55 protein-coding genes and 3 pseudogenes (1 of these 58 running past the window's edge) are annotated in these 57,671 nt (G+C 39.0%); 20 read left to right on the plus strand and 38 right to left on the minus strand.

Annotated elements, in window-relative coordinates; genetic code table 11:
* Nucleotides 1-31: 31 nt before the first annotated feature.
* The 23 genes and pseudogenes from ACHWSC_RS11635 to ACHWSC_RS11745 form a co-directional block, all read right to left on the minus strand.
* Complete coding sequence (locus ACHWSC_RS11635) at nt 32-1,102, minus strand: hypothetical protein (protein WP_394676871.1); 1,071 nt, start codon at nt 1,100-1,102, stop codon at nt 32-34.
* A 13-nt stretch (nt 1,103-1,115) separates the two neighbouring features.
* A complete protein-coding gene (locus ACHWSC_RS11640) occupies nt 1,116-1,631 on the minus strand; it encodes an LptE family protein (RefSeq protein WP_394676872.1) in 516 nt (171 codons plus the stop codon).
* A 9-nt stretch (nt 1,632-1,640) separates the two neighbouring features.
* A complete protein-coding gene (locus tag ACHWSC_RS11645) occupies nt 1,641-2,915 on the minus strand; it encodes a sigma-54-dependent Fis family transcriptional regulator (RefSeq protein ID WP_075990817.1) in 1,275 nt (424 codons plus the stop codon).
* Between the two features lie 36 nt (nt 2,916-2,951).
* On the minus strand, nt 2,952-4,388 hold the full coding sequence (gene miaB, locus ACHWSC_RS11650; RefSeq protein ID WP_088160025.1) for a tRNA (N6-isopentenyl adenosine(37)-C2)-methylthiotransferase MiaB: 1,437 nt from the start codon (nt 4,386-4,388) through the stop codon (nt 2,952-2,954).
* A 308-nt stretch (nt 4,389-4,696) separates the two neighbouring features.
* The gene (locus ACHWSC_RS11655) at nt 4,697-5,386 is read right to left on the minus strand and encodes an OmpA family protein (RefSeq protein ID WP_182330334.1); all 690 of its coding nucleotides are present in this window, start codon (nt 5,384-5,386) and stop codon (nt 4,697-4,699) included.
* Between the two features lie 212 nt (nt 5,387-5,598).
* Nucleotides 5,599-6,351, minus strand: a complete 753-nt coding sequence (locus ACHWSC_RS11660) for a hypothetical protein (RefSeq protein WP_088160023.1) — start codon at nt 6,349-6,351, stop codon at nt 5,599-5,601.
* A gap of 207 nt (nt 6,352-6,558) precedes the next feature.
* Nucleotides 6,559-6,957, minus strand: a complete 399-nt coding sequence (locus ACHWSC_RS11665; protein ID WP_075990814.1) for a hypothetical protein — start codon at nt 6,955-6,957, stop codon at nt 6,559-6,561.
* Nucleotides 6,958-6,968: 11 nt separating this feature from the next.
* Nucleotides 6,969-8,378: a 23S rRNA (uracil(1939)-C(5))-methyltransferase RlmD gene (gene rlmD / locus ACHWSC_RS11670; protein ID WP_313188274.1), complete on the minus strand. Its 1,410-nt coding sequence runs from the start codon at nt 8,376-8,378 to the stop codon at nt 6,969-6,971.
* 233 nt (nt 8,379-8,611) lie between these two features.
* Entirely contained in the window at nt 8,612-9,187 is a 576-nt protein-coding gene (locus ACHWSC_RS11675; protein WP_046674798.1) for a TetR/AcrR family transcriptional regulator, read from the minus strand.
* A 125-nt stretch (nt 9,188-9,312) separates the two neighbouring features.
* Entirely contained in the window at nt 9,313-10,353 is a 1,041-nt protein-coding gene (pheS, locus tag ACHWSC_RS11680) for a phenylalanine--tRNA ligase subunit alpha (protein WP_120333066.1), read from the minus strand.
* A 239-nt stretch (nt 10,354-10,592) separates the two neighbouring features.
* Nucleotides 10,593-11,051 carry a single-stranded DNA-binding protein gene (locus tag ACHWSC_RS11685; RefSeq protein WP_046674796.1) on the minus strand — a complete coding sequence of 153 codons (459 nt, stop codon included), beginning with the start codon at nt 11,049-11,051 and terminating at the stop codon, nt 10,593-10,595.
* A gap of 19 nt (nt 11,052-11,070) precedes the next feature.
* On the minus strand, nt 11,071-12,120 hold the full coding sequence (mutY, locus tag ACHWSC_RS11690) for an A/G-specific adenine glycosylase (protein WP_394676873.1): 1,050 nt from the start codon (nt 12,118-12,120) through the stop codon (nt 11,071-11,073).
* Between the two features lie 42 nt (nt 12,121-12,162).
* Entirely contained in the window at nt 12,163-12,645 is a 483-nt protein-coding gene (locus ACHWSC_RS11695) for an urease accessory protein UreE (protein WP_120333064.1), read from the minus strand.
* Complete coding sequence (locus tag ACHWSC_RS11700; RefSeq protein ID WP_394676874.1) at nt 12,638-13,579, minus strand: urease accessory protein UreD; 942 nt, start codon at nt 13,577-13,579, stop codon at nt 12,638-12,640. The genes ACHWSC_RS11695 and ACHWSC_RS11700 overlap by 8 nt, the downstream gene beginning before the upstream one ends.
* A gap of 12 nt (nt 13,580-13,591) precedes the next feature.
* Complete coding sequence (ureG, locus tag ACHWSC_RS11705; protein WP_075990808.1) at nt 13,592-14,212, minus strand: urease accessory protein UreG; 621 nt, start codon at nt 14,210-14,212, stop codon at nt 13,592-13,594.
* 18 nt (nt 14,213-14,230) lie between these two features.
* Nucleotides 14,231-14,917, minus strand: a complete 687-nt coding sequence (locus tag ACHWSC_RS11710) for an urease accessory protein UreF (RefSeq protein ID WP_394676875.1) — start codon at nt 14,915-14,917, stop codon at nt 14,231-14,233.
* A gap of 23 nt (nt 14,918-14,940) precedes the next feature.
* On the minus strand, nt 14,941-15,435 hold the full coding sequence (locus ACHWSC_RS11715) for an urease accessory protein UreE (RefSeq protein WP_394676876.1): 495 nt from the start codon (nt 15,433-15,435) through the stop codon (nt 14,941-14,943).
* Between the two features lie 10 nt (nt 15,436-15,445).
* Entirely contained in the window at nt 15,446-17,296 is a 1,851-nt protein-coding gene (ureC, locus tag ACHWSC_RS11720) for an urease subunit alpha (protein WP_075990805.1), read from the minus strand.
* A 77-nt stretch (nt 17,297-17,373) separates the two neighbouring features.
* Nucleotides 17,374-17,670, minus strand: a pseudogene (gene ureB / locus ACHWSC_RS11725) (urease subunit beta); the annotation flags it as partial.
* 15 nt (nt 17,671-17,685) lie between these two features.
* Entirely contained in the window at nt 17,686-17,988 is a 303-nt protein-coding gene (gene ureA, locus ACHWSC_RS11730; protein WP_046674789.1) for an urease subunit gamma, read from the minus strand.
* A 37-nt stretch (nt 17,989-18,025) separates the two neighbouring features.
* Nucleotides 18,026-19,216: a porin gene (locus ACHWSC_RS11735; protein WP_394676877.1), complete on the minus strand. Its 1,191-nt coding sequence runs from the start codon at nt 19,214-19,216 to the stop codon at nt 18,026-18,028.
* 157 nt (nt 19,217-19,373) lie between these two features.
* On the minus strand, nt 19,374-20,756 hold the full coding sequence (locus tag ACHWSC_RS11740; RefSeq protein ID WP_313188266.1) for a HAMP domain-containing sensor histidine kinase: 1,383 nt from the start codon (nt 20,754-20,756) through the stop codon (nt 19,374-19,376).
* Nucleotides 20,746-21,426 (minus strand): response regulator transcription factor, encoded by a 681-nt coding sequence (locus ACHWSC_RS11745; RefSeq protein ID WP_075990802.1) that lies wholly within the window; start codon nt 21,424-21,426, stop codon nt 20,746-20,748. Before ACHWSC_RS11745 ends, ACHWSC_RS11740 begins: the two co-directional genes overlap by 11 nt.
* Before the next feature lie 402 nt (nt 21,427-21,828).
* On the opposite strand from ACHWSC_RS11745, the gene ACHWSC_RS11750 reads away from it, so the two are divergent.
* The 6 genes from ACHWSC_RS11750 to ACHWSC_RS11775 all read left to right on the plus strand — a co-directional run bounded on the left by ACHWSC_RS11750 (nt 21,829) and on the right by ACHWSC_RS11775 (nt 27,030).
* A complete protein-coding gene (locus ACHWSC_RS11750) occupies nt 21,829-23,232 on the plus strand; it encodes a WG repeat-containing protein (RefSeq protein ID WP_394676878.1) in 1,404 nt (467 codons plus the stop codon).
* A complete protein-coding gene (locus tag ACHWSC_RS11755) occupies nt 23,222-23,662 on the plus strand; it encodes a hypothetical protein (protein WP_083663466.1) in 441 nt (146 codons plus the stop codon). The genes ACHWSC_RS11750 and ACHWSC_RS11755 overlap by 11 nt, the downstream gene beginning before the upstream one ends.
* A gap of 83 nt (nt 23,663-23,745) precedes the next feature.
* On the plus strand, nt 23,746-24,306 hold the full coding sequence (locus tag ACHWSC_RS11760) for a YeeE/YedE family protein (RefSeq protein ID WP_198386026.1): 561 nt from the start codon (nt 23,746-23,748) through the stop codon (nt 24,304-24,306).
* Nucleotides 24,307-24,720 (plus strand): DUF6691 family protein, encoded by a 414-nt coding sequence (locus ACHWSC_RS11765; protein WP_088160009.1) that lies wholly within the window; start codon nt 24,307-24,309, stop codon nt 24,718-24,720.
* A gap of 85 nt (nt 24,721-24,805) precedes the next feature.
* Nucleotides 24,806-25,621 carry a sulfite exporter TauE/SafE family protein gene (locus ACHWSC_RS11770; RefSeq protein ID WP_120333056.1) on the plus strand — a complete coding sequence of 272 codons (816 nt, stop codon included), beginning with the start codon at nt 24,806-24,808 and terminating at the stop codon, nt 25,619-25,621.
* 11 nt (nt 25,622-25,632) lie between these two features.
* Nucleotides 25,633-27,030, plus strand: coding sequence for a rhodanese-like domain-containing protein (locus ACHWSC_RS11775; protein WP_394676879.1), 1,398 nt, complete (start codon nt 25,633-25,635; stop codon nt 27,028-27,030).
* A 126-nt stretch (nt 27,031-27,156) separates the two neighbouring features.
* Here the strand turns inward: ACHWSC_RS11775 and ACHWSC_RS11780 are convergent, their stop codons facing one another.
* Nucleotides 27,157-28,014, minus strand: coding sequence for a hypothetical protein (locus ACHWSC_RS11780; RefSeq protein WP_394676880.1), 858 nt, complete (start codon nt 28,012-28,014; stop codon nt 27,157-27,159).
* 160 nt (nt 28,015-28,174) lie between these two features.
* Here ACHWSC_RS11780 and ACHWSC_RS11785 point away from each other — a divergent pair, with 160 nt between their 5' ends.
* Entirely contained in the window at nt 28,175-30,052 is a 1,878-nt protein-coding gene (locus ACHWSC_RS11785; protein WP_394676881.1) for a M1 family metallopeptidase, read from the plus strand.
* Nucleotides 30,053-30,153: 101 nt separating this feature from the next.
* Here the strand turns inward: ACHWSC_RS11785 and ACHWSC_RS11790 are convergent, their stop codons facing one another.
* A complete protein-coding gene (locus ACHWSC_RS11790) occupies nt 30,154-31,275 on the minus strand; it encodes a glycoside hydrolase family protein (protein ID WP_394676882.1) in 1,122 nt (373 codons plus the stop codon).
* 270 nt (nt 31,276-31,545) lie between these two features.
* Here ACHWSC_RS11790 and hemW point away from each other — a divergent pair, with 270 nt between their 5' ends.
* Both hemW and ACHWSC_RS11800 read left to right on the plus strand, forming a co-directional pair.
* Nucleotides 31,546-32,778: a radical SAM family heme chaperone HemW gene (hemW, locus tag ACHWSC_RS11795; RefSeq protein ID WP_394676883.1), complete on the plus strand. Its 1,233-nt coding sequence runs from the start codon at nt 31,546-31,548 to the stop codon at nt 32,776-32,778.
* A gap of 134 nt (nt 32,779-32,912) precedes the next feature.
* A complete protein-coding gene (locus tag ACHWSC_RS11800) occupies nt 32,913-34,364 on the plus strand; it encodes a glyceraldehyde-3-phosphate dehydrogenase (RefSeq protein WP_394676884.1) in 1,452 nt (483 codons plus the stop codon).
* Nucleotides 34,365-34,411: 47 nt separating this feature from the next.
* Here the strand turns inward: ACHWSC_RS11800 and ACHWSC_RS11805 are convergent, their stop codons facing one another.
* The gene (locus ACHWSC_RS11805; protein ID WP_394676885.1) at nt 34,412-35,656 is read right to left on the minus strand and encodes a 3-deoxy-D-manno-octulosonic acid transferase; all 1,245 of its coding nucleotides are present in this window, start codon (nt 35,654-35,656) and stop codon (nt 34,412-34,414) included.
* A 65-nt stretch (nt 35,657-35,721) separates the two neighbouring features.
* Here ACHWSC_RS11805 and ACHWSC_RS11810 point away from each other — a divergent pair, with 65 nt between their 5' ends.
* A complete protein-coding gene (locus ACHWSC_RS11810) occupies nt 35,722-36,714 on the plus strand; it encodes a UDP-glucuronic acid decarboxylase family protein (RefSeq protein ID WP_394676886.1) in 993 nt (330 codons plus the stop codon).
* Nucleotides 36,714-37,745, plus strand: a complete 1,032-nt coding sequence (gene galE, locus ACHWSC_RS11815) for a UDP-glucose 4-epimerase GalE (protein WP_394676887.1) — start codon at nt 36,714-36,716, stop codon at nt 37,743-37,745. Before ACHWSC_RS11810 ends, galE begins: the two co-directional genes overlap by 1 nt.
* 259 nt (nt 37,746-38,004) lie before the next feature.
* Here galE and ACHWSC_RS11820 read toward each other — a convergent pair whose 3' ends face one another.
* The 8 genes from ACHWSC_RS11820 to ACHWSC_RS11855 all read right to left on the minus strand — a co-directional run bounded on the left by ACHWSC_RS11820 (nt 38,005) and on the right by ACHWSC_RS11855 (nt 46,970).
* A complete protein-coding gene (locus ACHWSC_RS11820; protein ID WP_394676888.1) occupies nt 38,005-39,684 on the minus strand; it encodes a helix-turn-helix transcriptional regulator in 1,680 nt (559 codons plus the stop codon).
* Between the two features lie 318 nt (nt 39,685-40,002).
* Nucleotides 40,003-40,587, minus strand: coding sequence for a 5-formyltetrahydrofolate cyclo-ligase (locus ACHWSC_RS11825; protein ID WP_394676889.1), 585 nt, complete (start codon nt 40,585-40,587; stop codon nt 40,003-40,005).
* A gap of 253 nt (nt 40,588-40,840) precedes the next feature.
* The gene (gene efp / locus ACHWSC_RS11830; protein WP_046674772.1) at nt 40,841-41,401 is read right to left on the minus strand and encodes an elongation factor P; all 561 of its coding nucleotides are present in this window, start codon (nt 41,399-41,401) and stop codon (nt 40,841-40,843) included.
* Between the two features lie 257 nt (nt 41,402-41,658).
* Nucleotides 41,659-42,288, minus strand: a complete 630-nt coding sequence (locus ACHWSC_RS11835) for an ATP-binding cassette domain-containing protein (RefSeq protein WP_394676890.1) — start codon at nt 42,286-42,288, stop codon at nt 41,659-41,661.
* 17 nt (nt 42,289-42,305) lie between these two features.
* Nucleotides 42,306-43,094: an acyl-ACP--UDP-N-acetylglucosamine O-acyltransferase gene (lpxA, locus tag ACHWSC_RS11840; protein WP_075990789.1), complete on the minus strand. Its 789-nt coding sequence runs from the start codon at nt 43,092-43,094 to the stop codon at nt 42,306-42,308.
* Between the two features lie 10 nt (nt 43,095-43,104).
* Nucleotides 43,105-44,505 carry a bifunctional UDP-3-O-[3-hydroxymyristoyl] N-acetylglucosamine deacetylase/3-hydroxyacyl-ACP dehydratase gene (locus ACHWSC_RS11845; RefSeq protein ID WP_394676891.1) on the minus strand — a complete coding sequence of 467 codons (1,401 nt, stop codon included), beginning with the start codon at nt 44,503-44,505 and terminating at the stop codon, nt 43,105-43,107.
* Nucleotides 44,506-44,645: 140 nt separating this feature from the next.
* Nucleotides 44,646-45,686, minus strand: a complete 1,041-nt coding sequence (gene lpxD, locus ACHWSC_RS11850) for a UDP-3-O-(3-hydroxymyristoyl)glucosamine N-acyltransferase (protein ID WP_075990787.1) — start codon at nt 45,684-45,686, stop codon at nt 44,646-44,648.
* Between the two features lie 33 nt (nt 45,687-45,719).
* Nucleotides 45,720-46,970 (minus strand): HD domain-containing protein, encoded by a 1,251-nt coding sequence (locus tag ACHWSC_RS11855; RefSeq protein ID WP_120333046.1) that lies wholly within the window; start codon nt 46,968-46,970, stop codon nt 45,720-45,722.
* A gap of 220 nt (nt 46,971-47,190) precedes the next feature.
* Between ACHWSC_RS11855 and ACHWSC_RS11860 the strand changes: the two are divergent.
* A pseudogene (locus tag ACHWSC_RS11860) lies at nt 47,191-47,523 on the plus strand (response regulator); the annotation flags it as partial.
* A gap of 257 nt (nt 47,524-47,780) precedes the next feature.
* Here the strand turns inward: ACHWSC_RS11860 and ACHWSC_RS11865 are convergent.
* A complete protein-coding gene (locus ACHWSC_RS11865) occupies nt 47,781-47,900 on the minus strand; it encodes a YSIRK-type signal peptide-containing protein (protein WP_394676945.1) in 120 nt (39 codons plus the stop codon).
* Here ACHWSC_RS11865 and ACHWSC_RS11870 point away from each other — a divergent pair.
* The 3 genes and pseudogenes from ACHWSC_RS11870 to ACHWSC_RS11880 form a co-directional block, all read left to right on the plus strand.
* Nucleotides 47,893-48,744 (plus strand): annotated as a pseudogene (locus ACHWSC_RS11870) (PglZ domain-containing protein); the annotation flags it as partial. The gene ACHWSC_RS11865 and the pseudogene ACHWSC_RS11870 sit on opposite strands and share 8 nt — an antisense overlap.
* A gap of 12 nt (nt 48,745-48,756) precedes the next feature.
* Nucleotides 48,757-49,167, plus strand: coding sequence for a tRNA (adenosine(37)-N6)-threonylcarbamoyltransferase complex ATPase subunit type 1 TsaE (gene tsaE, locus ACHWSC_RS11875; RefSeq protein ID WP_394676892.1), 411 nt, complete (start codon nt 48,757-48,759; stop codon nt 49,165-49,167).
* A gap of 16 nt (nt 49,168-49,183) precedes the next feature.
* Complete coding sequence (locus ACHWSC_RS11880; protein ID WP_394676893.1) at nt 49,184-50,230, plus strand: ABC transporter ATP-binding protein; 1,047 nt, start codon at nt 49,184-49,186, stop codon at nt 50,228-50,230.
* 9 nt (nt 50,231-50,239) lie between these two features.
* Here the strand turns inward: ACHWSC_RS11880 and ACHWSC_RS11885 are convergent, their stop codons facing one another.
* Both ACHWSC_RS11885 and ACHWSC_RS11890 read right to left on the minus strand, forming a co-directional pair.
* Complete coding sequence (locus ACHWSC_RS11885; protein ID WP_394676894.1) at nt 50,240-51,091, minus strand: alpha/beta hydrolase; 852 nt, start codon at nt 51,089-51,091, stop codon at nt 50,240-50,242.
* A 79-nt stretch (nt 51,092-51,170) separates the two neighbouring features.
* Nucleotides 51,171-52,382 (minus strand): alanine dehydrogenase, encoded by a 1,212-nt coding sequence (locus ACHWSC_RS11890; RefSeq protein WP_075990781.1) that lies wholly within the window; start codon nt 52,380-52,382, stop codon nt 51,171-51,173.
* 133 nt (nt 52,383-52,515) lie between these two features.
* On the opposite strand from ACHWSC_RS11890, the gene ACHWSC_RS11895 reads away from it, so the two are divergent.
* The 5 genes from ACHWSC_RS11895 (at nt 52,516) to ytxJ (ending at nt 57,136) form a co-directional block, all read left to right on the plus strand.
* Entirely contained in the window at nt 52,516-54,441 is a 1,926-nt protein-coding gene (locus ACHWSC_RS11895; protein ID WP_394676946.1) for a nucleoside-diphosphate sugar epimerase/dehydratase, read from the plus strand.
* Between the two features lie 78 nt (nt 54,442-54,519).
* The gene (locus ACHWSC_RS11900; RefSeq protein ID WP_088159993.1) at nt 54,520-55,191 is read left to right on the plus strand and encodes a tetratricopeptide repeat protein; all 672 of its coding nucleotides are present in this window, start codon (nt 54,520-54,522) and stop codon (nt 55,189-55,191) included.
* Between the two features lie 88 nt (nt 55,192-55,279).
* On the plus strand, nt 55,280-55,768 hold the full coding sequence (ribH, locus tag ACHWSC_RS11905; protein ID WP_075990779.1) for a 6,7-dimethyl-8-ribityllumazine synthase: 489 nt from the start codon (nt 55,280-55,282) through the stop codon (nt 55,766-55,768).
* A gap of 287 nt (nt 55,769-56,055) precedes the next feature.
* On the plus strand, nt 56,056-56,796 hold the full coding sequence (locus tag ACHWSC_RS11910; RefSeq protein WP_394676895.1) for a hypothetical protein: 741 nt from the start codon (nt 56,056-56,058) through the stop codon (nt 56,794-56,796).
* Between the two features lies 1 nt (nt 56,797).
* Nucleotides 56,798-57,136 carry a bacillithiol system redox-active protein YtxJ gene (ytxJ, locus tag ACHWSC_RS11915; RefSeq protein ID WP_201670052.1) on the plus strand — a complete coding sequence of 113 codons (339 nt, stop codon included), beginning with the start codon at nt 56,798-56,800 and terminating at the stop codon, nt 57,134-57,136.
* Nucleotides 57,137-57,257: 121 nt separating this feature from the next.
* Here the strand turns inward: ytxJ and ACHWSC_RS11920 are convergent, their stop codons facing one another.
* Nucleotides 57,258-57,671, minus strand: the final stretch of a protein-coding gene (locus ACHWSC_RS11920) for an isoaspartyl peptidase/L-asparaginase family protein (RefSeq protein ID WP_394676896.1). The gene runs 672 nt beyond the window's last position; only the last 414 of its 1,086 coding nucleotides appear in the window; its start codon lies beyond the right edge, outside the window; it ends in the stop codon at nt 57,258-57,260.

The following is a 57,671-nucleotide window of genomic DNA, read 5'->3' on the forward strand; positions in this document are numbered from 1 at the left end:
CGATTAATAATCCTTGCATCTCTTTATGTTATTAATTTAATTTCTTTTCTAATTCTGTTATGCGTGCCGCAAAGTAAGCATTTTTTTCTGGATATTTCAAAACTAATTTTTTGTAAACCTCTATTGCTTTTGGATATAAGCCTTGCTCCATATAGATCTTTGCAAGCGTTTCGGTAACAAGTGAGTGTTGATCTTCCGAACTTTTCCTAGCTTTATTTTCCAAGTCTAATTTTTCCGCTTGTAAAGGCTGAATCATAGGCTCCTCACGAATAAACTTTTCGATCACCTCGTCAGTTTTACGCGGTATTTGAAAAGAGATTGTCGTTTTAACCTCATCACTCAACTTTGCTTCAGGCGATTGTAAATGAAAGATATTCTCCCGGATCTGTTGATCGAGTAGCTGACTATCCAGTTTCTCATGAATTTTAGCAATATCGTCATTGGAGGGCGTCATTGGGCCTAATGGAGATTTAACATAGGGCTGATAGGTATCAGCATATTCTAATCTCGTCTTATGCAACCACCATAAAAAACTGTATGGCATGGTATCATCATCGTAGACCGAAACACGTTCTTGACCATCATCCATTATTTCGACAACAGATTCAGATAGAACAGGTGTTACTAGTGCAGACTCCTCTGAATCGGCAATAATTTCTTGCTGCTGATCGCGTGACCGAAAATAATCTTTTGCAACCCCCGCTTGAATCAAACGATCCAATTCATCAACCTCCACCTTGGATAAAACTGGTTCAGCAACAATTTCGCTCTCAGCTTCAATTTCGACAATCCCATCATCGTCGCGAAGTGTTCCATCCACTAGAAATTCATCTGAAGGCATTATTGTATTAGGCTCTGCCGCTGATTTACAATGCATAAATTCATACAACCAACTCGGAGAAGATGCATAGAGCAAAGTAGACGACAAATTCTGAACTGAACTATGCTTGCCAAAAACTTTACGCTCATAGACAAATCGCAGGCTTTGGGCATAAGGATATTTTTCAATCAATGCTAAAACAACATCTTCGGCCACGGTGTCCGGATGATTGACTGCTTGAAAAAAAAGCTCGTTATTGGATAATGATATATTAAGATTCATCTTGGAAATAGAATTACCAATTAGCAAACGCTTTATTGTATATATCCTCAGTTAACATTTGAATAATTTCTTTACCCAAGGTCTCTTCTTGCGCACTCTGAAGGTTTCCTGCAAATTCTTTAAATCGCGTAAAAGGTTGCTCAAAATCATCCTTCGGATTAATTTTATTATGATAGGTAACCTTGATTGTAATAGTCAATCTATTCATAGCTGCACGATCTGTTCCGGCTTCAACAGCTGCCGGACTAATCGAATACTCTGTAATAAATCCCTCAAAGGTAGCATCACCGTCTTGATTCACCTGACTCAATCGAGATTGGTTACGGATACGCTCTTTCAGTGCCTCCGTAAAATTCTGACTTAAGGTCGGATAAACCAAAGGAGCTATATTTTCGAAATATTGAATATTGACTGTTTTCATTCCCTCAGGAATGGATCCACCAGTAAATCCATATTTTACCCCACAACTATTCATTACAACCAAAAAAGTTGTGGTGAGAAAAGCATATAAAATTTTTCTTGACAACATCTGTAAACCTTAATCTAAATTTAAGTCTTTAATTTTTCTGTACAAAGTTCTTTCAGAAATTCCCAACTCTTGCGCAGCAGCTTTACGTTTACCGCGGTGCTTTTTCAGTGCTTTCTTGATCAGATCAGACTCCTTATCAACAAGCGATAAAGATTCCTCAACTTCTTGAGCATCCTGCAGATATTCATCCTGTGCCACAGGATTTTTTAATACATTGGTCGGATTTGCCGGAGAATGTATCGTTAGCGTTGGGGTTGTATTATAATTTTCTGGATCTGCTTTCAATTGTGGTTCAATCTCCTGATACAATTGATTAATGTAGGGAGAATTTTGATCAAATGTGTTAGAATCGACACCTTTCTGAATTAATTCAACCACCAGTTTCTTCAGATCAACCATATCCTTCTTCATATCAAATAAGACTTTATACAGCAAATCTCTTTCTGAAAAATCCTCTTTTCCACCATTATTTGAAGGAACGACCGCTGGCAAACTCGTTCGGGATTCATTGGGCAGATAATTTTGAAGTGTATATGCATCAACAATGCGTTCTTTCTCCAAAACAGCGATTTGTTCCGCAACATTTTTCAGTTGACGCACGTTTCCGGGCCAGCTATAGTTGCGTAGCATATTCTGTGCATCTTCTGTCAGTTGAACGCCAGGTGTACGGTATTTCTCAGAAAAGTCCACAATAAACTTGCGAAATAATAAGTTGATATCTTCAGGTCTTTCACGTAAAGACGGTACGCGCAATGGTACAGTATTTAAGCGATAATAAAGATCTTCGCGAAATTTACCTTTTTGTACGGCTTCAAACACATTCACATTTGTCGCAGCAACCACCCGCACATTTGTCTTCTGTACCTTGGATGACCCTACCCGTATATACTCACCGGACTCCAATACACGTAATAATCTTGCTTGTGTACCCAAAGGCAACTCACCTACTTCATCTAGAAAGATTGTTCCACCATCAACGACTTCAAAATATCCCTTCCTGGCTTCATGGGCACCCGTAAAAGAACCTTTTTCGTGACCAAACAACTCGGAGTCAATGGTCCCCTCTGGTATAGCTCCACAATTGACCGCAATAAAAGGGCCATGCTTACGGGAGCTCAATTGATGGATAATATGCGAAAAAACTTCTTTACCACTCCCACTTTCACCCTGTATTAATACGGAGATATCAGTTGGAGCCACTTGTCGTGCAATATCGATAGCACGGTTCAACAAAGGCGAATTACCGATAATTCCAAATCTATTCTTTATATCTTGGTTATCCATAAATTTCCAGTTGGAAATAAAACAATCTAAGTTTTCTTAATCAACAATCTTTCCTAATAATGTCGCAGAAGTACATGACTCGATAAGTACATTCACATAATCACCTTGTTTAAATCGAGGATCGATTGGAAATACCACCAATGCATTTTGATCATTACGACCGCAAAAATCGAACTCAGACCTTTTTGAAAATCCCTCAACAAGCACTTTACATACTTTGCCAACAAAATGTTGATAACGATATAAGCTATGATCGCGCTGTTTATTGATAACTTCTGTTAAACGACGTTTTTTTACATCCTCTGGAATATCATCTGCGTATCTTTTTGCAGCCAAAGTACCTGGCCTTTCCGAGTAAGCAAACATATAGGCGAAATCGTATTTGACATAATCCATCATAGATAATGTTTCCTGATGCTCCTCTTCCGTTTCAGTACAGAAACCTGTAATAACATCTGTAGAAATAGCACATTCAGGAATAATACGACGAATGGCATCCACACGTTCCATATACCATTCACGGTCATATGTACGATTCATCAATTCCAATACACGGGAATTTCCAGATTGAACTGGCAAGTGAATATAATTACAGATGTTTTCATGCGAAGCTATTGCATATAAAACTTCATCTGTAATATCTTTTGGATGGGAAGTAGAGAAGCGAATACGTAAAAGCGGGCTGATTTCAGCAACCATCGTAAGCAAGCTAGCAAATGTTATAGTTTCACCCGGTTCCTCCCCTTCAGCTACTGGAGCAGTATATTTGTAGGAATCCACATTTTGTCCCAACAACGTAACCTCCTTATAGCCTGCATTAAAGAGATCTTGGGCCTCCTTCACAATAGATTGCGGATCACGGCTACGTTCACGTCCACGTGTAAAAGGAACAACACAGAAAGAACACATATTGTCGCAGCCACGCATAATCGAAATAAAAGCTGTTACACCATTTGAATTCAAACGAACAGGATTAATATCGGCATACGTTTCCTCTCTAGATAACAAGACGTTTACAGCTTTAGCTCCATCGTCAACCTTATCAATCAAATTTGGCAGATCGCGATAAGCATCTGGCCCTACAACGACATCAACCAACTTTTCTTCTTCTAAGAATTTCGATTTCAAACGCTCGGCCATACACCCCAGCACTCCAACGATCATTCCAGGATTTTTTGCTTTAGCAGCTTCAAATTCCTTTAGACGATTGCGCACACGCTGTTCTGCATTTTCGCGGATTGAACAGGTATTAATAAAAACCACATCAGCTTCCTGATAATTCTTGGTTGTTTCAAATCCCTTATCCAACAAAATAGAAGCAACAATCTCACTATCCGAAAAATTCATCTGGCAACCGTAACTTTCAATATACAGTTTGCGTCCATTACTTAAAATCGGATCCTGTTCTAATAATAATGCCTCACCCTGACGAGATTCGTCGTGTTCCTTAGTGGTATGTGTTAAATCTAGCATAGCTCGATATTCAATAGAATATAATTTTTATTATTTTCGATGGCGTAACCAATGCAATGACCGATCTTTTGCTGATCTAATTTTATGCCCTTAGTTATTTCAAAGACTACAAAGTTAGAAATTTAAATCCATATAATGACAGTTTGTCAGACAGAAATATGGTTTATCCTTTGTCAAATTTTAGGAGCAAATGGACCATATAAAAATTCTGACACGCTGTATTTCACAAAAAAAGCGTTGATTTAATCAACGCTTTCTTATGATTCAAGATCAATAAATTTGTCTCAAGAGAATATTCCTGAAAATGCTTACTGACCTGCTTGTTGTTTCGCTTCTTTCTTCATTTGATCACCTGCAACAATAACGATTTCAACACGACGGTTTTGAGCACGTCCTGCTTCCGTATCGTTACTTGCAATTGGTTCAGAGAAGTTTCTACCCTCAGTTCTAATACGCGAAGACGCTAAGCCTTTAGATACCGCAAATGCACGTACAGAATTTGCGCGGTCCAAAGACACTTTTTCATTTGCAGCCAACGTACCTACATTATCTGTGTGTCCGATAACCAAGATTTCAGTACCTTGTTCCTTGTTTAACGTTGCTACTAAATTTGCGATATTATCTTTAGCTGACGCTTTTAAATCTGATTTATTGAAGTCAAATAAAATACCTGAATCAAACTTAACCACGATACCTTCCGCAGATTGCGTAACTTCAGCTCCTTCAACAGTTTTAGAAATCTCAGCAGCTTGCTTATCCATTTTTTTACCAATCAATACACCAGCAGCTCCACCAATGGCAGCACCCGCTAATGTACCAATAGCAGTATTACCAGCTTTGCCACCGATCAATGCGCCTAAAGCACCTCCGGCAACACCACCGATTACTCCACCTTTAGTCGTATTATTTGTATTTTGGATGGTAGAACAACTTCCAAATAACATAGCTGAGGTTGCAACTGTCAAACCTAATACAGCCAATTTTCTATTCATTTTCATATGTATGCTATCTAAGACTTTTAATATTCAAATTAAATACCGTTCTACTAAAATCAAACAAAGTGCCAAAAGATATTCTTATCAACTTTTTTGTTACAAAACACTGAAAAAGGCCCTTAAAACTTCCAAAAATGACGTCGATACGCTACATAATTTTAAATCACCTTTTCCTACTCGTACAAACAGCTAACAGTAACAAAAGCAAAATGTTTTTATTTTTCTTGGGTCTTTACTTCAATATCAGGTAAAAGAGCTCCTTTAGGCCTTCCCTTTGCGTTAAAGTCGTCCATAGATTGTTGTACGTAATGCATTAAATCATACTGTCCCCAATGCTCAGCCAGATCAAAAGATGGACGGTAACGTATCATAAACGCATCTAATTCTGTGCTATCCAGCTTCGTCAGATTTTTAACAGCTTCACGAGAGAAAATACGATCAACTTGTAATTCATCCTTCTCTTTGTCCATAAATCGCCCAAAGCGTTTTGCATTCTTGGCTTCCCTTCCAAAAAGATTATAAAGGGCGGTTGCAGGACTACCCAGATAGGTCCCGAACTTATTTTTACCCCCATTATAAACACCCTTTTTAGCGTAATTATTCATGGCATCATTTAATTCGGCCTCCTTCGTTTTTCGTTCAACGATGACGGTCTCCAATCGTATCCCTTCTTGCAATTCCACATAAAACTCATTCAGGTTGGTCAGCACGGTTTTAACAGGTGAATACCCGACTTTGGTAAAAGACAGGGAATCTCCTACCGATGCATCAATCGTAAAAACACCAAAAGAGTTACTCAACGTTGATCTGTGCGTGCGCATATTAAGCACAACAGCATCTCCTATACGATTACCGTTCCCCTTTTGCAGCACCATTCCCGAGACCTTCTGCTGTTGTTGCGCAGTAGCTCCGAAATAGGTGAATAACAGCAAAAAAAGCCCTAATATATGTATATGTATTATTTTCATCCTATTATCTCTTTTCAATTACCCCAATTGGTTTCAGTGCGATTGTAATTATCAACAATTTCATTGGGTCAAACATTCATTTCCGTAAGGAACAGCTTATAATTTATTTCAATCTTATTAATTCCCAGCTACACCTAACCTACTTTGCTAAAAGTAGTAATAGTTTGACACTTGTACTGTTAAAAAAGTTTAAATATTATTTGTTTATCATTTGTATGGATAAAAAACAAAATTAGCCCCTTCAGTCACTACAACAAACAAACACATATAGTCTTTCGCCGGCTTGTAGTTCTGAATAAAAGACGCTTTACGATCTTCTTGAATAATATCCATTTCTACAAACTCTTCCAGTGTCGAGGCGTTTATGCTCCATTTCGTCTCCAGTTCCTTACGATCTAATATCACTTCGCCAACGGAAACTTCATGCTGATGTGCGACAAAAATTGGGTAGTCAGAATAACCTTCTTCAACAATCTCCAGCGCTACTTCGCGGATTGATTCACTATAAAAATCGAGATCTACCTGCAGACTTTTTAATGGACTTTGCTCTGTAGACGGTGTATTTTCTTCTCTTGCAGATCCTGCAAATAAATCTTCTACTTCCATAATGTATGCTATTACTTCTTTAATTCCAATAAAACCACATTCTCAACGTGTTGGGTGTGCGGAAACATATCTACTGGCTTGATCCGCTTCACCTCATATTTTTCGCCCAACAACACCAAATCGCGTGCCTGTGTAGCAGCATTACAACTGACATATACAATACGCGGTGATTCCATTTCTAACAAACGAGCTACAACGTCAGCGTGCATTCCTGCACGTGGCGGATCTGTAATCACCACATCTGGTTTTCCGTGTTCAGCTATAAAGGAAGGGGTCAACACATCTTTCATATCTCCAGCGTAGAACTTTGTATTCGTAATATCATTGATCGACGAATTGACTTTAGCGTCCTCAATGGCAGTTGGAACATACTCTACACCAACAACTTCTCTCGCCTTCTTAGCGACAAAGTTTGCAATTGTACCCGCTCCTGTATATAAGTCATACACCAACTCATCCCCCTTTAAATCGGCAAAGTCACGTGTGATTTTATACAGCTCATACGCTTGTGCAGAGTTTGTTTGATAGAACGACTTAGGCCCAACTTTGTAACGCAAGCCCTCCATCTCCTCATAGATAAAATCACGACCGGCATATACATGAATATCCTGGTCGAAGATTGTATCATTGCGTTTCTGGTTTACGATATATAACAGGGAAGCGACTTGAGGAAACTTTTCTTTAACAAATTCCATCAACAACTCAACCTGTCCTTCTTCCGGATATGCAAACACAACGATCACCATCATCTCCCCGGTTGAAGAAATACGGATAATCAAATTACGCAATACACCTGTGTGTTCACGCAAATCGTAGAACGTCATACCTTGACTAAGCGCAAAATCACGAATACTATTACGAACTTCATTTGAAGGATCTTCTTGCAAAAAACAATGATCGATATCTAAAATCTTATCAAAACGCCCAGGCACGTGAAAACCCAGTGCATTCATTTCTAATTGGGACGAGTCTTCATCAACAGAAGTCAACCATTTTTTGTTTGAAAAAGTATATTCTAATTTATTTCTGTAGTATTCTGTTTGCGCAGAGCCTAAAATACTTTCCATCGCTGAAGTATCTACTTTTCCAATACGCGAAAGCGCATTATCGACAGATTGTTGCTTAAATTTTAGCTGAGCATCATAGGTCATATGCTGCCACTTACATCCACCACATACTCCGAAATGCGCACAAAATGGATCTACGCGATAAGATGAAGCCTCTTTTAAACTGGTCACCCGAGCTTCCGCAAAATTCTTTTTCTTGCGCATAAGCTCCACGTCAACAACATCACCAGGAACAGCTTTTTCTACAAACAAAACCAAATCTTCGGTTTTTCCAACACCTCTACCCTCTTCGGCAATATCAATGATGGCAATATCTTTCAAGAACTTTTTATCTTGCGGAATTCTTCTACTCATAGGGTGCAAAAATACAAATTTATACCGATTTTCCATCTGCATAAATTATTTATAGGCATTGATTATCACTGGTATAAACAGGTTCTTAACAGGCTCGTAACTTCGTAAAGGAAACAATGGAACAAAGGAATATGAACAAAAGTAACTCCCGTACAAGAGAATCATAAGAAAAGAGAGCTGTACTCAAAAGATGGCGCCGCGATTTGGGCAGAGATGAAAGGCTTAGGATAACTTTACTGAACTGTTGCCTGAACAAGATAAGGAAGGATCTCTTTCTGAAACGAAATAAAGTTTTTTCGCACATCGGCATCTGAGACGGCCGTAAAAGCAAAAGAAAACACAATACTCTTACTGGACTTGATCAAAAAGGTCAGCTTTTCTTCGCTAATCGCTTCATTTATTTTTTCATTCTGAATGAATGTACTTAGGAGCAGAAACTCCAAATCTTCAGAAAGCGTTTTTAGATATTCTTGTGCGTTCGCAGATTCCCGGATAAACTCCCAACCGATCAATTCATTGCAAGCCGTATAGGTCAGTCGGCTTACCCGCAAAATTGTTGAAGCCAAAAATGAAGCCATATCATCTTCATATTTGGTTGTTTTCAAAATATCCTGCAGACTCGCACGAAGATAATCCATGAGAATGGCATGCAAGATCATCTCTTTACTATCAAAATACTTGTACACTGTCGCCTTCGCAATCTTAGCTTTTTTTGCCAATGTGTTCACACTGGTTTTATGGTAGCCATTTTGACGAAAGAGCTCACGCGCTGTTCTTTTTATGGATTCAATAATATAATCTGGTTCCATATACGTTAGATCGTACGAATGTTGAAAGTCATCTACAAAGCTTAAAGACCAAAAAGCATCACATTATTCTCTTGCCTAGTTATCGTAGAGAATAATGTGATGCCACAATCTTTACAATGATTAATTTATATTAATTCAGTCTCAAATTGAGACAAGAAACGTGTGTCATTTTCTGAGAAAAGACGTAGGTCTTTAATCACATATTTAAGGTTTGTGATACGTTCTATTCCCATACCAAAAGCAAAACCTGAGTATTTTTTACTATCTATACCACAGTTATCAAGCACATTAGGATCGACCATACCGCAACCTAAAATTTCTACCCAGCCAGAGTACTTACACAAGTTACACCCTGCCCCTTTACAGATTGTACAGGAGATATCCATTTCTGCCGAAGGTTCAGTGAAAGGAAAATAGGATGGGCGGAAACGTACTTTGGTACCTTCGCCATACATCTCTTGAACAAAATGATATAAAGTTTGTTTCAAATCGGCAAAAGAAACATTCTCATCTACATATAAACCTTCTACTTGATGAAAGAAACAGTGTGCACGGGCTGATATAGCTTCATTTCTATAAACACGTCCAGGCATTATCGCACGAAACGGTGGTTTACCGGCTTCCATTAAACGCACCTGAACCGAAGATGTATGCGTTCTCAATGTAATGTCATTACCTTCCTGTTTTTTGATAAAGAAAGTATCTTGCATATCACGCGCAGGATGTTCCGGTGGAAAATTCAACGCAGAAAAATTATGCCAGTCATCTTCAATTTCCGGCCCTTCTGACACAATAAAGCCTAATTTCTTGAAAATTTCAACAATTTCTTTACGAACTAAAGAGATTGGATGTCTAGACCCCAGCTGAAAACCTTGACCAGGCAATGTCAAATCACTCGCAAATTCCTGTGATTTTTGCTTCTCACCAGACCCGAACTTTTCTTGTGCTTCTTTGAATGTATTTTCTGCTAACTGCTTAAATTCATTCAACACTTTTCCCAAAGTACGTTTCTCTTCAGGCGTAACTGTTTTGAATTCATCAAAAAGATTTTTCACAATCCCTTTGGAAACCAAAAACTTCAATCTGAAATTTTCTACATCGGCTGAAGAAGCTGGCGCAAATGCCTTAATCTCTTCAGTATACTGCGTAATTCTATCTTGCAACATAATTAGAGCAAACATAGCCAAAATTTCCGCTAAAAAGAAATTTTGAACTTCGACTGAGCATCATAAAAGAACACATAACAGAAACAGCGTACTTGCTTGGGAGAAGGCAATCAGAATTCCACCCCCAAAACGCTAATAAAACAAAAGAGCAGGCTTAGTTGCCTGCTCTTTTGTTTTTCGATGATTTTACTATATTTACTATACATGTAAAGTTTTTACATAATCTCAAATTCTTCAGCTTAAAATGGTAATGGATTATCCTCCTGATCATTCTCCGTAAAATCGACCTCCACTTCCTTATCTTCGACTTTTTGCGCCTGCGTGTTTGCTGTATTACCAGCACTTACACCCGCATTCGGTTCAAAATCCGATTTACGGCCTAAAAGCGTAAAGGTTTCAGCGACAACCTCAGTAGCATATCGTCTAATACCTTCCTTATCCTCATAAGTACGAGTCCGCAGTCGACCTTCAATATAAACTAACTTCCCCTTTGTTAGATATTTTACAGCCACGTCAGCCAGACCTCGCCACATAACAATATTGTGCCATTCGGTTTGTTCTACTCTTTTTCCGTCTTTGTTATACGTTTCTGATGTTGCCAATGGAAAACTGGCAACAGAGACATTGCCTTCTAAATAGCGAATTTCGGGATCTTTTCCAAGATGTCCCACTAAAATGACTTTGTTAACTCCTGACATAATTTAAAAGCATAAATGGTTAAAAATTTGATCTTTCCAAAAAGGTAAAGATCAACTTGTGTTTAGCTAATTTATCTAAATCTTTTAGAAATACATAATCCCAATTGGATTTTTTTTGAATTAGATCGCCTTTTAACCGCACCTCAAAAAATGTCGCATAAATATTTTGATGACTCAAGATATGTTTTGTCTGCTGCTGTAAAACATGTAGTTCAGCATCGGAACCGAAACAGGAAATAAACCACTCATCGCTAAGAACATCCGGAATTGACAAGCTGTAATTAGACTCCAAAAGTGGAAACTCATATAGATTCTGCCAAACGTCACCTTCACCGCGTTTAGACATCAGTATCCGATCGTTGTCCTTCAAGATAAAATAATTAAAGTATCTATCTTTGCTTGCCTTGGCTTTAAGCTTTACAGGCAATTGATCTACCTGGCCTTTAGATAACGCATAACAGGAAGGACGAAACATACAGAATTCACATAAAGGCAGCTTGGGCTTACAATGGGTGGCACCAAAATCCATAATCGCCTGATTATACAATGCCGGGTGTTTATAATCAAGATTTTCTTTGGCTATAGCTGTAAAAATCTTCTTTCCTTCCGTAGAATTGATAGGTGTTTCTATGCCATAGTATCGCGCCAGTACACGAAACACATTTCCATCCAATACCGCCTGGGCTTCATCGTTCGCAAAAGAGGATATCGCCGCAGCAGTATACTCTCCTATTCCAGGAAGCGTTATTAATGTTTGATAATCTACCGGAAAAACACCCTGATACTGATCGCGAACTATTCGCGCGGCCTTATGCATATTCCGTCCTCTAGAATAGTAACCCAGACCTTGCCAAAGATGAAGAATATCATCTTCTTCTGCATTCGCAAATTCCACAACATTCTTAAATCGCTCGACAAAACGTACATAATAGGGCAAGCCTTGTTCGACACGAGTCTGTTGCAGAATAATTTCAGAAAGCCATATTTTGTAGGCATCTTTTGTTTCCCGCCATGGTAGATCTCGCTTATGCTGTCGATACCATGCTTGCAATTCCTCGCCAAATTTCATAGCGACAAAAATGCGCAATTTTTCGCTAATACCAGCATTCCATCATTCGAGGATAGGTCTACGAATGTAGGTAATCTGTTCATCAGGTTCTAAAATCGTATTTTCCAATGTGATAAAGCCCTTGTATTTTTCTTTTAGCGCCTGATAGAGACGTCCATCATAAGAAACAGCAAATCGCCCATCTGCCTTGAGATAAACCGGCAAGTGTCGATTGCCCACGTCGAAGCAGAACTCGCCTACAACAGATAGATTCTGACTATCCAACAATACACAAAGACAAGGTAAAATGTTGACCTGGATGAATAAATCACCGCGATGATAAATACACTGCCCTGAACGCAGTGCGCTGCCATCATCACGCTGTATGCGCACCAGATTACCCTTTCTTGTTTTCCGCTGGATAACGCGCTTATTTACCTCATAATAAGAAAGATCCAAAATATCTGAATCACGGCCCAGCTTCAATTTATCAAAATCAGGGATAACATCAATCCATATCTCGTCATGCTGGCTCCCCTTATGCATAGTTAGTTCCTTCCACTACTACAACATCCACCAACTCTCGCTTACTTTTTCGACGAGGTTTTCTGTGTTCAATGACAGTGATTTCCTCCGCCTTCGATTTCTCATCTTCCGTTATCGCTTCAACGGCTGTGTCTTCCTTCTTTTCAGAAAGCTTATGTTGTGTAAAGTCCCAACACAATTGCCCCAACATATGTAAAAAGTCGTAAAGCAACTCTCCATCAGTACCCAAAGCACGTAGGATAACCACATCTTTTGAAGCCTGCGTAAAGCCGTAAGAGATATCATTGTATTCAACAGTTAAGATTTCATCCAATTCATATTTTAATTCTTGCGCAAAAAGAGCCGAGAACACAAAAGTTGCCTGATGGGTATATCCCTCAAAAAATAACATCTTCTGTATCGGTTGACTTTTGGGACGCAAAAGCTGATTGTCAATAAAGGACAGTTTACCTTGTCTAAAAATCTTGGTTTGCGTATGGAGACTATCAAACTCAAATGCTTCTTTCATGTGAATTCTTCCAACACTAATAATGTCACCCCACATCAAAACTGCATCTTCAGCCAAGTGAATATGATTGCTTGCCTTAAAAATAGAATCCTTAAACGGCGTTACTGGATGTGGAATGTAATGAAACAAGCCACCGGCCCCAACATGCACGTCCGTATGTTGTCTTGCGCCAGTTTTCATAGGATGAAGCTTATTGAAGGACTGTGTAAAAAGTTTCAATTGTGCATCTTTTTTCACATGAACATCAATGTGCAAATAATCCGTATCCATAATACCAGGCGATGCACTCATGATGATCATTTCCAAATGATTGGTCAATCCTGCCGCGCCATAATGCGTTAGTTTATAAGGTGCATTATGATAACTCTCCTTCAATCTACTTCTGCCGTCCTCTTTGGCAACATTTAATACGATTTTGCTATCCATATACGATAAATTTTAACCTACGGGCTCCAACAAAGCATACTTTTTGATCCATGATTTCACATCTTCTAAACCTTCTAAAGTCATTAAGTTTGTAAAAATAAATGGTCTTTCACCGCGCATGCGGATTGTATCCTGGCGCATAACTTCCAAGTCGGCATTTACATAAGGGGCAAGGTCAATTTTATTGATCAACAACAAATCCGAGCGCGTAATACCAGGCCCACCTTTACGTGGCATTTTCTCGCCTTCAGCAACATCGAGAACAAATATGGTCAAATCGGCTAGATCCGGACTAAAAGTCGCCGTCAGGTTATCACCTCCACTTTCAACAAAAATCAGTTCCACATCCGCAAAACGATTCGCTAATTCTTCTACAGCTTCAATATTCATCGAAGCATCTTCACGGATTGCCGTATGCGGACAGCCCCCTGTTTCAACACCAATAATACGTTCAGCGGGCAGGGCCGAATTCTGCTGTAGATACATAGCGTCCTCACGCGTATAAATATCATTTGTTACAACACAGATACTATAATCTGCCGACATCGAACGTGTCAACCGTTCAATAAGTGCCGTCTTGCCAGAGCCCACAGGACCAGCAACACCAATTTTCACGTAATTTCTCTTAGACATCTTTTATTTCAGTTATTTTTACGAAATGTAAATTCTCGTGTATAATTTTTCATGTTGCATGCATCGAATATCCTGAGCGATACAACAATTTCCGATCAGATCATCATCCAGTTCGGGCTGCAATCCGACCAATTTATTAATCAAGGGCTGTAGTTTAAACAAAATCTGCTGTGCATCCATTTGGCTAATTGGAACCAGTTTGGCACAATTCGTCATAATACCATTCAAAGAATTATAATAAAAAGCACTCAGTGCATCTGCATAACTAATTTCCTGCGCATGGGCAAACATGGCAAATGCCATCGAATAGTGACCATGCAGTTCTTGCGAATTTATCGCCTTTAGATAAGCCGAACAACGCTTGACCGGTTTTAACTTTTCTGTCAATTTTAAAAACCGTATTCCCAATTTCTTACTGGCATCCCGAATCTCATAAGGGGCTTTGAAAGCGGTTATCAATGCATCCAGTTCAGCGATTTTTTTCCTGGTTGCTCTTGATTCGCATAATTGCCAGGCCTTATGAAAAAAAGCAGCATCATTGTAATAGAAACTATGCTCCAATAAAGTCTGTGCATATTCTTTTGCAGTTTTAGCATCATGTACAATCTCTTTATTGATATAAGTTTCCAAGCCATAGGAATGTGTGAAGCCTCCAATCGGAAATACAGAGTCGTTAATCTGCATTAATGTCAACAATGGATTCATATGTAATCGTTATTAATTAAGTATTAGAGCCCATTGGCCAAGGTAATTTTGTGCTGGACTACGGCATACTGATGTATGCGTAACGTATGGGTTCTTTCAATCACCCGTAGTTCTTTCGTCGGTGTAAAACCCGCCCTTTCTAAGGTTTCCCAAAGGGGATTTTCATAGGCTGCAATAATTTCATGTGCAGCGTTGATGAAAACAGGGATATGTTTGTTGCCAATTTCGAGACATATCCGAGCCATATCCAAGCGGTTTTTAGGACGTACAACAAGGCAAGGACAGGGCAATATTCGAACAGCAATGCGCAGTTCCGTTGTTTCGAACAAAATATCACCGTCAAACAAGGATTCCGTTCCTAAATTTTTAAAGCCTATTTCTCGACCTTCAACAGTGAACCCTCGGATAATACGTCTTTCCGTATCAAACCATTCGAGTTCCAAAAAATCAAGTTCAACACCGTTCTGATCTGTGCTATCGGCCCAAATATTCCCCTTAATGTCTCTTGCTAACAACATAAATAACCAATTAGAATAAGAAGTACCGTTGGGCCATTGGAAGTTCCTTCAATGGTTCACAGGTCGCCAACACACCATCGACTGTTACTTCATAGGTTTCTGGATTAACGACGATATTTGGTGTTGCATGATTATGTACCATATCTTTTTTCATCACCGTACGACATCCCTCCACAGGCAGACATTTACGCGACAAATTCAATTTTTGAATATTTCCGTTCTCCAAAGAAATTTTCGAAACGAAATTGAAGCATAGTTTTGAAACTGCTTTACCATAATTCCCAAACATTGGCCGATAAATGATTGGCTGTGGTGTCGGAATTGACGCATTGGCATCCCCCATTTTAGCGCCCAAAATCATACCGCCTTTGATGATCAACTCGGGTTTTACACCAAACAATTCTGGTTTCCAAAGGATCAAATCTGCATACTTTCCTTTTTCAATCGAACCAATATATTGGTCAATACCATGTGCTTTAGCAGGGTTGATTGTAAATTTAGACACATAACGTTTGACACGGAAGTTATCATTTTCTTTACCTTGATCTTCAGCTAAAGGGCCGCGTTGGATTTTCATCTTATGGGCCGTTTGGAATGTACGGGAAATGACCTCTCCCACACGTCCCATCGCTTGGCTATCCGAACTCATAATTGAAAATACGCCCATGTCTTGCAAAATATCCTCGGCAGCGATTGTCTGTGGACGGATACGTGAATCAGCAAATGCCACATCTTCTTTCACATTTTTATCCAAGTGATGGCAGACCATTAGCATGTCCAAGTGTTCTTCAGCAGTATTTACCGTAAAAGGTTTTGTTGGATTGGTAGATGCAGGGAGGATATTGGGATACATGGCGATCTTAATAATATCCGGAGCGTGTCCACCGCCAGCTCCTTCCGTGTGGAAAGTATGGATTACACGACCATCTATCGCAGCAACAGTATCTTCCAAGAAACCGGCCTCATTCAGTGTGTCGGTATGGATCGCAACTTGTACATCGTATTTATCAGCAACTTTCAATGCCGCATCAATTGTTGCCGGAGTCGCTCCCCAATCTTCATGGATTTTCACGCCCAGTGCACCAGCTTCAATTTGTTCTTCGATAGGTTTAGTGGTCGACACGTTACCTTTTCCGAAAAAACCAACATTGATAGGAAGGTTTTCAAACGCTTCAAACATACGCTCGATATACCACTTTCCTGAAGTCACTGTCGTTGCCAGTGTTCCATCTGCTGGTCCCGCACCGCCACCAATAAAAGTAGTTACACCAGAATATAGCGCTGTTTCAATCTGTTGCGGCGAGATAAAGTGAATGTGCGTATCAATACCGCCTGCAGTTAGGATATAGCCCGCTCCCCCATGCACTTCCGTAGAAGCACCGATGATCATGCCCTCGGTTACACCATCCTGTACATCTGGGTTTCCAGCTTTACCAATACCTACAATTTTACCATCCTTAATACCGATATCGCCTTTTACAATACCCCAGTGGTCAATGATAATGACATTAGTGATGCAAAAATCCAACACCCCCTCATCACGCAAGGCACGAGCCGATTGCCCCATACCATCGCGAATAGTTTTACCGCCACCAAATTTGTTCTCTTCTCCATAAACATTGAAATCTTTTTCGATTTCAATAAAAAGCTCTGTATCTGCCAGACGAACCTTATCTCCAGTGGTCGGTCCAAAAAGAGCCGCATATTTGTCTCTCGGGATATAAAGTTCCCCATCAACATATTTTACAGATGATTTATCTAAACCTAGTTTATCTAAACCAAGCGCATGTAGACCAACAGTAGTACCCAAAGTAGTGAGCCCTACAACTTTAATCCATTCGCGTCTATTCCATCCTCCCATATTTACTTAGATTGTCTGAATTTCAATTTTTTCATTTTATCAATGGCTTTGGTCTTCACCGATTGATCTGTATACTTCCCATTTGTCAATCCATTAAAACCGTGGATTTCCTTACTTCCGCCAAATTCAACCAGAACAACTGATTTTTGTTCCCCTGGTTCAAAACGAACAGCGGTGCTGGCTGGAATATTCAAGCGCATCCCAAACGCTTTCTCCCTGTCGAAGGAAAGCAACTTGTTCGCTTCAAAGAAATGATAGTGTGAACCTACCTGAATCGGTCGATCACCTTCATTTTTCACAACAATGCTTGTGGTTCTGTGCCCAACATTAGCTTTGATTTCCTCTTTTTTTAAAATGTATTCTCCTGGAATCATATCATTCAATATTTATTAACGAATAGGATCATGGACAGTCACCAATTTAGTTCCGTCCGGAAAAGTAACTTCGATCTGTACATCATGGATCATCTCGGGGACTCCTTCCATGACTTGGCTCCTTTTCAATAAGGTAGTACCATAAGACATTAAGTCCGCCACAGACCTTCCGTCCCTAGCCTCCTCCATAATCTGGGCACTGATGTAAGCGATACACTCTGGATAATTTAATTTTACCCCGCGTTTCAATCGCTTAGCCGCCAATTCGCCGGCCAAATGCAACAACAGCTTTTCTGTTTCTCTCGGTGTTAAACGCATAAAAAAATAATTATTTGTTAATTTGTTAAAGGAATTATTATAAAACTGGAATGGTAAAATATGCCCCAAAGGCTAAGCGGTTGTACTGACTCTTGGCTATATCCATATAGCCCTTATAGTTTACGGTGTTACCAACGTAACCTAAATAAAACCGAAGATCCTGGTTATGAAACGGCTTATGTTGCAAAGCCGCAAAATAAGTCCAGTTTTGGCGAAAATTCTTACCGAGCTGGTTATCATCTCTCGATCCCGCGACCTCATACCCACCTTTCAAAGCCACTTCCCATTTTTTACTCAAAAATTGATCATAGCGCAGTATGGCAGAGCTGTAGTTTACATCTTTGGCCAATACTCGCTTCTCGCCAGTTCTACCATAAAATTCGTTGATCGCCGAAGATGCAATCATCGCATGATCGACAGCAAGATAAGAGTACTGTAAATCAAGATATAGCATCTGTTTTGCTGTTTTGAATTTATTCGCTAATGAAACGGCATGATTAGTATGTCCCTTTGCAAACTTAGAGATGTTGTAAGACCATTTCGTATTAAAACGCTTATCCATAAATGCCCCCACCCAAGTGAAATAGGCTCCCATTGGTACACTAGAGCGTTCCAAATCACCTACAGCAAAACCATTTTTTGCATGAAGCTCCATAAAACTATCATTGGTCGTGTTGTAAACTTGGGCATGTAACGAATGATTCGGATTGACTTCATAGGATAACATTCCACCGACAACAAAGAGATTCAATATGCGGTCGACATAGTCTGTGAACTTATATTCGTAAATTGGGTTATTTTCAAATTCATAACTCCCGACCATCGCACTTTGCTTACCGGCCGTAACGGACCATTTGAGATCCTTGCCAAACTTGTACTTGATCAATGCCATGTCCAATGCACGCGAGCCATTATCCTGACTCGTTGGAGCAAATGACCTATTCAAACGAAAACGCACTTTATACGACAGTCTATCATTGTATTCGCCGCTCATCAAAATACGGGCATCATCAAGGTTTGCTTTTGCTTGAGACTCCCCCTCCCCATTGTCCGTTTGCAGACCTGCTCTTAACAGGACATCCAATTGAAATGATTTTGCTCGCGCGGGTTCTTTCAGTAACAAGCTGCTTCTTTGTGCCTGAACAGAGTCCGTTTGGATCTGCTCCTGCGCATGCAATGTTGCTATGCTAACCCCCAGTGTTGTAAAAAGTGAAAGTGTTTTTTTCATCCTTATATTTTGTTCCTTTATGGTAACGAAGCAATCCCGCGGTTTCAAAACATAATCCGATTCGAAACAACAAGATAGATCCATGAGTTATACTTATCTCTGGTACAAGTATATCACAGCCACCTAAAAATGGAATAAGGATGAGATTAAAATGAAATTAGAAAGGAGTTTTTGGGATTGTAACAACGACCAGAGTGCCTTGACCTTCCGTCGAATTGAGGAACAATTCAGCACCATGAAGGTCAAATATATTTTTGGCTAAAACAAGCCCCAAACCATTGCCATAGATATCACCGACATTAGAAGCGCGGTAAAAAGAGGTAAAAATATGTGGCTGGTCTTTTTTAGGAATACCTATCCCTTGGTCAAAAACTTTTATCGTAATATTTTTGCTATCGCTACTTATGGCAACGCCAACCTGCAGTCCATTGCCGTACTTAAATGCATTTGAAATAATATTGCTAAAGGCAATAAAAAACAGATCCGGGTTAGCCAAAACCGTAAGCTCATCACTATCTTCTGGAATTTCTGTTAGATCAAAAGAAAGCTTGAGGTCCTTATGAATACTTTTTTCGGCTTTATAAATTTCATAGAGTAATTCGTCAATTCGAATAATTTCTTTATTGTCCACTTCCCCCTTGAAGCCCATGCGGGATAGTTGCAAAAGATTGTTGATAATCAACTCCATTTTATCCGCATATTTCGCGATCGTCTCCAGTGAATAATAAGCTTCATGCTCTTTCGACAGGAGCTGTTGTGCCAATTCGGCTTCTCCCCCGATAATTGTAAGTGGGGTCTTTAGCGAATGAGAGGCATTTCCGATAAAACTTTGTTGCGACTGAACCGAAATATCCAATCGGCTAAGCATTGAATTTAAGTTCGCAATCAAAACACCCAATTCATCTTTGCTATTGCTAAATTTACTAAACAGGCGATGGTCTAAATGTGCGATATCAACTTTGTCTAAATCATTGTTGATATCCTTAATGGGTTTCAATAATCGGTCAGCAAAATAAAAAGACATCAGTACAATTAAAAAAATCGCCAAAATCCCACCTGTGATCAGGGTACGATCCAATTGACGCTGTTCATCATGGCCATAATCATCAATCCCTTCCGATACAACAATCAAATTTTCCTGGTGAAGATGATCCTGAAAGAATACCGCTACAAAGGCAGTCTTACCATGCATGTATCTTCCCTTTCCATGACGAATTACATCGGCATAGAATGTTTTTGGCATAGGCAGCTCAGGCCTCAATTGAACACGATCACTTCCCTTAACAACACGAATGAGATGGTCTGTTCCTTCAGATAATTGTTTCAGGTATTTACGTTTTACCTGAATATAGAGTGCCCTATTTTCATCCTTCTGATGGACGATATGGTCTCCGACAATCACGGCGTTCTCTTCTAGCCGATGAAAAAATTTGGTCTGTAGACTGTCGTACGTGAAATAAGACACATAAATGGCAAAAACAACAAGCAGCAGGGTGCTGATGATAGAAAATAGGAGAACTATTTTGGTCCTAATTTTCATGACGGATTACATAGCCCATACCGATCACCGTATGGATAAGTTTACGTGAAAATTGTTTATCGATCTTTTTCCGCAGATAATTTACATACACGTCGACAACATTGGTGCTTAAGTCAACATCCATACCCCATACTTCTTCCAGAATATCGATCCGGCTCAATACCTTATTTCGGTTGAGCATTAAAAATTCAAGTAAACGAAATTCAGTAGCTGTGAGAATAATAGGAGAATTGGCACGTTGAACCGATTTACTGTCTCTATCCAATTGAAGATCGTCAAATACCAATATATTTTTTTGCTCGGTAACTGTTTTGGATTTGCGGCTATAGCGACTGATTCGAGCTTTTAATTCCTCTAAACGAAACGGCTTCGTCAAGTAATCATCCGCATCCCTGTCAAAGGCCTCAACAATGTCCTCCGTTTGATTTAATGCTGTTAAGATAATAATTGGGACTTCGTTGTTAGACATCCGAATGTTTTTACAGACATCTAAGCCATTCATACCAGGCAACATCACATCCAATAGGATCAAGTCATAGCGGTTCAATCCCGCCATTTTTAGACCAGTATAACCATCCATAGCAATACTAATATGATAGCCTTCTTCTTTTAAGCCTCTTTCGATCAATGATATGACGGATGGTTCATCCTCTATTAGTAATAGTTCCACAGGTATCTTTTTTAAACAGTAAAAAATTCGAGGTTTGTAAAATACAAAATTAACATTTCACCTTTTTCCAAAAAGCGACATTCCTTAATTATTTTCGCTTTTTCTTGACGATTATATGATAATAACCTATAAAACAAGTAAAAAACACATAGAACTTCAAGAGCGCTATCTTAACCGCCGTCCTTATAACCATTTATTTCACTTGGTATAGAAATAGTCCACAACGCAAGATCTTTACTCAAAATATAAGACGCTAGCACCTGAACCCTAAGTACAGATCAAAAATCGGTTTTAAACAATCAAATACAATAATATCTATTTTTGAAAGAATTTCCACAAACAACGAAAGATTATTTCAAAAATCAATCGAATTTCAATATTTTTGTAGCTTAAAATCACACAATGAAACAATTTATCCTTTGTTTACAGTTGGCGTTTTTTCTCCTTATCGGACAAGGACACGCTCAGCAAAAGCTATATAAAATTTCATATCAATTTGCTGATCCTGAAACGGGAACAGATACTGCATCTTCAGAATTCATCAAAATATTGGCTGGAAATAATGAAGCATTAATGCAGGCCTTCATCACCAAAGACCAGATGCGCATTGAAAGTTTATTATTCGGAAAATCGATACAGATCAGCAATATCCACGAAGGCAGTTCTTTTCTACTGGATGAAATAAATAAAACCTATACTGCAACAGAGCTGGCCACCGGCAAACTCATTGAGACTGCCGTAAACGAGGGTGATAATTATGCCTATTCGGGAGATTTTGAGATCAGCTTAGTTCCCGATCAAAAGAAGATAATTGCAGGAATCACCTGCGAAAAAGCAACATTCAATCTAACAGGTAGCCAAGATCCACAAACGGAAATTACCGTTTGGTATGCACCAAAATTGCCAAAGTTATACTGGGGCACTTACGATTATCTCGAAAAAGTACCCGGGGCAGCGCTCTATATCGGATCGGCCGGGCTCGGAATTCAAGCGACCAAGGTAGAAGAAATAACATTCGACAAATCACTCTTTGAAATTCCTGCGGATTATGAAGAAGGTGAACCTATTGAGGAAGCTGTAGATTCCACGCTAAACGACCATCTATCTTGGTATCAAGATTCCAATACAGCATATTTTGGTGTACAGGACAGCTTAGGGAACAAATTAACACCAGCAAAGTATACGGCAATATATAGCTATGTAGGAGATTATGCTATCGTAACTGATGCAGCGCAAATGTTTGGCTTAATAGACATACAAGGCAAAGAAGTTATTCCATGTCAATATGAATCGCTCAGTTTAGAAACCGAAGGCGGTCCAGTGGTTTACATGAGCGATCTTAAGTATGGGCTGTTGGATACAAACGGTAAAATATTGCTGCAGGCCAAATATGACTTTATTTCAGTCCCTAGCCCAGAATATGCACTTTTTACGGAAGGAGATCATACGGGTATCATGGACCAAAAAGGCGCTGTTTTACTTCCTGCCAAATATGAAACCATTTCGGATTATCGCGATAATCTCGCGTTAATTCTAGTCAACCAATCCTACCAGCTTATTAATAAAACGGGGCATAATCAACTTAAAACGGATTATGAGTTTCTATCTTTTGCGGGTGAAAGACTTCTACTGGCATTTAATGACAATAAATATGGGTACATTGATTACACAGGGAAAGTCGTTGTTCCATTTAAATTACAAAATGCCCAAGCTTTTGAAAACGGGCTAGCGCTTGTAACGGAGGATCTAGAGAATTTTTACTATATTGACGCAAAAGGGAATTTTATCAAGAAATATGAAGAGTAATCCACAGACATTCCACTTGTCGACATTGCATCGTGGAAAATACATGTTAATCTTGCTAATTTCAATCTTTTTGATCGGAATGGGAATGTCTAAAGTTCCCATACAGGAAATTCTCAAGATTATTATTGCTCTTTTAATGATTCCTTTAGCACTGTATCTGGCCATAAAGTCTTCGACTTTGTCGTCGACTTGGGTCTTGGATGAAAATACACTTCAGATAAGCAACGCTAAAAAAACAATCGTTTTCCCTTTGAATAATATTTCTCATATCAGGAATCTCAAACGTTCCGGTGGCAACCTGATCATTATCAACCAAAACAAAGGGCCAGCCTTCCGTACCTGGCGCAACAAATTATTTCAAAAGGAAGATGATCTTCCCCTGCTAACGGAAGCCCTAAAGGACGCTGACATCGAATATTACGACCTATAAATTCTTTCTTCCTTCGGTAACATTTGTTACAGGCTTTTGCAAAGGCAGTATGTACCTTTGTAACATCACTTAAGAACAATGTTATGCTATTGGAATACATCAAACAACCATGGCCCTGGTATATTTCAGGACCTTTAATTGCACTGGTCATGTACCTGCTGCTCAAACAGGGAAAGGATTTTGGCATGTCCAATAATCTGCGTACCATGTGTACAGTATTAGGGGCCGGAAAAACTTCCTCTTTTTTCAGATTCGATTGGAAGACCCAGTCATGGAATTTATTGGTGGTACTAGGGACAGCCATTGGCGGTTTTATTGCACATAATTTTCTGAGCGATGGCACTGCAAGCCAGATTAATTCCAAAAGTGTTGCCGACTTAAAAGAGCTGGGTATTATCGACCATCTACAAGGCTACCTTCCTGAATCCATTTTCATTTTCGATGGATCTTTGTTTCAGTTTCTACTTTTAAGTATTGGCGGTGTATTGATTGGGTTTGGAACCCGCTATGCTGGTGGATGTTCATCCGGCCATGCTATTTCTGGACTTAGCAATTTTCAGCTTCCTTCTTTGATCGCCGTTATAGGTTTCTTCCTAGGTGGGATCATCATGGTTCATTTTTTATTCCCGCTAATTTTCGCATAAATGAAAGCACTAAAATTTATTTCCATCGGTATATTGTTTGGAATCATCTTATACAAATCAGAAGCCGCATCATGGTATAGAATCTACGAAATGTTTCAATTTCGTTCCTTTCATATGTATGGGATTATCGGTACAGCACTGACCACAGCAATTATAATCGTACAAATCATCAAGAGAAAGCAAATCAAAGATAGTAACGGGATGCAAATAGCATTCCATGATAAAGACAAAAGTATTACACGATACCTGCTCGGGGGAACAATCTTTGGCTTAGGCTGGGCATTGACAGGCGCTTGTCCGGGACCAATGTTTGCCCTAATCGGTGCTGGTTATTGGACTATAGGGATCGTCTTGCTTTTTGCTTTGTTGGGTACTTGGCTTTATGGTGTCTTGCGCAATAAGTTGCCGCATTAGTTTTAACAAACTGCTTTATACCAAATTACCTCATATACGCGCAATCTGACGCCTGTACCACGGGTTAAAATTTTAGAAAGAGAAAATGGAATTAATATTTATAGCTGGTTTTATATTAGCTGTTCTGGTCGGCCTATCAATGGGTTTGATGGGTAGTGGCGGAAGTATTCTAACATTGCCAATATTTGTTTATATTTTTCATATAGAACCTCAATATGCATTGGACTATTCGTTGTTTTCTATAGGAATATTAGCCTTGGTCGGATCAATTTCTCCGTTGAAAAAAAGAGAAATTGACCTGAAAACTACGGCCATTTTTCTCTTTCCATCGCTAATTTCGGTCTATTTGACCAAGCGTTATCTCCTTGTAGCCATACCAGAGTCATTCCACCTGGGCGAAATAGCAATCTCCAGAAACCATATCATCATGCTGCTTTTCTCGATTGTGATTCTGATTTCTGCGACAGCAATGGTACGAAGACGTAAACAGGTTCAGCACGATCGATTCAGGGGCGGAATTGGCCAGATTTTCAACGTTGTCCTCGTCGGATTGCTCGTCGGTATCTTGACTGGCCTGGTAGGTGCAGGAGGAGGTTTTATCATTGTACCGGCCCTCGTATTACTCTTAGGAATTCCACTTAAGCAGGCCATTGCCACCTCGTTGTTTATCATCGGTTTAAACGCCTCATTCGGTTTGATCGCGAATTATCAGTTCCTGGAACATATGAATTGGTTTATATTGGTTACCTTTACGTTAATCACTTTAATAGGCCTCCAAATTGGTTCCAAATGGAAAGACAAATTAGATGCAGCAAAATTGAAAGGTATTTTTGGATACTTTTTAATTAGTATCGGCATCCTAATCTTCGCTTTCGAATTCATTCAATTTGTAAATCATTAAAATCACACGTTATGTTTTTTCAACACATTTTTGAGTCATCTTTAGCACATTCGAGTTATATCATTGGTTGTCAAGCCAAGGGTGTAGCGCTAGTCATTGACCCTAAAAGAGATGTAGACAGCTATCTTGAGATTGCACAAAAGAATAATCTGACCATAACCCATATTGCGGAAACGCATATACACGCCGACTACCTTTCAGGTACGCTAGAATTAGCCGCATTGACAGGCGCCCAACCTTATCTATCCGATGAAGGTGGAGAAGATTGGCAATATGAATTTCCACATATTGGATTAAAACATGGAGATCAATTTCAAGTTGGAAATCTGATTTTCCAGGTTATCCATACCCCCGGACATACGCCCGAGAGTATCAGTTTTGTATTGATTGATACGCCTGCAACCATGGAGCCAGTCATGATATTTACAGGTGATTTTGTATTTGTTGGAGATATCGGACGCCCAGATCTGTTGGAAAATGCCGCGGGAATGATCGGAACCAAGGAAATTGGAGCCCACCAAATGTACCGATCGTTGCAACATTTCTTGGCTCTACCTGATCATATTCAAGTATGGCCCGCACACGGGGCCGGATCCGCTTGTGGAAAGGCGCTAGGCGCCGTTCCGAGTTCAACAGTTGGTTATGAAAAAATACGAAACTGGGCGCTTCAATACCAACACAACGAAACAGCCTTCGTAGAAGAGCTATTGTCAGGACAGCCCGAACCGCCACGCTATTTTGCTATGATGAAAAAACTCAACAAAATAGCACGGCCTTTGCAAACAGCAGTTCCTCAGTACAACAAGTTAACGAACGAAACTTTTCTGGATTTATACCACAAAGGAACAACTGTAATTGATACACGCCATAAGTTTGAGTTTGCCAAAGGATATCTCCCAAATAGCATCAATATTCAGCATAACAAAACGTTTAATACCTGGGCTGGCTGGATCCTTAATTACACGGATCCCTTTATACTCATTGTAGAGGAAAGCCAATTGGACGACATTGCCCGCAAGCTTATGCGCATTGGATTGGATCATGTCGCTGGATATGTTACGCCTGATACGATTCCTCATTTGGGGATTCCATTGGAACATCAGCAACTCATCGGTTTCGAAGAGATGAATAGTGTATTGGGCAAATCCGATATCCAAATACTTGATGTGCGCAATGCCGCTGAGTTTTCAGAGGGCCATTTGCCGCATGCGACTCATATCTTTGTTGGTACAATTGCAGACAATCTTAACAAAATTGACCGAACTAAACAGCTATACCTGCATTGTCAGTCCGGAGACCGAGCAACCATAGCGGCATCCATATTGGCGAAAAATGGTATTAAGGACGTCAAAATTTATAGTCCTTCCATCAATGAATGGAAATTAAAAGGTGGAACATTGGTACAATAACATATACAAAAAGATCCCAGGAATATTTACCCCCTGGGATCTTTTTTAAAGAACCAAGCTATACGATCGAATTTGAGTTGCCATTGCATATAATAAAGAGCAATTCAACTCGTCAGTATGTTTCGTTTATAGACTATTTCTATTGATCCGCAAGAATTCGATGATCTCATCCTTCTTCTCTTCCATCTTGCCTTTCTTTTCCGTAAATTGGTGATTATAGATGGTCAGGTACTGATGGTCGTCCGTTTCAGATTCATATAATTCGGCAGTGGCAAAAGAGAAATGCTCTTCTTCATCCGAAAGATGGTCATACACATAGGCAAAATCATGATTACCCAAGGAGCTTACTACAGCATCTTTATCCGCCACGAATTTTAACCTTCCGGGCAATGTCCGCTTATTCATCCATGCTTCGTCTTTTTCAGAAAAAGGATAAATAGTAATACCCCTGAATGCCATAATAATTGGGGTAATCAGAATAATACCCATTTCAATCGCCCACACGGCCCACAACATACCGCCCGAAACCGGACTCTTTTTCAAGGTAAAAGTGCCGACTTCATTTAAACCCTGCATCGCTTCCCAAATAAATGAAGGGTGTAAGAAAAATGCCTTGAACCCCTCCAGATTAAAAGACGATTTTACCCAGGTATCTCCGCCCATTGTCCCCTCCGCATTGTACATCAGCGACACAAAAAGAGCCCATTGGGCATAAAAGCCTAAAATTGCAATCAGCAAAGTAATCAATATTGCAATGCCCTTATTTCTTAATTTCCATTGTTTGAAACAGAAATTAAGAACATAGAATATTCCAGCACCAAATCCCAATGTAATAAATACATTAAAATAAATAATAGGAATAAACCATTGCAAAGCGATGTAAACAATTGCCAGGACAATGCCACCCACTGTACCTAGCACAAGAGATCCAATAAATGCCAAAGCAGGAGCCTTTCCCGAGGGCTTATAATATAGATTTTCCATAAAAACAGTAAAATTGATTTTTAACTTAACAGATAAATCCCCTAACCAAAACCAAGCCAATTCTCCAAAGACCAGTCAATTTTCGTCAAGATTTGATGACATTAACTTCGTTACATTCGTTTAAGTGCCATTTATTGAGACAATTTTGTAAGTTTGGGGCATGAAAATCAAAATAATATCCTTTTTTACACTTGCATGTGTATTAAATATTTGGGGGGCAGTAGCGAAGGCCCAAAGAAAAGGATTCTGGCAACAGAAGGTTGACTACAACATGGATGTCAACGTGGATGAAAAAGCATATCAGTACGATGGAAAAATGACCTTGAAGTACAGTAATAATTCAGGGCAGTCACTAAAAAAGGTATATTTCCATTTATATTTCAATGCGTTTCAACCAGGATCGATGATGGACTATCGATTACAAAACATAAGTGACCCCGACAAACGAATGGTCACTAACTTGGGTACAAAAGAAAAACCGGTATATCAAAGCCGTATCGGAGAGCTGAAAGCCAATCAAACTGGTTATCAGAAAATTAAAACCCTAACAGTCAATGGTGCCAACACAACATTTAAAATTGATGGAACTATTTTGGAGGTAACTTTACCAGTTGCAATCCAAGATGGGGAAACAGCACGTTTTGATATGGAATGGACTGCACAAGTTCCGGAACAAATCAGAAGAACTGGCCGAAATTCAGCCGAAGGTGTAGCACTATCTATGGCGCAATGGTATCCGAAGATGGCTCAATTCGATGAATTCGGCTGGCATTTGGATGAATATACGGGCCGTGAATTTATTGCCCCTTTTGGCAACTTTGACGTTACCATACACCTCAATAAAAATTATGTCGTTGGTGCCTCAGGTGTTCTTCAAAATCCATCAGATGTCAAAGGTTATCAACAGAAAGCGAAAGTAAAAGCCGTCGACAATAAAGCAACATGGCACTATAAGGCCCAAAATATCCACGATTTTGTATGGGCTGCAGACCCCAAGTTTGTCGTTGATTCCGCTTCAAGTAAAAATGGCATAAGAGTGTATACCGTGTTCTTGCCAACAGACAAAGAAGTGATCTCGAATTGGAAAACAGCAATAGGCCTTTCTACCGAATTCTTTGATTTCTGTAGTACGAAGTTTGGCAAATATCCATGGCCAACTTATACCATCATTCAAGGTGGAGATGGCGGAATGGAATATGGTACAGCTACGCTTATCACAGGTGGCCGCAATCTAAAAAGCCTTGTCGGTGTAATATTCCATGAATCGGCACACTCTTGGTACCAACAATTGTTTGGAATCAACGAAACCGTCGATGAATGGTTTGATGAAGGCTTCACATCCTATGTCGAGGAGTTGGCTATGCAGCATATCTTTGAAAAAAGAGGTGCCATAGCATCTAACCCGCAAATTGCAGCCTACCGTGGATATTATAAATTGGCCCTTTCAGGTAAAGAAGAACCGATGAGTTTACTGGCAGATTATTATAACACCAACTATGGCTACAGCAACGAAGCGTACAACAAAGGTGCCGTGCTTGCAGAACAGTTGGGTTATATTATTGGTCAGGAAAATTTAGAAAAAACCTTCTTGAAATTCTATGACATCTGGAAGTTTAAACATCCGACACCAAATGATTTCAAACGCGTTGCTGAAGATGTTTCCGGTATCAACTTAAAATGGTATTTCAACCTGTTTATCAATACGACACGTCAAATCGATTACGCCATTGAAAAAGTAACAGATACAGAAATCCTATTGGCCAATAAGTCCAATTTTGCCATGCCACTGGATGTTTTGGTAGAATACACCGATGGAAGCAAAGAATTATTTTATATCCCTTTGCGTGAAATGCGTGGAGAAAAACCAGAAGAGCATTTTGACATTTACAAAGGTGTTAAAAGAACCGTGCTTGAGGATTGGTTCTGGACCAAACCCGACTATACTATCCATGTGTCGAAAACACCAAAAACGGTAACAATTGATCCTTCATTGCGATTAGCGGATGTAGAATCGGCAAACAACAGTTTTAATAAGTAACTAAATATATTTCCCATTATCCGAACAGATGGGAAAATCAAGACAGCTTCCAACCCCAATATATACGACGCGGTTTGGAAGCTGTTTTTTAATTCCGTGGATTATATACTCTTAAGAGGAATAACCATATTCCATGTACGTTCAAATTGATAGGATTCTGAACCATCTCCCGTAGCAGCAAACAAATGAGTAGGCTTCCCATTTTCAAATAGTAAAAACGGTCGTTCAAAATTGGCCTGATGACTCGTCGTGCCATCATCCCATTGAATTGTTTTAGAATAAGCTTTTACAGACTTCGAAAGATGCCAATCTATGCCATCCTTCGAATAAGCATGTATCCCGCCTCCCTCTTCACCGCAGATCTTTCCGTAACGGTCCTTCATAATAAGTTCAAACTGCTGACCGTTATACCAGACAAATGGATCTTCTACATCGTTTTCATGGTTTTGGTCCGTATGGAATGAAAAAATAGGCTTGTCCGATAAACGGCGATAAGGTCCGAGGAAAGAATCCGCTTGCGCGGCTCCCAATAAAAGTGGTGGATTATAATTTACTGGGGAAGATTTATAAACTAAATAAACCTTTCCGTTCGGTAAGACAACTGGCGAAGGATTTGATGTAATGGAGGCATCCCATTCCCCTTTTCGGGGATTCAAAATCGGTTGATCAACTCTTTTCCATGGCCCTGCAATTGACTTGGAATAGGCCATCCCAATACGTTTATGCATCCAGGCTTTCTGGCCTAAGCCTGACTCCCATACGTTTTCTGTAAAAGAGGGATTTGGTTCATCATAGTTATTGCCAAAGTAATAAAGCACATAATAGTCACCATTTTTTACGATTCGAGGATTGTGTGTTGTACAGCCATCAAAATATTGCTTCCCCCGGGCAGGCAGTACAACTTCAACAAATTCGTATGGCCCTTCAGCGGTATCTGAAATAGCCCTGACGACTTCGGAGTTTGTCACCCAATTACCAAACGCATATTTTTTGCTCCAACGCGAAGCAAACATATGATATCGTCCATCTTCTCCTTTTATGACCGATGGATCCCAAATCCAATAATCTTTCATCGCAAATCCTCCTCCTTTTGGCGCCGGTAATAACTTATCTATAAAGGAGTCTTCAAGACTGTCCCCCAAAGCATATCCATGGTTTGAAAATAGGAAGAAGCCAGAAACACCGGCTACATTTTTTAGAAAGTCTCGACGAGAGGTTTTCATACGTTTTACATTTATTAGAAGAAAATAATTCGTTCTTTAATCTATTTGATAGGCTCCCATGAAATAATTTACACGAGCCTGATACCGATAGCTTTTTTATTTTTAGAAGGAAACCTTTGAATTCACTCCTCCTTCATCTGACATTAGGTGCTATATTGGTTCTTTCTACCAACAAATATTGACAACAAGATAAAGAATAACTAGCTTGCTGTCAACCATCTTTTAGATGATTCTTCCATCCTATTGCACTTTCTTTTTAAATCACTTCGTGTGCGGGCGGAAGAGTCCGACGAGTATTTCTGGATACATCGTCGAGAAAGAAGAAATAATACGAATAAGAAGCGAAGTTGGTCAGGTCTTGGTATATTTGTCCCCATGATTTATGTCCATATCCCCTTTTGTAAACAGGCTTGTCATTACTGTGACTTCCATTTTAGCACTTCACTACAATACAAAAGTGAGATGATCAATGCCATACGACGGGAAATCGAGCTCAGAGCAGCCTATTTGGAAGACAAAAAAGTCGAATCGATCTATTTTGGTGGTGGCACGCCATCCTTATTGGAAGCTGAAGAGATCGCACGGATCATCGATACGATAGCAATGCATTTTGACATCGTAAATCAGGCTGAAATTACGCTGGAAGCAAACCCCGACGATCTAAATGCGGCCAAAGTAAACAGTCTGCGGAATACAGCAATCAATCGATTCAGCATAGGCATACAGTCTTTCTTTGAAGAGGATCTTAAATGGATGAACAGAGCACATAATCAGCAGGAAGCACTGGCTTCTATCATGCGGGTGCAAGATGCTGGATTTGAAAATATTACCTGTGATCTTATTTATGGCTACCCACTGTTGACTGATGAGAAATGGCGCCACAATATGCAACAGCTGATTGACTTTGAAATTCCCCATATTTCTTCGTATTCCATGACCGTAGAAAATAAGACAGCATTGGATCACTTCATTAAAAAAGGCTTAAGTCCAGCTATAGATTCAGATCAGGCAGCGGATCAGATGAGTCTACTTATTCATACATTGAAAGCCGCGGGATATGAACAATATGAAATTTCCAATTTTGCAAAAAATGGCCTTTATGCACGTCACAACACAAATTATTGGAAAGGTAAACATTATCTTGGTATAGGCCCTTCAGCACATTCGTTCAATGGAACTTCCAGATCCTGGAATGTTTCCAACAACGCGAAATATATGACCTCAATCAATTCAAACCAACTTCCCCTGGAAATTGAGGAGCTTTCTACGCTGGACCAGATCAACGAAAGTATCATGACTTCGCTGAGAACCATGTGGGGACTGGATTTGATTGCGCTGGAAAGCAAATTCGGGCAATCTGTCAAAAACCGAGTCCTAAAGGATGCTGAACCATTTCTAGGAGAGAAAAATCTCGTTTTGGAAGAAAACAAATTACGCTTGACAGATCCGGGTAAATTAATGGCTGATCATATCATGTCCGAATTATTTATAATAGAGAATTAACAAATAAATCGCTAATATTTTATTAAAATAATAATATTACAAGTATTTACATTTAAAAAATTACGAAAATAAAAATATAAATCTATTTTTTAGGCGGTTTGTACTATGTTTGCAACATAATCTATTATAAAATTATGATGTCACACAAGCCATCTTTTGATTTAGAGATCAAAAGTTACAGAGAGCAACAAAACGCTGCCGTAAGCTTAATTCAAATTGTCAGTAACCTGTGGTATAACCACGCTATTGAACTTGTATTTTTTCGAAATCAACTCATTGATGTAAAATCGAGTTCAATTCTCAACCTGATCAAGGAAAGCGTCCTCCTTACCGACGAGCCATTCAATATTTTTGACACCCTCCACGTGGCACAGGTATTGGAAAAACTCACGCTATCACCTGCGCGTATCGATATCGGAAAACTTACCTTACAGGTCAAGAAACAGACTATTGAAAACAACGATCTACCTAGTTTTATTACAAATGAATTAAAAGATATCAATCAACAAGCGGAATTAAAACCACGCGATGTTGTGCTTTATGGATTTGGCCGTATCGGCCGTTTACTCGCCCGAGAGCTTATGCATAAAGCCGGTGCTGGACAGCAGCTTCGCCTTCGTGCCATTGTAACACGGGACGCCAATGATAGCAAGTCCATATTGAAAAGAGCGACACTATTAAAAACAGATTCCATACATGGTGCGTTCGAAGGCGACGTACAGGTCGACATTCCAAATCAGGCTCTTATTATCAATGGCATCACTGTCCACCTTATCTCTGCCAAACAGCCAGAGGATATTGATTATACTTATTATGGAATACAGCATGCTTTAGTCGTCGACAATACGGGTGCTTTTCGAGATGAGCAAGAACTCAGTCGCCACCTGAAATCCAGAGGTGCCGCCCAAGTTTTATTAACAGCACCCGGAAAAGGTGTTCCAAATATCGTATATGCAGTCAACGAAAATGATATTGACGTGCAACAGCATGCGATATTTTCCGCCGCTTCCTGTACGACCAACGCAATATCTCCTATTTTGGCGGTCCTTGAAAATAGAATAGGTATTGAAAAAGGGCATATCGAAACCATACATTCCTATACCAACGATCAGAATCTTGTCGACAATATGCACAAGAAGTCCAGAAGAGGGCGTGCCGCAGCGCTCAATATGGTGATCACAGAAACTGGAGCGGGGGCTGCCGTTTCAAAAGTATTGCCTTCACTGAAGGGCAAACTGACCTCCAATGCCATTCGCGTTCCCGTGCCAAATGGATCATTGGCAATTTTAAATCTCGAAATTAAATCTAAAACTACCGTCGAAGAAATCAATGCGCTTTTAAAACAGGCATCACTACAGGGTGACCTTGTCGAACAGATTAAATTTTCTAAAGACAGTGAACTCGTTTCTTCAGATATCATCGGCTCCACTGCTGCTGCGATCATAGATGCTCCAGCGACGATAGTATCGTCAGATGGCAGGAATGTCATTCTATATGTCTGGTACGACAATGAATACGGATATTCTCATCAGGTAATGCGCTTATCTCGTCATATTACTGGCGTAAGAAGGTATACATATTATTAGCATCAAACTTTAAAAATATAAGCGGTAGTTCGTTGTGCAATTGCCGTTTATATTTTTACAGGATTGCTTTTGAGGTATTTCATAATTATCGGTGTTGCTCCTGCTTTCTGCAGAACATATTCACGGGCCAATTTTCCGGCCTCTTGACGGACAGTCTGATCTTGTAAAACAGCAAAGACTTTCTTTAATTCTTTAGCACTGGCAATGGCGAAACCTGATCCATTTTGTACGAGATCTTTCGCTTCCTGAAATTTCTTGAAATTTGGTCCAAATAGAAGCGGTATGCCATATGTTGCAGCCTCTAGAGTGTTATGTATCCCAACGCCAAAACCACCACCAATATAGGCCACTTGGCCATACCCATACAAAGACGAAAGCATACCAATGTTATCGATAACGAGCACCTTTGAATTGGCTATTGTTGCGGCATCATAGGTAGCCATGTCCGAAAAGCGGAGTGCCTTCGGCCAAAGATTAAAAATGCTCGACAGATGTGATTCATTGATTTCATGCGGGGCCAAAATCAGCTTATAGTCTGAATAATCCAGAAGCAATTCCTGTAGAGCCTGCTCATCCTCGGGCCAGGTACTTCCTGCAACCAGGGCCGGATTTTCCCCAATAAATTGGCTGATCTCGGGAATCATTTTTCTGCTTTTAGGAATGTCTACCACACGATCAAAACGTGTATCTCCGGCTAACCCGGCATTCCGTATCCCAAATTCTTTCAAAAGACGTACACTTTCTTCATTTTGCACAAAGAAGTAAGTCACATAACTTAAAATTTTCAGAAAAAAAGTACCATAGGCCTGAAAGAAAATCTGATCGGGTCTAAATATTGCTGAGATCAAAAACAAGGGAATGCCCCTTCTATGTAGGCCTTCAAAAAAATAATACCAATATTCATATTTCGTAAACACAGCGAAACTTGGATTGATCAAGTCGAGAAAAAGCCGTGCGTGCTGAGCAGTATCGTAGGGGAGATAAAAAACATAATCGGCCAAAGGAGTGTTTTTTCTGATTTCATAGCCAGAGGGAGAGTAGAATGTTACAATTATTTTATGATCCAAATAATTATTTTTCACCGCTTCCAGGACAGGTCTTCCTTGCTCAAATTCCCCCAATGAAGCAAAGTGAAACCAAATATGTTTTTGGGAAGAATCAACCGTTTGTTTCATCCTCGAATACCAGTCTTTTCGTCCCGCTACCATGAGCTTAGCTTTGGCATGAAAAGGAGCCAAAATACGCAGTAAGAGTCCATAAAGAAAGATTCCAATTGAATAAAGCAAACGCATGTTTTTAAAATAATGTTTATCTTAGTCAAAGATATTAAACCCATTTCATTAAACGGAACCATTGAGTGGAAAATAAACATCGCAAACGGATTTTGATAACAGGAGCAGCTGGCTTCCTCGGTTCTCACCTTTGCGATCGCTTTATTGCGGAAGATTACGATGTAATTGGAATGGACAACCTGATTACCGGAGATCTACAGAATATAGCACATCTATTTAAGTTGGAAAATTTTGACTTCTATCGTCACGATGTCTCAAAATTTGTCCACGTTCCCGGACACTTGGATTATATCCTGCATTTCGCTTCGCCAGCCAGTCCCGTTGATTACCTTAAAATTCCGATACAAACATTGAAGGTAGGATCTTTGGGCACACATAATCTCTTGGGCCTAGCGCGTGCTAAACAAGCACGTATTTTGGTAGCCTCCACCTCTGAAGTTTATGGCGACCCACTGGTTTCACCACAATCCGAGGACTACTGGGGCAATGTAAATCCCGTGGGACCTCGCGGTGTATACGATGAAGCGAAGCGCTTCCAAGAGGCAATAACGATGGCCTATCACAATGCACATGGTCTGGATACCCGTATTGTCAGGATATTTAACACCTTTGGTTCCAGAATGCGTCTCAATGACGGCAGAGCTATTCCCACCTTTATCGCACAAGCGATACGGGGCGAAGACATCACGATTTTTGGGGATGGTTCACAAACACGATCATTCTGTTATATTGACGATCAGGTCGAAGGCATCTTTCGCTTGTTGCATTCGGCATGTGCAACACCTATAAATATTGGTAATCCAGACGAAATCAGCTTGCTACAATTGGCCCATGAAATTGTCGAATTGACAGACAGCTCGAGTAAAATCGTCTACGAACCATTACCGGTTGATGATCCCAAACAACGGAAACCCGATATTGGCTTGGCCAAATCAAAATTAGCCTGGGAACCTCAAATAGACCGAAAAACAGGATTGAAAAAAACCATAGAATTTTACAAAAAGATCCCTTTGGATACCTTATCACATAAAGACTTTACTTACTATAATCAACAATAATGAACAAAAAAATACTAGTCACAGGAGGAACAGGTTATATCGGTTCGCACACAGTGGTCGAACTACATCAAGCAGGATATGTACCTGTCATCGTGGATGATCTGTCCAATTCAAACATCAAAATTTTGGATCAGGTTGAAAAGATCATCGGCGTGAGACCTGAATTTCACCAATTTGACCTTTGTGACACAGAACGCGTGAATGAATTTGTAAAAAACAATACCGATATCTCAGGAATTATCCATTTTGCGGCCTCTAAAGCTGTAGGTGAATCTGTACAGAAGCCTTTGAAATATTACCACAACAATTTCTTCTCGTTAATTAACTTATTAGAGGCATATCAAAATAAGCCTATTAATTTTGTCTTTTCTTCAAGCTGTACCGTATATGGTGAGCCAGACTACTTACCTGTAGACGAGAGTGCTCCCGTGAAAAAAGCAACCTCTCCTTATGGAAATACAAAACAAATTGCTGAAGAAATTCTACAGGAAACTGCTGCTGCATATGACAACTACAATATTATTGCGCTCCGTTATTTCAACCCTGTAGGTGCACATGAGTCGGCACTGATCGGTGAATTACCAAACGGTGTTCCTCAGAACCTGCTTCCATTTATCACACAAACAGCCATTGGAAAAAGAGAAAAATTAACGGTATTTGGCTCTGATTACGACACACCGGACGGATCTTGTATCCGCGACTATATCCACGTTGTTGATTTAGCAAAAGCTCACGTTGCCGCAATCAGATTATTGGAAAATGGCAACCCGAACGGAAAGTACGATGTCTTTAATGTGGGAACAGGAAATGGATATTCTGTCCTTGAAGCGATCAAAGCTTTTGAGAAAGCTTCAGGACAAAAACTAAATTACGAATTTGGTCCACGTCGTGACGGAGATATCATCAAGGTTTACGGGGACGTCACTAAATCGGCCAATCAGTTGCATTGGAAAGCAGCACTTGGTATTGATGAAATGATGGCTTCTGCCTGGGCATGGGAAAAAAATCTGAAGGAAAATCCATTGGATTAAACATTAGCCTTTGCTGCAGCAACAACGCATTGTATTTAGCTTAACTGTATATGACCGTCTTAAAACTGAGACGGTCATATTTTTAGCTGTACGGGTCCTTCCACGTCCTTTCTTCCCAATAATTCCCATCAAATTACTTCCCACTTATCATTCAAGCTGAAAAGCAGTTAGAATCGAAGCTGGATTAAAATACTTTTCGTTGAGTATATTTGGCCAGAACTAGGCCCCAAAATGTCCCTCTGCCAACTAAAGGTCGACATTACACAAACTCCTTGTCGGAAATATATTCCATGAGCATCCCAGCCTGATCTCCAAGCTTCTTTTTCAAGCGCTGCATAGATTTTTTTATCGCGTCTGGAGTAACCCCCAATACGTTGGCTACTTCCTTATTATTTAGCCCCAGTTTCATAAGCACAATTACCCTCAGATTAGATTCCGTTATATCGGGAAATCTAGATTGTATATCCTGGAGTAAATTGGGAAATTCTTTTACAATCAATAATTTAAATTCCTGCCATTTCTCTTCAGTGATGAGATGTGACTGCAACAATACTTTTAGCTCCTCGCGATCTTTTTCAACAACATTCCCTTTTTCTTCAAGCATCGCAGAAAGTACATTTATCTGTTCATTATTCCGCTTAAGATAAGCGACGTATTCTTCAACTTGGCTTTTAGAGCTCACCAGTTCCCTGTCTAATTCTGCTTTTGTATACTTTAAATTAAGAAGTTGATATTCATAGTCACGTATCCGTTTTCTAGCACGAGATCGAACAGCATTATAAATAAAAAAGAATAACACCAATACCAACAAACTTAATATTAGCCATAATCGCCTCTCAGCTTGCTTTTTCTTAATAACAGCTTGTGCCAGCGATAATTTATCGGCATACTTTTGCTTGTCGGCCATAAACTTCAATTGGGACAATACTGGATCACCATCTAAAAAACGTAGTGAGTCTTGGAGACGTTCTATTCTTCTTCGTGCATTCAGCTCACGGCCGATATCGTTACTTTGCATCGCCAAATTCAACTTGTGAATCTCAAGTTCAAGTATTGTCTTCTTATCATCCGAGCCCAACAAAAGGGATTCAGCTTCCGCAATCATATGACGAACATCCTTCGTTTCCTTATTCGCTATATCTAGTCGAATCCGCATCATTAAGGCAAATATTGTATTTCGGTCATTCCCAAGAGACCTGGAAATCTCAAGATCTTTATCTAGGAGAGATAAAGCCTTATGGTAATCCTTCATACCTTCGAACACAGCCGCCTGATTACCTAAAATCTTCGCATAGCGTAATGAGTCATTCTCTGAAAGTGCTAAAGTTTGAGCCAATTCAAAGATTTTCATTGCCTGCAAGGTATCACCACCACTTTTCAGTGTCAGTAAACCTAAATTGTCCAAAATTTCAGCCTTCAATCTCGGTGAAATTTGTTCTTGTCGTTGCCCTAAATCCAGATATTTAATTCCAGAAGTATAATCACCTAAAGTTCCAAAAAAATAGCCAAGCTTCTTGTAAGTTTGCGTTAGGTCTAAAACAAATTCTTTCGGTATATCTTCGAGCCCTTTCTCTCCTTCCAAGATAAAAGGTAATGCCTCAGAGGCTTTCAGGCACCGATATAGGTAAAAGCCATACATTACCCTTACCCAAATGCGTACATTTTGATAGCTATAGCCTTCTTCAAGGTCCAGCGCTTTTAAATAGTATTTATCACTAAAGTTATTTCTTGCGCCTTCGGCATTAAACGACTGATCCGCCAGTAAACAATAATAGATTGCCAAAAGTGCCTTATCATTTTTTCGTACCGCTTGGCTAAAATATGGTGCAAGATATTTGCTTAACGACAGACTAGAGGATTGATATTGCGCTGATTCTTTTATAATTGTTTCGTAAAAGTTCTTCTCCTCTATCGAGGAATTGGAATCCATTAAATCCATCCCGTAGACAACATGACAAGGTATGATTGTTAGGAAAAGAAAAAATAGAAGATATCGAAACATATCGGCACAGGCATTGAATTTCGCAATAAAAATAAAAAATAATTTTAATTAAATCATCATGAGACAAAATCAACCAACTACAAACACAGTTAAGATTTAGATCGCAATTAGGCCTTACATTCTTTTATTAAAAATAAGAATAGTACATTAAATAATACGCTACTGTTGTTCGCGAATTAAACAATGAAGCCACTTATTGGAAAACCTTGTGACTATTCACTAAACGCGGTGAGATTATGCTTTTGACCAATAGTATTACTTGTTATCAAAAAAATGATAAATATGATCTGGTGTTATAGCTTTCGTTAATTGGACATCATATTCATTTTTATCTGCAATAACATCAATTGGATTAAATAAAGATAGTCCGACACGCTGTACACCAGCTTTACAAGACGAGAAAAAACGGTCGTAAAACCCTTTTCCATAACCTACTCTATAGCCGAAAAGATCAAAAATTAACAATGGTACTATAATCATATCAATAAGCGATGAAGCTACCTTAATGCCAGAGGTTGGCTCTGGAATACCCCAGTTGTTCGTCTCAAATCGTGTATGTTCATCCAATATGAAATGTTGCATCGAGTAATCATCAAAATTAGATCGCGAAACAACGATCTTTATCTGCGGAAAAAACTCTTGAATATAATTTATTATTAAATATGTATTGGGTTCGTGGTATTTCCCTATGGGAATGAAAATATGCAAAAATTCGACCCTTGAGAGATCAAGCTTTGTAAATTGCGAAAGTAATCGTTCATTGAGCGCAGTTTCTCTCTCTAAAGACAATTGACATCGCTTAGTTTTATATTCAAGTCGTAATTCTTGTTTCGATTTCATTTGTAAAATAGTTATTCCTAAAATTTATTTCCCTTTCTTACCAAAATCCCCATTAAATTCCATCACTTATGCCAAGATCAATCAAAAATAGCATTCCTTCCAATTAAATTTTTATTTGAGCTTCAAAAGCAAATAGAAATTCTCGTTCAGAATAGAAAAACCAGGCGTTAAACGCAGTCTAGTCATAAAAAAAACGGCCTTGTAGCGAGCGCTAACAAGACCGAATAATCAACCTAAACCTAAAATCTTTCTATTATTTTACGCGCTCGATATAATTACCTGTTTGCGTATCGACTCTTACTTTCTCACCTTGATTAATGAACAACGGTACCATAATTTCAACACCAGTCTCTACAGTTGCTTTTTTCAACGCATTTGTAGAAGTATCTCCTTTTACAGCCGGTTCAGTATACGTAATTTCTAACTCAACACTTTTTGGAGCTTCTGCCATGATAGGCTCATCACTTTCAAAAGCAATAATTACAGTCATTCCTTCTTTCAAGAAACGAGCTGAATCACCGAACAAAAATTTAGGAATATTGAATTGCTCGTATGTATTGTTATCCATTACCACGAAGAAATCTCCATCCTCATACAAATACTGATAATCGCTAGTTTCTACGCGCGCAATTTCTACAGATTCGTCAACTCTAAAACGGTACTCAACTAACTTACCAGTTTTAACATTACGCATTCTCGCTTGATAAAACGCACGTAAATTGCCTGGTGTACGGTGTATATATTCTTCTACGGATACTAATTCTCCATTAAATCTTAAGATATTTCCTGATTTTACCTCTGATGCCTTAGCCATTCTTTGAATTGAACTTTAAACGGTTATCTCATTATTGAGTCGTCAAAAGTACAAAAACTAATTGTGTTATTAAAATTTCATTCGCTACTTTTTTTTCTGAAAGTGTTTGTTTTTATTGGCCGGAGAGAACCTTAAGTTCACTTTCGTAGCTGTTAATGGTTATGCAATATTGATGGTTTTATGGAAAATAATCATTTTTGATACAGGACAAAAACTTTTCTCCTATTTTTAATAGGGTAGAAATAATTGTTGATCCCCTAAGACTTGAAATCGACGATAGAAATACTTTCATCGCAGAATTCATACTCTTTTTTTTGGTTGGAACAGACGATAAACAATCTAGATTCCACTTTTGTGCGCTCAATTAAATGAAGATACCATTGTTCACCCGCACTATCCAAATTACTTGTAGGCTCATCCAACAAAACCAAGGCAGATGCAGAACAACAAGCTAGCGCTAGCTTTACACGTTGACGCATGCCTGATGAAAAAAACCGGATTTCTCTGTCAAGCGCATGTTCCAATCCCAATATGTTTACAACAGTTTCTTTATCAAAAGAAGGAAGATAATTTTTAAATTTAAAATGAAAATCAATCAGCTCGTTTAAGGTAAACTCCTCGATCAGTTCAACATAAGGAGCTGCGAGAGACAGCTGCTGATATATAGTTTCCACACCTAGGACTTGGTCTCCATCCGTGTAGATCAATTCACCCGATGAGGGTGTCAAACTACTTGAAAGCACTTTTAGGAAAGTGGACTTCCCAGAACCATTATGGCCAAGGATGGCATAACTCTTGCCGGACTCGAAGGTATAGTTTATATGCCTAAAAATCCATTCATTGTTATACCTCCTACCAATATCTTTTAATGTAATTTTCAAATTCACTAGAATCGACAACGCGACTACATCGCTCTATTATTGAATCCTTTCATGATACCCCGGCCGGAGTTCCGAATAAAATCCAAAATTTCATCACGGATTTCCGTTGCCTGATATTCAGCTTCTATAATTTCTATTGCTTTAGCCAGGTTTCTGTTTTGGACAAAAAGAATTCGATAAAGATTCTGAATCTCGGCAATTTGCTCTTCCGAAAATCCTCTTCTTCTCAATCCAACAGAATTAATACCAGCATAAGAAATCGGTTCACGTGCGGCCTTAACAAAAGGAGGAATATCCTTACGCACCAATGAACCACCGGTAACAAATGCATGCGAACCAATTTTGACAAATTGATGAACAGCAACCATTCCAGCAAGTACAACATAATCACCTACTGTAATATGTCCAGCAAGTGTACTGTTGTTCGAAAAAACACAATTATCACCTACTTCACAATCATGTGCAACATGACTATAAGCTTGGATCAAACAATTTTTTCCAATGACCGTTTTATACCTATCCTTGGTTCCTCTATTGATTGTTACACACTCACGAATGGTTGTATTGTCTCCAATTTCAGCTGTAGTAATCTCACCATCAAATTTTAAATCTTGAGGTTCCCCAGAGATTACTGCACCGGGATATATTTTACAGTTTTTTCCAATTCGAGCTCCATCCATGATCGTCACATTTGATCCTATCCAAGTGCCTTCACCAATGACGACATCTTTATAAATGGTTACAAATGGCTCGATGACCACATTTTTAGCAATTTTTGCCTCCGGATGAATATAAGCTAATGGCTGTATCATCTATACTACTTTAGTTGTTATTTACTCTTACGATCTGTGCCATAAGCTCCGCTTCACACACGATTTTCTCTCCTACCATAGCCACACCTTTCATTTTTGCGATACCTCTTCGGATCGGCTCCATCAAGTCACATCTAAAAATAACAGAATCCCCTGGAGTTACCTGCGCTTTAAAACGTGCATTTTCAATTTTAAGGAATAAGGTCAACCAATTCTCTGGATCAGGAACCGTCTTCAGTACTAAAATTCCCCCTGTTTGTGCCATAGCCTCTACTTGCAAAACACCAGGGAATAATGGTGCACCAGGAAAATGTCCCATAAATAAATCTTCGTTCATGGTAACATTCTTCAAACCCACAACATGTGTTTCTGTCAACTCAAGAATTTTATCGACCATAAGCATGGGTTGACGATGAGGTAAAATCTTCATGATTTCAACCGTATCGTATAATGCCGGCATATTGGGATCGTAAACTTTAATTTTTTTACGTGTTTTATCTTTCTTGATCTGCTCCTTTATCTTTTTTGCAAAAGCCACATTCGCTGCATGGCCTGGCCGTGCAGCCATAATATGCCCTTTCAAAGGTCTTCCGACTAGCGCTAAATCTCCAACCATGTCCAACAATTTATGTCGAGCAGGTTCATTTTGATAACGCAATTGATTATTGTTTAATATTCCTTCCTTAGCAACTGCAACGGTTTCTTTATGAAAAAGATGCGCTAATTTTTGCAATTCCTCAGAAGAAGTCTCCTTGTCCACAATAACGATTGCATTACTTAAATCACCACCTTTAATAAGGCCATGATCAACCAACATTTCCAATTCGTGTAAAAAACAAAACGTACGCGAAGAGGCTATTTCAGATTTAAAATCCTCAATCGATGTTATCGCGGCATGTTGACTTCCCAACACAGGCGAATTAAAATCGATCATACAAGTCAAACGATAACCATCCATTGGCATGCCCAGTATTTCAACTTTGCGATCTGGCTCCGCATAATGAATATTATTCGAAATCTCATAATAATCCCGATCAGCATCTTGTTCTTCAAATCCCGCTTCCTCTAACAACTTCACAAAAATAGCTGAACTACCGTCTAGAATTGGTATTTCAGGACCATCAATATCAATCAGCACATTATCAATTTGTAAACCAATTAACGATGCCATCAAATGTTCAATTGTACTCACACTTGCTCCATTCTGCGTTATTGTCGTCCCTCTGGAGGTATCAGTAACATTATCCGCATCAACCAGAATTTCTGGTTGCCCCTCTAAATCCACACGTCTGAACTTAAACCAGTGATTTTCCGGAGCGGGCTTAATAGTCATCGATACAATTTTTCCTGTATGAAGACCTACCCCCGAAATTTCAACCTCGTTTTTGATGGTTCTCTGTTTTACATTCATTTCTAATAACATATTTTTAAATCAAAACTTCTTTTGACAAAACATTTATCCTTTAAGCCATTTCGATGTTCGCCATCGGCTTACTTAGGAATGATTATTTCATCACAATTAAAGAACAGTTTATTTTCAATGAAAAATAATTATTTCAATTTTTTTTCTACTAACTTTTCTAACTCTTGGATTCGTTTTTCCAATTCAGGAAGACGTGCAAAAATCACATTAGAGCGCAACTGCGGCTGGTAAGGCATCACTGGCGTACCGCCCCACTTTTTACCTTCTTCTTTAATCGATCTATTCACTCCTGATTGGGCTTGGATTTGAGATCCCTTTGCAACAACAATATGTCCAACGACACCAACCTGACCTCCTAAAACCACATGTTCTCCAATTTTTGAACTACCAGAAATACCTGTTTGCGCTGCGATTACTGTATTCTTTCCAATATCAACATTATGTGCAATTTGAATCAAATTATCCAACTTAACACCATCGCGCACTATTGTAGCGCCCATTGTTGCCCTATCGATTACAGTATTGGCGCCAATCTCGACATTATCCTCCACTTGCACATAACCAATCTGAGGTACTTTTTTATATGTTCCGTCTTCTTGTGGAGCAAATCCAAATCCATCCGATCCAATCACAACACCAGAATGTACTACCACATTTTTCCCAATCTTACAATCATGATAAATCTTCACACCCGGATAGAGTGTTGTATTATCGCCAATCGTAACTTTATCGCCAATATAGACTTGTGGGTAGATTTTCACGTTATCTCCAATGGAAGCCCCACGCCCAATATATACAAATGCACCAATATAACCTCCTTGGCCGATCTCCGCTTCAGCATGTATAAAATGTGGTTCCTCACGTCCGCTTTTGTCAAGACGAAACTCATTATACATATTCAAAATAGTAGAGAAAGCAGCATATGCATTCTTAACCCGTATGATCGTCAATGTTGGCTTAGTTGCCTGCGTCAATTGTAAATCTTCATTAACAATTACAATCGAGGCATCAGTAGTATAAATAAAATGCTCATATTTTGGATTTGACAAAAAAGAAAGATCGCCTTTTTTACCTTCCTCAATTTTGGCAAGGTTACCTACAGTAACTTCTGGATTTCCTTCAATCCGTCCTTCTAATAATGTCCCTATTTGTTGAGCAGTAAATTGCATGGTACAAATCTATGTTTTTTTATTAAAAAATAACTACTTGATGGAAGTAATTGCAACATATCCCACCTCTTTTGGATAACATAAGGCGTATTTAGCTACATTTTTCGATAATGCTTCCAAATTCCCTAGATCAGAAGCCTCCGTTATATCGACGAGCTCGCCCGATTTCAATAGTATTTTAATTTGATCCCTGGAAGAATTATAGGCCCGGTTTTGAATTTCCTGCATAAATACATAATAATGAATATCCTCTTGAGCCACTCCCATCTCAGCTTGTACTTTCGCCTTCACTAAATCAACATATTCTGGCAAGAATGGCTTATCACTCATGACAGATCGATATAGATTACGTTTCATAACACGTTGACACATTGCACTTAAAATAGGATCCTCATGACGTTCCCATGTTTTTATGGCCGACATAATATCCGTATCATCTAAACGAGTAAACCAATCCAAATGTAACGGGTCATCCAAAAAGTTAGTTTTGTTGACCTGCTGGCTTAAAAACCAATGAAACGCCGGAGTAGAAAAGAGCTTATGGCCAGCAGCCGTCAGATATTTCGCCCGCTGCAGAATTTTAATCAATAACTGTTCCGCACCGATAACGGTCTTGTGTAAATAGACTTGCCAATACATCAACCGCCGCGCAATCAGAAATTTCTCCACAGAATAAAGTGCTTTATACTCCACCACTATTTCATCCTCCACCACATTGAGCATTTTTATAATACGGTCAAATGAGATGACGCCTTCCGATACGCCTGTAAAAAAACTATCTCTATTGAGGTAGTCCATTCGATCAACATCCAATTGGCTCGACACCAATTGATGAAGAAATTTACGTTCGTATTTATTATTAAAGATTGTAATTGCAAGACTTAGTCTTCCACCCAGATCATTGTTGATTCGATCCATTAAAAGGGAAGACAATAGCTCATGAGAAACACCTTCAATCAAACTATGCTCCAAAGAATGTGAAAAAGGGCCGTGACCTATATCATGCAGCAATATTGCCGACAGAACAGCCTCCTCTTCATCCCCTGAAATTATAACACCTTTACTCCTCAAAGTTTCCAATGCCATCGACATCAAATGCATCGCTCCTATGGCGTGCTGAAAACGAGTATGCAAAGCTCCGGGATAGACGAGATGTGTCATGCTCACCTGCTTAATATAGCGGAGCCTTTGGAAATAAGGATGTTGCACTAGATCGAAGACCAATCCTGTAGGAATAGCGACAAATCCATATACCGGATCATTAATAATTTTATTTTTGTTCAATGTGGAGACAAATTAATACGATCATCAACACTATAATTATGAAACCGAGCCCTTTAATCATGAACTCCTGGTTAACACTAGTATAAACTTAAAACAAAGATAGTTAGTTCATCGTTAATAAATGTTAAAAATAAAATCTGAAGCACGATATTTGCTTAAGTTAGCATGAGATCGAAAATCCGATCCTCTCCTCTACTACTAATAGACATATAATAACAAGATGCAAAAAACACATATTCTTTGGGCTGACGATGAAATTGACTTTCTAAAACCACACATTTTATTTTTAGAAAGCAAGGGTTACAAAGTTGACACAGTCAACAATGGAAATGATGCCGTTGAAGCCTTTAAAAATGGTTTTTTCCACCTCGTTTTCTTAGACGAAAATATGCCTGGGCTAACCGGGCTCGAAACACTTGCTATACTCAAATCGATCAACCCTACTGTTCCCGTTGTTCTGGTCACAAAAAACGAAGAAGAACATGTCATGGAAGATGCCATCGGCTCCAAAATAGATGATTATCTTATCAAGCCGGTCAACCCCAAGCAGATCTTGATGACAATAAAAAAATTAACGGAGAACAAACGTCTTGTCAATGAGAAAACCTCCATGGCTTATCAACAAGACTTCCGCAATTTGGGGATGATCCTGAATGACAATCTGGATTTCAATCAATGGTCAGAAGTTTACAAAAAACTTGTCTACTGGGAATTGTCCCTCGAAAAGCTTGAAGATAACAATATGCATGAAATTCTGACGATGCAAAAATCCGAAGCAAACATGCAATTCTCCAAATTTATAGAAAACAACTATATCCAGTGGATTAATCGCCCCGAAAACGCGCCCATTCTATCACACCAGCTATTTAAGAAGAAGGTATTTCCGACCATAGAAGATGATATACCGACATTTTTCTTTCTAATAGACAATTTGCGTTTCGATCAATGGAAAATTATCAATGAGGTAATCACCGACTATTTTAGACTTGAGGAGGAGATAAACTATTACAGTATTTTACCAACAGCAACACAATATGCGAGAAATGCCATCTTTAGTGGATTAACTCCACTGGAAATGGAAAAACGCTTCCCGAAATTATGGCAAAACGATGAAGATGAAGGCGGCAAGAATTTATATGAGGATAAATTTTTGGAAGATCAGATCAAGCGACTTTATCGCAAGTCCATAAAACATTCCTACACGAAAATTTTGACCCTGGAACAAGGAAAGGATGTGTTAGACAATCTCGGTAATTTAATGCACAATCAACTGAATGTATTGGTGTATAACTTTGTTGATATGCTTTCTCACGCACGTACGGACAGCTCTATGATTCGTGAATTAGCAAACGACGAAGCAGCGTATCGCTCCCTCACTTTGTCATGGTTTGAACACTCACCTCTATTAGAGGCTATAAAATGGCTCTCACAGAAGAAAGTTCGTGTGATTATTACAACCGACCACGGCACGATCCGTGTAAAAAAGCCAAGTAAAATTGTTGGTGATCGAAATACAAATACAAATTTGAGATATAAGCAAGGGAAAAATCTGAACTATATTGACAAAGATGTTTTTGCTATCAAAAATCCCCACGAGGCGCAGTTGCCTAAACTTCACGTTAGTTCAACATACGTTTTTGCCAAAGAAGATTCGTATTTTGTTTACCCCAACAACTACAATCAATTTGTCAATTACTTTAATGGAACATTCCAACATGGTGGAATCTCTTTGGAAGAAATGATTATCCCCTTTGCGACATACTTACCGAAATAGTAATTTTGCAACATGGAAATTATTGTAAATACGACAGCAGATCTATCTCAAGCGGCTCAGATACTTTTAAATAGTTTTCCAAAGGACCGGATTTTTCTATTATATGGTTCAATGGGAGCAGGAAAAACAACTTTTGTAAAATACCTGTGTAAACAATTAAATGTACAAGATAGTACATCTAGTCCAACATTCTCCATTGTTAATGAATATGAGTCTCCCGCAGGCCCCATATACCACTTTGATTTTTACCGCATTAAAGATGAACAGGAGGCATTCGATTTTGGCTACGAAGAATATTTCTATTCAGGTGCATATTGCTTTGTTGAATGGCCGGAGAAAATTCCCAATTTACTTCCTGAAGAAGCAAAAGAGATACATATTAGCATCATAGATGCAACAACACGTAAAATTTCCATTCGTTAACTACCTTTTCTCTACTATGGCTCATTTATCATCTTGTCAATATATTCCATCTGATATCCATGTTCCCGGACTAGCGGCTATACACGCCGAGCACCTTAGCTTTTCCTTTCATGAGAACAATATGCAGTTTGCTGTTGAAAATAGTTCTTTCGATATCGATGAAGGAAAAATAACAGCGATCATTGGTGAATCCGGCAGTGGAAAAAGTACATTACTGCGACTTATCTACGGTCTTTTGGAACCAACTGGTGGCATTGTGCGCTATAAAGGTTGGCAGGTCCCAACGCGCAAGGACAAGTTGATCCCCGGACATGATGCCATGAAATTAGTCTCGCAAGGCTTTGACGATTTAAATACTTATGCCAATGTATGGGATAATGTTGCATCGCAGTTGCCAAACACAGACATCAAACGCAAACAAGACAAAACTGCGGAAATATTACAACGTCTACGGATAGATCACCTCGCTAAAAAAAGAGTAGCAGACATCAGTGGCGGAGAAAAACAACGCGTCGCCATCTGTCGTGCTTTGATCAACGAGCCTGAAGTTTTACTAATGGATGAACCCTTCAATCAGGTTGATGCCTCTTTTAGGGATACCTTGCAACAGGACATAAAAGATATTGTTAAAGAAACTGGGCTGACCGTCATTTTAGTTTCACACGATCCTACGGAAGTACTTGCTTTGGCAGATAATCTCATTGTGATGAAATCTGGTAAAATCCTAGATCAAAACAATCCACATGTATTGTATAGCAATCCATCGCACCCTTATACTGCGCAATTACTGGCAAAAAGCAATATATTACAGGCTGAGCAAGCTCAAAATTTAGGCATAACAAGCGAAAAACCAATCGCGATACATCAAGAATGGATTTCAATAAGTCCTTCTGAGCAGTCTACTTTTTTTGTAAAAGATGTGCGATTCAGAGGTTTTTATTATGAAATCGTCGTCAGTAATAATGAGATTAACTTACATGCGATTATAACATCGCAAATAGTTCCACAAAAAGAACAAGCTGTCGATCTAACAATATCTCACTGGATCTCTTTTGACCATTAATTGTATATCCTAGTCTTGTGTGTCTAGCCAAGATAAAAATGCGTCAAACCATAACTTGTCTGAGGTTTTGTTAATTAACCCAAAGCCGTGCCCCCCTTGCTCAAAGGTATAAAGCGTGTTGGGCACTTTTGACTTGTCCAAAGCTGCCATCATTCTATAGCTATTTTCTATTGGCACAGCCATATCGTCTTTGGCATGCACAAAGAAAACCGGACAGACCTCAGAAGATACCTGCAAATTGGAAGAAAACAGCTTGATTTGGTCTTCCGAAGGGTTTTCTCCAATGAGATTTATACGCGAACCTTTATGTGCTATATCATTTTCCATAGAGATTACTGGATAAATCAATCCTGCAAAATCAGGTCTTAGGGATACATGGGAAGGATTCGCTATATAGTCTTTCTTAAACTTCGTAATTAAAGTGGAAGCCAGGTGCCCGCCAGCGGAAAATCCTATAACCCCAACCTTTCGAAGTCCGGGGTGCAACGTTCGGATCAATTGCATCGCCCGCTGGGCATCTTGAAGAGGTCCTATTGATTTGTCACGCATGATATTTGGTGAAGGCAATCGGTATTGTAAAACAAATGCCGAATAACCATTTTTTATCAACTCTTTAGCAACAGCATGACCTTCATGATCCATTGCTATATGAGAATACCCTCCTCCCGGAATAACTAGTACGGCGATATTTTTATCAATACTTTTATCTGCTGTATAAGCAAATAACTTCGGTACATTTTTTTCTAAATTTACTTGCCCCTTATCAGTCGAGTTTGGAATGGAATCTGCATAAAGGTTTATTGTTTCCTGCGCCTTAACGAGAGAAATCAACGAACATAAAATCATAAAAATTCTTTTCATTAAAATGATATTTTAAAAGATAGCTCCAGACTACATATACTAGAAAAAACGATTCAAACATGAGCTGGATATCCATGGTTTATAAGGAAGAAACAACTAAAAGATCTAAATCTTTCGCCGTCATATTAAATCTTGAGGCCATGTCAACATTTGTAAGGTTTCCTTGGTACAAATAAATTGAACTCCGAATACCGGGATTCTTCCAAATTGCATTTTTTAGTCCCCCGAGTTCAGCAAAATCAAGCAAAATAGAAGTGAAGATATTGCTCATTGCATAGGTGGCTGTTCGCGCTACCCGAGACGCTATATTGGGAACACAATAGTGAATAACATCAAATTTACGAAAGATAGGTTTATCGTGAGAGGTCACCTCCGATGTTTCAAAATTGCCTCCCTGATCAATGCTTACATCTATAATAACGGAATTGGGTTTCATTTTAGAAACGGTTTCTTCCGAAATCACACAAGCGGAACGTCCATTACGCGCTCGTAAAGCGCCAATAACTACATCCGAACTGATCACGGCCTTGTTTAAAATAATGGGTTGTATAACGGAGGTAAAAACACGACTACCAAGATTATTTTGTAGGCGTCTAAGTTTATAAATCGAATTATCAAACACTTTTACCTCTGCTCCTAACGCTAAAGCCGTTCGGGCAGCTTGTTCACCAACGGTGCCCGCGCCAATAATAACGACTTCTGTGGAAGCTACGCCTGTCACACCGCCGAGCATCAGTCCCTTTCCTCCAAATGCATTGCTCAGATACTCTCCCGCAATTAAAGTTGCCGTTGCCCCTACGATTTCACTCATCGCACGCACCACTGCTAGGCACCCCCCCTCATCTCTTAAATATTCGTAAGAAATTGCAGTGATTTTTTTATGCATTAACGCCTTTAGTACATCCAGGTTCATGAGTGAAGGTTGTTGAGAAGATAACAAAAGCTGCCTTTCTTTCATCAACTTCACTTCACTAAGGATAGGGCTACCAACTTTAATGATCAGATCTGCTTGGTACACCTCTTCCCGAGATGAAACGATACGAGCCCCCTGTTCACTATAATGATGATCTAAAAAATTGGCTCCAGCACCTGCTCCTGTCTCAATGATGACTTCGTGTCCATTTTCTACCAATAATGCAACCGCTAATGGCGTCAAGCAGATCCGCTTTTCCTGAAGCGAGATTTCCTTTGGAATGCCTATAAATAAACTCTTTGCATTCTTTTTCTTCTCAAACAGCATCTCTTTTGGAGAAATCATAGCCTGACTCGCAAGCTTTCCTAACTCATTCATCTTGTAAAATTGATAGTTAGCTAAAATTACAATAAAAAATCAATCTTATCAAACGAAGATAAATTTGGTTTGGCACTGCTTTGGAATGAAGCAAATTTATCTACATTTGTCTAAATTAATCAGATATATTACCATGCTCAGTAAAGTCAATATAGTGCCACGGTGGATCATTTTTTTATTGGACATCTTTAGTGTTTCCATCGCTTATCTCCTCGCAAATGTTATTTACTATGATTTTAACTTCGATTTTCTGCTCGACATTGATTTTAGCATTCGTTACATTTTATTTATAGCCATATGTTCTTTATCATTCTATCTCTTCAAGATGTATACTGGGATAGTTCGTTACACGAGCGCTATCGATTCAATACGTATATTATCAACGATAATATTTAGTGTTTTCGTTCTCCTGGTTATAAAATTAGTGATCCAAGCAAACGAGATAGAGCGAAACATTCCAACTGCACTCATTATCTTCTTTGCACTCTTCTCCTTTCTTATTTTAACCGTATATAGAACGATTATCAAAATTTTCTTTCTATACACCAAAAAAGTCAGCGGCTCCAAAAAAAAGACACTCATCTATGGTGCCGGTGACTTGGGAATTGCTGTAAAAAGAACCTTAGATCATGATGTACGATCCAAAAATGCTATTGTTGGATTCTTAGATGATAATGAACAAAAAATCAACAAGGTAATTGATGGGACCAAAATATATTCCTCGCAGAAGTTCAGCCATCTGATCAATACATTGAATATTGAGGAGGTTATCATCGCTTCGCACAACATTCCTTCGGACCGTAAAAATGAAATTACAGATGTTGCGCTCGAAAAAAATGTCAACATATTAACGCTCCCTCCTGTTAAAAAAATCATGAATGGTGATCTTAATCCCAATCAGATCCAGAAAATAAAAATTGAAGATTTACTAGAACGGGAGCCGATTAAGATTAACGACGACCACATCCTAAGCCAAACGAAAGGTAAAAGAATATTAGTTACTGGGGCAGCAGGCTCCATAGGTAGTGAGATTGCATCCCAATTGGGAAAATACGAGCCCCAAATGATTATCCTTTGCGACCAAGCGGAGTCTCCGTTACATAATCTTCAACTTGACCTTCAAGATGAATTTCCAAATCAAGTTTATCATACTTATATAGCAGACGTCCGAAGTACAAAAAGGATGCAATTACTTTTTGATACTTTCAAGCCGCATTATGTATATCATGCTGCAGCATACAAACATGTGCCAATGATGGAAAACCATCCTTTGGAAGCGGTACAGACCAATGTCATGGGTACTAAGAATCTAGCTGATCTAGCCGTGGAATTTCAAGTTGAAAAATTTGTTTTTGTCTCTACCGATAAAGCTGTCAACCCCACTAATATCATGGGAGCGACAAAGCGTATCGCAGAAATCTATGTACAATCGTTAAACAATCATTTGGAAAATTCCTTAGGGGCAACTGTGCACACCAAATTTATCACAACCCGATTTGGCAATGTCTTAGGCTCCAATGGATCAGTTATCCCTCGATTCAGAGACCAGATTCAAAAAGGTGGTCCCGTAACAGTTACTCATCCAGAAATTACGCGGTATTTTATGACCATTCCCGAAGCATGTCGACTAGTCCTTGAAGCTGGAACAATGGGACAAGGTGGTGAAATTTTTGTATTTGATATGGGTAAATCTGTAAAAATAGTTGAGTTAGCTAAAAAAATGATTCGACTTTCAGGATTTAAACCAAATGAAGATATTGAAATAAAATTCACTGGATTAAGACCTGGTGAAAAACTGTATGAGGAATTACTGAATGATTTAGAGAATACCTTACCGACTCACCACGAAAAAATCATGATCGCCAAAGTCAGAGAAAATAATTATGATATCGTCTCTATGAAAATTGGAGAATTGCAACAGCGTTTAGCGACACAAAACAAAAACGAGGTTGTCTATCAAATGAAAATTATTGTACCTGAATTCAAAAGTAAAAACTCCATCTACGAACAGCTAGACAAAGAAATTGAACTATCGAATGAGTCGGAAAGCCAAAGTTAATTCACTTTAAAATTTGCAAAACACTTGCAAATTTGCTCGAAAAGTGTATTTTTGCAATCCATATTTTACTGATTAGTAATGTCTAAAAACACAAATAATACAAATCAAGGTTTCAAACCTTCAAAAGGATCTTTTTTTCAAGATAACCAAAAAAGTGTAGTGTTCATTTTAGGTGGTATCGTTGTATTGATCTTACTTTATTTTGGATATCAAAAGCTTTATCTAGATCCAAGAGCAGAAGAAGCTTCGAACCGTATGTACAAAGCAGAACAGCTTGCTACAATTGATTCTTTACAAAGTAAAGCAATCATGGGCGATGGTGCGTTTCTTGGATTTAAACAAATTGCGGACGAATATTCCAATACAAAATCTGCAAATATTGCAAACGCCTATTTAGGAGGTTTATATTTGCGTCAAGGTAAATTCGATGAAGCTGCGAAAGCGCTTGAAAAATATGCTCCAACTGGAAGCCAAATTCTAGACCCGCTCGTAATTGGTTTAACAGGTGATGCTTTTTCAGAGTTAAAAGACTACAAAAAAGCCGCTGATTACTACAAGCAAGCTTCTGAAAAATCAAGCAACTCGTATACAACTCCACTCTTTTTGAAAAAACTAGGCCTTGTATATGAAGCACAAAATGACTATAAAAGTGCAGAGACTGCTTACAAGAAGATTAAAACAGATTTTCCAGAGAGCCAAGAAGCTTCAACAATCGATGGTTTATTGGGGCGTGTACAAGCACATTTATAAGAGAATAATTATAGAAATATAATAAAAAGAGGCTATTTGATAGCCTCTTTTTTTGTGACCATCTAAAATCACTATCTTTGTTACTATTATGGCAAGTAGCATTAAAAATTTATCCGACTTTTCGCACATCCAGGTTGCGGATGCAAGTCCATTCAAATTTGCAATCGTTGTTGCACAATGGAATGCAGAAATTACAGGTGCATTATTGAATGGTGCAATAAAGGGCTTGGAAGAGCATGGCGCTAAGGAAAACAATATCCAAGTCATAGAGGTTCCTGGAAGTTTCGAGTTAATTTCAGGAGCAGACCTCGCATTCAGAAACCAGGGGTTTGACGCTGTTATCTGTTTAGGTTGCGTCATTCAGGGTGAGACCAGACACTTCGATTTTATCTGCGATGCAGTTGCAAATGGCATTGCCAATGTAGGGCTCAAATATAATAAACCAGCTGTTTTTGGCGTATTAACAACGGACAACCTTCAGCAAGCATTGGATCGTGCCGGAGGGAAACATGGTAATAAAGGTGAAGAAGCTGCTATTACAGCAATACAAATGGCCCATATTGCCAAAAAATTCTAGTTTGGTATTAATTTTGCCTACCATTCAATGATGAAAAGTATTACTGAGCACGGCTTATTACTCAGGTACTTATATTTTGAACAAATCGATTAATAAAATATTCAGTTATCTTATTAATCGATTTTTATTTTTTCACTAGAATAAATTGTTATTGAATTGTCTTGATTGTAGTGTAAATTAGTTATACAACAGTCGGTAGGCTTATAGACAATGACGCAATGTTGAAGTTTCATGGGATCAAATTTGATACGAATTACTTGATGATTGTTTCTTTAAAAAATAGGATTATGAAAACATTATCGAATGTACTCTTGGTCGTTATACTGACGTTATTTTGTCAGTTGGATCTAGTGGCACAAGACGATAGTCTAAACAAGCAGATTTGGCAAAGTATCGGTGGCCAGGAAAAATGGGATTCTTTGCAGTTTTTGGCTTTCTCAGCAAAGGGAAATACCATCTCAGACCAGTTGTCAAACGACGAACGAAAGTTTCTATTCAATAGAACGACTGGAGCATGTCGATTTGATGGCTATAGGGGAACGGATCAGGTGACCTACCTGTTTAATTTTAAAAACCCAGGGTCAGACAAACTCTTTATTGGAGGGAATTTATCTGCAGATGGGCCAGAGCTCAAGAAATCAATTAAAAACCAGCTATTTTCGGATCTCAATCTGCTACTTTTGCCTACTTTGATCGGACAGAAGAATGTGCAGCTGAAAAACCAGAAGGAAAGTTTCAGTGCTGGACAGAAATTAACGATAGCAAATATCAGCTCGTCAGGCCCTATCTTTGGTTCAAAGATTGATGGTTTGCTTTATATTGATCAAAATACCGGTGAGATTGTCCGTTACGAATACACAGATAAGGGCGAAAAAAACACTTATGAAGTGAGCAAATATAAGGAGATTGGCGACGGGATACGTTTACCCAGTTTCTTCAATTCCACAAGCAATGACCAAAAGAGTTGTATATTCTCCTCTATTTCATCTTTTGTACAGGTAGAACAGAAAAAATTTACAGAACTATAATATGATTAATTGGATAGAATTAAATACAGAAGAACAGCTACAGGAGCTTTATCAATCCGATAAAGTTGTAGCCATCTTTAAACATAGCACGACTTGTGGTATTAGCAATATGGCTAAGCGTAGTCTTGAGCGTATGTCTGCTACTTCAGACCATGATTATGCGATTTATCTTTTAGACCTTTTGCGTTACCGCCCACTATCGAATGAGATTGCCCAACGTTGGAATGTAGAACATCAATCACCTCAAATACTGATTGTTGAAGGAAAAGACAGTTTATATGACGCTTCACATGGTGATATCCAATTTGATGAGATAGAACAATACCTAACGGCAATTTGACATAACAGGCCATAACTGCTGTTCAATAAAAATAGTTAGCATAAAATATCCCAAGCGATCTTCAACATGTATTGTATTGATCACTTGGGATATTTTATGAAGCTGAAAACAGCTGAATTGGCTATTTATAAATTTCCACTGTTATTTTACCGTCTTTAGTCACCGTACCCCGATACATGCCGGCAGTATTAAAAGGCATAGCAACATGTCCATTTTTATCCAATGCGATCATGCCGCCATTACCGCCCATTTCACCAATCCGATCGATTACTTGCCTGCTCGCTTGATCAACACGTTCACCTTTATATTCCATTAAAGCGGACACCGAATATGCGGCCACGGTGCGAATATAATATTCACCCCATCCAGTACAGGAAACAGCACAGGTATTATTGTTCGCATACGTTCCAGCTCCGATAATTGGCGAATCTCCGACCCGCCCAAACTTCTTGTTTGTCATCCCTCCCGTGGACGTACCCGCTGCCAAGTTACCTGCTTTATCCAAAGCAACACATCCTACTGTACCAAATTTAGC

Source organism: uncultured Sphingobacterium sp. (assembly GCF_964277905.1).
Taxonomy (GTDB): Bacteria; Bacteroidota; Bacteroidia; order Sphingobacteriales; family Sphingobacteriaceae; genus Sphingobacterium; species Sphingobacterium siyangense.

Coding starts and splice junctions, on each gene's coding strand:
- ACHWSC_RS11785 (WP_394676881.1), top strand. CDS start 28,175: ATGAAAATCAAAATAATATCCTTTTTTACACTTGCATGTGTATTAAAT.
- ACHWSC_RS11710 (WP_394676875.1), bottom strand. CDS start 14,917: ATGAATCCATTGTTGACATTAATGCAGATTAACGACTCTGTATTTCCG.
- ACHWSC_RS11885 (WP_394676894.1), bottom strand. CDS start 51,091: ATGAAAAGAATTTTTATGATTTTATGTTCGTTGATTTCTCTCGTTAAG.
- ACHWSC_RS11790 (WP_394676882.1), bottom strand. CDS start 31,275: ATGAAAACCTCTCGTCGAGACTTTCTAAAAAATGTAGCCGGTGTTTCT.
- ureA (WP_046674789.1), bottom strand. CDS start 17,988: ATGCGTTTAACACCGAGAGAAACAGAAAAGCTGTTGTTGCATTTGGCC.
- ACHWSC_RS11750 (WP_394676878.1), top strand. CDS start 21,829: ATGAAACAATTTATCCTTTGTTTACAGTTGGCGTTTTTTCTCCTTATC.
- ACHWSC_RS11655 (WP_182330334.1), bottom strand. CDS start 5,386: ATGAAAATGAATAGAAAATTGGCTGTATTAGGTTTGACAGTTGCAACC.
- ACHWSC_RS11740 (WP_313188266.1), bottom strand. CDS start 20,756: ATGAAAATTAGGACCAAAATAGTTCTCCTATTTTCTATCATCAGCACC.
- ACHWSC_RS11880 (WP_394676893.1), top strand. CDS start 49,184: ATGGCTCATTTATCATCTTGTCAATATATTCCATCTGATATCCATGTT.
- ureG (WP_075990808.1), bottom strand. CDS start 14,212: ATGTCTAAGAGAAATTACGTGAAAATTGGTGTTGCTGGTCCTGTGGGC.
- ACHWSC_RS11760 (WP_198386026.1), top strand. CDS start 23,746: ATGCTATTGGAATACATCAAACAACCATGGCCCTGGTATATTTCAGGA.
- ACHWSC_RS11890 (WP_075990781.1), bottom strand. CDS start 52,382: ATGAATGAGTTAGGAAAGCTTGCGAGTCAGGCTATGATTTCTCCAAAA.
- ACHWSC_RS11825 (WP_394676889.1), bottom strand. CDS start 40,587: ATGAAATCGAAACAAGAATTACGACTTGAATATAAAACTAAGCGATGT.
- ribH (WP_075990779.1), top strand. CDS start 55,280: ATGGCAAGTAGCATTAAAAATTTATCCGACTTTTCGCACATCCAGGTT.
- ACHWSC_RS11775 (WP_394676879.1), top strand. CDS start 25,633: ATGTTTTTTCAACACATTTTTGAGTCATCTTTAGCACATTCGAGTTAT.
- ACHWSC_RS11715 (WP_394676876.1), bottom strand. CDS start 15,435: ATGTTGTTAGCAAGAGACATTAAGGGGAATATTTGGGCCGATAGCACA.
- lpxD (WP_075990787.1), bottom strand. CDS start 45,686: ATGCAATTTACTGCTCAACAAATAGGGACATTATTAGAAGGACGGATT.
- ACHWSC_RS11675 (WP_046674798.1), bottom strand. CDS start 9,187: ATGGAACCAGATTATATTATTGAATCCATAAAAAGAACAGCGCGTGAG.
- pheS (WP_120333066.1), bottom strand. CDS start 10,353: ATGTTGCAAGATAGAATTACGCAGTATACTGAAGAGATTAAGGCATTT.
- ACHWSC_RS11665 (WP_075990814.1), bottom strand. CDS start 6,957: ATGGAAGTAGAAGATTTATTTGCAGGATCTGCAAGAGAAGAAAATACA.
- ACHWSC_RS11640 (WP_394676872.1), bottom strand. CDS start 1,631: ATGTTGTCAAGAAAAATTTTATATGCTTTTCTCACCACAACTTTTTTG.
- ACHWSC_RS11900 (WP_088159993.1), top strand. CDS start 54,520: ATGTCTAAAAACACAAATAATACAAATCAAGGTTTCAAACCTTCAAAA.
- ACHWSC_RS11700 (WP_394676874.1), bottom strand. CDS start 13,579: ATGGATAGCAAAATCGTATTAAATGTTGCCAAAGAGGACGGCAGAAGT.
- ACHWSC_RS11780 (WP_394676880.1), bottom strand. CDS start 28,014: ATGGAAAATCTATATTATAAGCCCTCGGGAAAGGCTCCTGCTTTGGCA.
- galE (WP_394676887.1), top strand. CDS start 36,714: ATGAACAAAAAAATACTAGTCACAGGAGGAACAGGTTATATCGGTTCG.
- ACHWSC_RS11895 (WP_394676946.1), top strand. CDS start 52,516: ATGCTCAGTAAAGTCAATATAGTGCCACGGTGGATCATTTTTTTATTG.
- ACHWSC_RS11845 (WP_394676891.1), bottom strand. CDS start 44,505: ATGAATGTAAAACAGAGAACCATCAAAAACGAGGTTGAAATTTCGGGG.
- ACHWSC_RS11685 (WP_046674796.1), bottom strand. CDS start 11,051: ATGTCAGGAGTTAACAAAGTCATTTTAGTGGGACATCTTGGAAAAGAT.
- ACHWSC_RS11735 (WP_394676877.1), bottom strand. CDS start 19,216: ATGAAAAAAACACTTTCACTTTTTACAACACTGGGGGTTAGCATAGCA.
- ACHWSC_RS11770 (WP_120333056.1), top strand. CDS start 24,806: ATGGAATTAATATTTATAGCTGGTTTTATATTAGCTGTTCTGGTCGGC.
- miaB (WP_088160025.1), bottom strand. CDS start 4,388: ATGCTAGATTTAACACATACCACTAAGGAACACGACGAATCTCGTCAG.
- ACHWSC_RS11820 (WP_394676888.1), bottom strand. CDS start 39,684: ATGGATTTAATGGATTCCAATTCCTCGATAGAGGAGAAGAACTTTTAC.
- rlmD (WP_313188274.1), bottom strand. CDS start 8,378: ATGAGTAGAAGAATTCCGCAAGATAAAAAGTTCTTGAAAGATATTGCC.
- ytxJ (WP_201670052.1), top strand. CDS start 56,798: ATGATTAATTGGATAGAATTAAATACAGAAGAACAGCTACAGGAGCTT.
- lpxA (WP_075990789.1), bottom strand. CDS start 43,094: ATGATACAGCCATTAGCTTATATTCATCCGGAGGCAAAAATTGCTAAA.
- ACHWSC_RS11660 (WP_088160023.1), bottom strand. CDS start 6,351: ATGAAAATAATACATATACATATATTAGGGCTTTTTTTGCTGTTATTC.
- efp (WP_046674772.1), bottom strand. CDS start 41,401: ATGGCTAAGGCATCAGAGGTAAAATCAGGAAATATCTTAAGATTTAAT.
- ACHWSC_RS11765 (WP_088160009.1), top strand. CDS start 24,307: ATGAAAGCACTAAAATTTATTTCCATCGGTATATTGTTTGGAATCATC.
- tsaE (WP_394676892.1), top strand. CDS start 48,757: ATGGAAATTATTGTAAATACGACAGCAGATCTATCTCAAGCGGCTCAG.
- ACHWSC_RS11800 (WP_394676884.1), top strand. CDS start 32,913: ATGATGTCACACAAGCCATCTTTTGATTTAGAGATCAAAAGTTACAGA.
- mutY (WP_394676873.1), bottom strand. CDS start 12,120: ATGAAATTTGGCGAGGAATTGCAAGCATGGTATCGACAGCATAAGCGA.
- ACHWSC_RS11805 (WP_394676885.1), bottom strand. CDS start 35,656: ATGCGTTTGCTTTATTCAATTGGAATCTTTCTTTATGGACTCTTACTG.
- ACHWSC_RS11645 (WP_075990817.1), bottom strand. CDS start 2,915: ATGGATAACCAAGATATAAAGAATAGATTTGGAATTATCGGTAATTCG.
- ACHWSC_RS11695 (WP_120333064.1), bottom strand. CDS start 12,645: ATGCATAAGGGGAGCCAGCATGACGAGATATGGATTGATGTTATCCCT.
- ACHWSC_RS11910 (WP_394676895.1), top strand. CDS start 56,056: ATGAAAACATTATCGAATGTACTCTTGGTCGTTATACTGACGTTATTT.
- ACHWSC_RS11635 (WP_394676871.1), bottom strand. CDS start 1,102: ATGAATCTTAATATATCATTATCCAATAACGAGCTTTTTTTTCAAGCA.
- ACHWSC_RS11755 (WP_083663466.1), top strand. CDS start 23,222: ATGAAGAGTAATCCACAGACATTCCACTTGTCGACATTGCATCGTGGA.
- ureC (WP_075990805.1), bottom strand. CDS start 17,296: ATGGGAGGATGGAATAGACGCGAATGGATTAAAGTTGTAGGGCTCACT.